At 50.7% G+C, this 57,671-nt stretch carries 52 protein-coding genes and 1 pseudogene (2 of these 53 cut by a window edge); 32 read left to right on the plus strand and 21 right to left on the minus strand.

Going from position 1 to position 57,671, the window contains the following annotated elements:
* The 6 genes from VB741_RS00520 to VB741_RS00545 all read left to right on the plus strand — a co-directional run.
* A protein-coding gene (locus tag VB741_RS00520; RefSeq protein ID WP_323363174.1) for a DUF3120 domain-containing protein crosses the window boundary here: on the plus strand, positions 1–298 show its end. The gene continues 404 nt to the left of window position 1, outside the view; 298 of the gene's 702 nt are visible here — the last part of the coding sequence; the start codon falls outside the window, past its left edge; the stop codon is at positions 296–298.
* Positions 299–568: 270 nt separating this feature from the next.
* A complete protein-coding gene (locus tag VB741_RS00525) occupies positions 569–1,594 on the plus strand; it encodes an adenylate/guanylate cyclase domain-containing protein (RefSeq protein WP_323363175.1) in 1,026 nt (341 codons plus the stop codon).
* A 122-nt stretch (positions 1,595–1,716) separates the two neighbouring features.
* Positions 1,717–2,133 carry a photosystem II complex extrinsic protein PsbU gene (psbU, locus tag VB741_RS00530; protein ID WP_323363176.1) on the plus strand — a complete coding sequence of 139 codons (417 nt, stop codon included), beginning with the start codon at positions 1,717–1,719 and terminating at the stop codon, positions 2,131–2,133.
* Positions 2,134–2,311: 178 nt separating this feature from the next.
* Positions 2,312–3,988 carry an L-aspartate oxidase gene (gene nadB / locus VB741_RS00535; RefSeq protein WP_323363177.1) on the plus strand — a complete coding sequence of 559 codons (1,677 nt, stop codon included), beginning with the start codon at positions 2,312–2,314 and terminating at the stop codon, positions 3,986–3,988.
* Positions 3,989–4,430: 442 nt separating this feature from the next.
* Complete coding sequence (locus VB741_RS00540) at positions 4,431–4,733, plus strand: NfeD family protein (protein WP_323363178.1); 303 nt, start codon at positions 4,431–4,433, stop codon at positions 4,731–4,733.
* Between the two features lie 7 nt (positions 4,734–4,740).
* Positions 4,741–5,163, plus strand: coding sequence for a hypothetical protein (locus tag VB741_RS00545; RefSeq protein WP_323363179.1), 423 nt, complete (start codon positions 4,741–4,743; stop codon positions 5,161–5,163).
* 266 nt (positions 5,164–5,429) lie between these two features.
* Here VB741_RS00545 and VB741_RS00550 read toward each other — a convergent pair.
* Both VB741_RS00550 and VB741_RS00555 read right to left on the minus strand, forming a co-directional pair.
* Positions 5,430–6,050: pseudogene (locus VB741_RS00550) on the minus strand (DUF255 domain-containing protein); the annotation flags it as partial.
* A gap of 97 nt (positions 6,051–6,147) precedes the next feature.
* Entirely contained in the window at positions 6,148–6,756 is a 609-nt protein-coding gene (locus VB741_RS00555) for a hypothetical protein (protein ID WP_323363180.1), read from the minus strand.
* 293 nt (positions 6,757–7,049) lie between these two features.
* Between VB741_RS00555 and VB741_RS00560 the strand changes: the two genes are divergently transcribed.
* The 4 genes from VB741_RS00560 to VB741_RS00575 all read left to right on the plus strand — a co-directional run bounded on the left by VB741_RS00560 (position 7,050) and on the right by VB741_RS00575 (position 10,865).
* Positions 7,050–8,162, plus strand: a complete 1,113-nt coding sequence (locus VB741_RS00560) for an S-layer homology domain-containing protein (protein WP_323363181.1) — start codon at positions 7,050–7,052, stop codon at positions 8,160–8,162.
* A gap of 123 nt (positions 8,163–8,285) precedes the next feature.
* A complete protein-coding gene (locus VB741_RS00565) occupies positions 8,286–8,930 on the plus strand; it encodes a DNA-3-methyladenine glycosylase I (RefSeq protein ID WP_442786260.1) in 645 nt (214 codons plus the stop codon).
* 99 nt (positions 8,931–9,029) lie between these two features.
* The gene (locus VB741_RS00570; protein ID WP_323363183.1) at positions 9,030–10,391 is read left to right on the plus strand and encodes a leucyl aminopeptidase family protein; all 1,362 of its coding nucleotides are present in this window, start codon (positions 9,030–9,032) and stop codon (positions 10,389–10,391) included.
* A gap of 246 nt (positions 10,392–10,637) precedes the next feature.
* Complete coding sequence (locus tag VB741_RS00575; protein ID WP_323363184.1) at positions 10,638–10,865, plus strand: photosystem II protein, Psb35-related; 228 nt, start codon at positions 10,638–10,640, stop codon at positions 10,863–10,865.
* 165 nt (positions 10,866–11,030) lie between these two features.
* Here the strand turns inward: VB741_RS00575 and VB741_RS00580 are convergent, their stop codons facing one another.
* Positions 11,031–13,793 carry an SMC family ATPase gene (locus VB741_RS00580; protein ID WP_323363185.1) on the minus strand — a complete coding sequence of 921 codons (2,763 nt, stop codon included), beginning with the start codon at positions 13,791–13,793 and terminating at the stop codon, positions 11,031–11,033.
* 2,007 nt (positions 13,794–15,800) lie between these two features.
* Between VB741_RS00580 and VB741_RS00585 the strand changes: the two genes are divergently transcribed.
* The 3 genes from VB741_RS00585 (at position 15,801) to VB741_RS00595 (ending at position 20,078) form a co-directional block, all read left to right on the plus strand.
* The gene (locus tag VB741_RS00585) at positions 15,801–18,350 is read left to right on the plus strand and encodes a caspase family protein (protein ID WP_323363186.1); all 2,550 of its coding nucleotides are present in this window, start codon (positions 15,801–15,803) and stop codon (positions 18,348–18,350) included.
* Positions 18,351–18,753: 403 nt separating this feature from the next.
* The gene (msrA, locus tag VB741_RS00590; RefSeq protein WP_442786261.1) at positions 18,754–19,326 is read left to right on the plus strand and encodes a peptide-methionine (S)-S-oxide reductase MsrA; all 573 of its coding nucleotides are present in this window, start codon (positions 18,754–18,756) and stop codon (positions 19,324–19,326) included.
* Positions 19,327–19,430: 104 nt separating this feature from the next.
* Entirely contained in the window at positions 19,431–20,078 is a 648-nt protein-coding gene (locus VB741_RS00595) for a DUF3386 domain-containing protein (protein WP_323363188.1), read from the plus strand.
* A gap of 52 nt (positions 20,079–20,130) precedes the next feature.
* On the opposite strand, the gene VB741_RS00600 is transcribed toward VB741_RS00595, so the two are convergent.
* Positions 20,131–20,595: a hypothetical protein gene (locus VB741_RS00600; protein WP_323363189.1), complete on the minus strand. Its 465-nt coding sequence runs from the start codon at positions 20,593–20,595 to the stop codon at positions 20,131–20,133.
* Positions 20,596–20,830: 235 nt separating this feature from the next.
* On the opposite strand from VB741_RS00600, the gene VB741_RS00605 reads away from it, so the two are divergent.
* Positions 20,831–21,682, plus strand: a complete 852-nt coding sequence (locus VB741_RS00605; protein WP_323363190.1) for an NAD(P)-dependent oxidoreductase — start codon at positions 20,831–20,833, stop codon at positions 21,680–21,682.
* Positions 21,683–21,772: 90 nt separating this feature from the next.
* On the opposite strand, the gene uppS is transcribed toward VB741_RS00605, so the two are convergent.
* Positions 21,773–22,549, minus strand: a complete 777-nt coding sequence (gene uppS, locus VB741_RS00610) for a polyprenyl diphosphate synthase (protein WP_323363191.1) — start codon at positions 22,547–22,549, stop codon at positions 21,773–21,775.
* A gap of 404 nt (positions 22,550–22,953) precedes the next feature.
* Between uppS and VB741_RS00615 the strand changes: the two genes are divergently transcribed.
* Positions 22,954–25,395: an AAA family ATPase gene (locus VB741_RS00615; protein WP_323363192.1), complete on the plus strand. Its 2,442-nt coding sequence runs from the start codon at positions 22,954–22,956 to the stop codon at positions 25,393–25,395.
* A gap of 203 nt (positions 25,396–25,598) precedes the next feature.
* Here VB741_RS00615 and VB741_RS00620 read toward each other — a convergent pair whose 3' ends face one another.
* Positions 25,599–25,802 (minus strand): hypothetical protein, encoded by a 204-nt coding sequence (locus VB741_RS00620; RefSeq protein ID WP_323363193.1) that lies wholly within the window; start codon positions 25,800–25,802, stop codon positions 25,599–25,601.
* Between the two features lie 79 nt (positions 25,803–25,881).
* Positions 25,882–26,526, minus strand: coding sequence for an L-threonylcarbamoyladenylate synthase (locus tag VB741_RS00625; protein WP_323363194.1), 645 nt, complete (start codon positions 26,524–26,526; stop codon positions 25,882–25,884).
* 110 nt (positions 26,527–26,636) lie between these two features.
* Here VB741_RS00625 and stpA point away from each other — a divergent pair, with 110 nt between their 5' ends.
* The 3 genes from stpA (at position 26,637) to VB741_RS00640 (ending at position 30,155) form a co-directional block, all read left to right on the plus strand.
* On the plus strand, positions 26,637–27,920 hold the full coding sequence (stpA, locus tag VB741_RS00630; RefSeq protein WP_323363195.1) for a glucosylglycerol 3-phosphatase: 1,284 nt from the start codon (positions 26,637–26,639) through the stop codon (positions 27,918–27,920).
* A gap of 8 nt (positions 27,921–27,928) precedes the next feature.
* Positions 27,929–28,822, plus strand: coding sequence for an ROK family protein (locus tag VB741_RS00635; RefSeq protein ID WP_323363196.1), 894 nt, complete (start codon positions 27,929–27,931; stop codon positions 28,820–28,822).
* A gap of 541 nt (positions 28,823–29,363) precedes the next feature.
* The gene (locus tag VB741_RS00640; protein WP_323363197.1) at positions 29,364–30,155 is read left to right on the plus strand and encodes a pantothenate kinase; all 792 of its coding nucleotides are present in this window, start codon (positions 29,364–29,366) and stop codon (positions 30,153–30,155) included.
* Here the strand turns inward: VB741_RS00640 and VB741_RS00645 are convergent.
* A complete protein-coding gene (locus VB741_RS00645) occupies positions 30,125–30,973 on the minus strand; it encodes a M48 family metallopeptidase (protein WP_323363198.1) in 849 nt (282 codons plus the stop codon). The two genes, VB741_RS00640 and VB741_RS00645, sit on opposite strands and share 31 nt — an antisense overlap.
* A gap of 471 nt (positions 30,974–31,444) precedes the next feature.
* Here VB741_RS00645 and VB741_RS00650 point away from each other — a divergent pair, with 471 nt between their 5' ends.
* The 5 genes from VB741_RS00650 to VB741_RS00670 all read left to right on the plus strand — a co-directional run bounded on the left by VB741_RS00650 (position 31,445) and on the right by VB741_RS00670 (position 36,144).
* Complete coding sequence (locus VB741_RS00650) at positions 31,445–31,975, plus strand: DUF4330 domain-containing protein (protein ID WP_323363199.1); 531 nt, start codon at positions 31,445–31,447, stop codon at positions 31,973–31,975.
* 161 nt (positions 31,976–32,136) lie between these two features.
* Entirely contained in the window at positions 32,137–32,496 is a 360-nt protein-coding gene (locus VB741_RS00655; RefSeq protein ID WP_323363200.1) for a hypothetical protein, read from the plus strand.
* Between the two features lie 208 nt (positions 32,497–32,704).
* The gene (locus tag VB741_RS00660) at positions 32,705–34,102 is read left to right on the plus strand and encodes a folate/biopterin family MFS transporter (protein ID WP_323363201.1); all 1,398 of its coding nucleotides are present in this window, start codon (positions 32,705–32,707) and stop codon (positions 34,100–34,102) included.
* Between the two features lie 128 nt (positions 34,103–34,230).
* The gene (locus VB741_RS00665) at positions 34,231–35,712 is read left to right on the plus strand and encodes a carotenoid oxygenase family protein (RefSeq protein ID WP_323363202.1); all 1,482 of its coding nucleotides are present in this window, start codon (positions 34,231–34,233) and stop codon (positions 35,710–35,712) included.
* A gap of 150 nt (positions 35,713–35,862) precedes the next feature.
* Positions 35,863–36,144: a hypothetical protein gene (locus tag VB741_RS00670; RefSeq protein ID WP_323363203.1), complete on the plus strand. Its 282-nt coding sequence runs from the start codon at positions 35,863–35,865 to the stop codon at positions 36,142–36,144.
* 158 nt (positions 36,145–36,302) lie between these two features.
* Here VB741_RS00670 and VB741_RS00675 read toward each other — a convergent pair whose 3' ends face one another.
* Positions 36,303–36,659, minus strand: coding sequence for a hypothetical protein (locus tag VB741_RS00675; RefSeq protein WP_323363204.1), 357 nt, complete (start codon positions 36,657–36,659; stop codon positions 36,303–36,305).
* Between the two features lie 244 nt (positions 36,660–36,903).
* On the opposite strand from VB741_RS00675, the gene folD reads away from it, so the two are divergent.
* From folD to VB741_RS00690, 3 genes are all read left to right on the plus strand, one after another.
* Positions 36,904–37,773, plus strand: coding sequence for a bifunctional methylenetetrahydrofolate dehydrogenase/methenyltetrahydrofolate cyclohydrolase FolD (gene folD / locus VB741_RS00680; RefSeq protein ID WP_323363205.1), 870 nt, complete (start codon positions 36,904–36,906; stop codon positions 37,771–37,773).
* A 153-nt stretch (positions 37,774–37,926) separates the two neighbouring features.
* A complete protein-coding gene (gene crtE, locus VB741_RS00685) occupies positions 37,927–38,835 on the plus strand; it encodes a geranylgeranyl diphosphate synthase CrtE (RefSeq protein ID WP_323363206.1) in 909 nt (302 codons plus the stop codon).
* A gap of 33 nt (positions 38,836–38,868) precedes the next feature.
* Positions 38,869–39,321 (plus strand): divergent PAP2 family protein, encoded by a 453-nt coding sequence (locus VB741_RS00690; protein ID WP_323363207.1) that lies wholly within the window; start codon positions 38,869–38,871, stop codon positions 39,319–39,321.
* 166 nt (positions 39,322–39,487) lie between these two features.
* Here the strand turns inward: VB741_RS00690 and VB741_RS00695 are convergent, their stop codons facing one another.
* From VB741_RS00695 to VB741_RS00725, 7 genes are all read right to left on the minus strand, one after another.
* Positions 39,488–40,114: a hypothetical protein gene (locus VB741_RS00695; protein WP_323363208.1), complete on the minus strand. Its 627-nt coding sequence runs from the start codon at positions 40,112–40,114 to the stop codon at positions 39,488–39,490.
* A 104-nt stretch (positions 40,115–40,218) separates the two neighbouring features.
* Positions 40,219–40,545: an MgPME-cyclase complex family protein gene (locus tag VB741_RS00700; protein WP_323363209.1), complete on the minus strand. Its 327-nt coding sequence runs from the start codon at positions 40,543–40,545 to the stop codon at positions 40,219–40,221.
* 262 nt (positions 40,546–40,807) lie between these two features.
* Positions 40,808–43,027: a GumC family protein gene (locus tag VB741_RS00705; protein ID WP_323363210.1), complete on the minus strand. Its 2,220-nt coding sequence runs from the start codon at positions 43,025–43,027 to the stop codon at positions 40,808–40,810.
* A 173-nt stretch (positions 43,028–43,200) separates the two neighbouring features.
* Positions 43,201–44,667: a polysaccharide biosynthesis/export family protein gene (locus tag VB741_RS00710; RefSeq protein WP_323363211.1), complete on the minus strand. Its 1,467-nt coding sequence runs from the start codon at positions 44,665–44,667 to the stop codon at positions 43,201–43,203.
* Between the two features lie 186 nt (positions 44,668–44,853).
* A complete protein-coding gene (locus VB741_RS00715; protein WP_323363212.1) occupies positions 44,854–45,552 on the minus strand; it encodes a cyanoexosortase B system-associated protein in 699 nt (232 codons plus the stop codon).
* Between the two features lie 59 nt (positions 45,553–45,611).
* Positions 45,612–46,535, minus strand: a complete 924-nt coding sequence (gene crtB / locus VB741_RS00720; protein ID WP_323363213.1) for a cyanoexosortase B — start codon at positions 46,533–46,535, stop codon at positions 45,612–45,614.
* A 25-nt stretch (positions 46,536–46,560) separates the two neighbouring features.
* The gene (locus tag VB741_RS00725) at positions 46,561–47,718 is read right to left on the minus strand and encodes a DegT/DnrJ/EryC1/StrS family aminotransferase (protein WP_323363214.1); all 1,158 of its coding nucleotides are present in this window, start codon (positions 47,716–47,718) and stop codon (positions 46,561–46,563) included.
* A 393-nt stretch (positions 47,719–48,111) separates the two neighbouring features.
* On the opposite strand from VB741_RS00725, the gene VB741_RS00730 reads away from it, so the two are divergent.
* The gene (locus VB741_RS00730) at positions 48,112–48,441 is read left to right on the plus strand and encodes a Dethiobiotin synthetase (protein ID WP_323363215.1); all 330 of its coding nucleotides are present in this window, start codon (positions 48,112–48,114) and stop codon (positions 48,439–48,441) included.
* Here the strand turns inward: VB741_RS00730 and VB741_RS00735 are convergent.
* On the minus strand, positions 48,425–49,045 hold the full coding sequence (locus tag VB741_RS00735; protein ID WP_323363216.1) for a class I SAM-dependent methyltransferase: 621 nt from the start codon (positions 49,043–49,045) through the stop codon (positions 48,425–48,427). The genes VB741_RS00730 and VB741_RS00735 overlap by 17 nt on opposite strands.
* Before the next feature lie 108 nt (positions 49,046–49,153).
* Between VB741_RS00735 and argF the strand changes: the two genes are divergently transcribed.
* On the plus strand, positions 49,154–50,077 hold the full coding sequence (gene argF, locus VB741_RS00740) for an ornithine carbamoyltransferase (RefSeq protein WP_323363217.1): 924 nt from the start codon (positions 49,154–49,156) through the stop codon (positions 50,075–50,077).
* Here the strand turns inward: argF and VB741_RS00745 are convergent.
* Both VB741_RS00745 and clpS read right to left on the minus strand, forming a co-directional pair.
* The gene (locus tag VB741_RS00745) at positions 50,058–50,918 is read right to left on the minus strand and encodes a CPBP family intramembrane glutamic endopeptidase (RefSeq protein ID WP_323363218.1); all 861 of its coding nucleotides are present in this window, start codon (positions 50,916–50,918) and stop codon (positions 50,058–50,060) included. The genes argF and VB741_RS00745 overlap by 20 nt on opposite strands.
* Before the next feature lie 57 nt (positions 50,919–50,975).
* Positions 50,976–51,266 carry an ATP-dependent Clp protease adapter ClpS gene (gene clpS, locus VB741_RS00750; RefSeq protein ID WP_442786253.1) on the minus strand — a complete coding sequence of 97 codons (291 nt, stop codon included), beginning with the start codon at positions 51,264–51,266 and terminating at the stop codon, positions 50,976–50,978.
* Between the two features lie 405 nt (positions 51,267–51,671).
* Between clpS and VB741_RS00755 the strand changes: the two genes are divergently transcribed.
* Positions 51,672–52,103 carry a hypothetical protein gene (locus tag VB741_RS00755; protein ID WP_323363219.1) on the plus strand — a complete coding sequence of 144 codons (432 nt, stop codon included), beginning with the start codon at positions 51,672–51,674 and terminating at the stop codon, positions 52,101–52,103.
* Between the two features lie 117 nt (positions 52,104–52,220).
* Here VB741_RS00755 and VB741_RS00760 read toward each other — a convergent pair whose 3' ends face one another.
* Entirely contained in the window at positions 52,221–52,415 is a 195-nt protein-coding gene (locus VB741_RS00760) for a hypothetical protein (protein WP_323363220.1), read from the minus strand.
* A gap of 373 nt (positions 52,416–52,788) precedes the next feature.
* Between VB741_RS00760 and VB741_RS00765 the strand changes: the two genes are divergently transcribed.
* The 3 genes from VB741_RS00765 (at position 52,789) to VB741_RS00775 (ending at position 56,715) form a co-directional block, all read left to right on the plus strand.
* Positions 52,789–53,109, plus strand: a complete 321-nt coding sequence (locus VB741_RS00765; protein ID WP_323363221.1) for an STAS domain-containing protein — start codon at positions 52,789–52,791, stop codon at positions 53,107–53,109.
* 251 nt (positions 53,110–53,360) lie between these two features.
* Complete coding sequence (locus tag VB741_RS00770) at positions 53,361–56,066, plus strand: TIGR03960 family B12-binding radical SAM protein (RefSeq protein WP_323363222.1); 2,706 nt, start codon at positions 53,361–53,363, stop codon at positions 56,064–56,066.
* Between the two features lie 28 nt (positions 56,067–56,094).
* Positions 56,095–56,715, plus strand: a complete 621-nt coding sequence (locus VB741_RS00775; protein ID WP_323363223.1) for a hypothetical protein — start codon at positions 56,095–56,097, stop codon at positions 56,713–56,715.
* Here the strand turns inward: VB741_RS00775 and VB741_RS00780 are convergent.
* Positions 56,690–57,671: the 3' portion of an extracellular solute-binding protein gene (locus VB741_RS00780; RefSeq protein WP_323363224.1), read on the minus strand. The gene runs 149 nt beyond the window's last position; 982 of the gene's 1,131 nt are visible here — the last part of the coding sequence; its start codon lies off the right edge, out of view; its stop codon occupies positions 56,690–56,692. The two genes, VB741_RS00775 and VB741_RS00780, sit on opposite strands and share 26 nt — an antisense overlap.

A 57,671-nucleotide genomic window follows, 5' to 3' on the forward strand; every position in this document is an offset into this window, starting at 1 on the left:
CTCCTTACTAGGCACCGTTATCACTGACCTTTACTTTTATTGGGTTGACCTCATTCCCTATTGGCAACAGGTCATGCAGGTGGAGCCGTCTGCTGCAGGCGATGTACTTCAAGCCGCATTGAGACAAATTTCCAACCCTATCGCCGCCGCACGTGCCCTACTACTACTGACTGTTCTGGTGGTGCTGGGCATAATGTCTATAAAATCGACCCAAGTCTACTGGTGGGCATTTTCCGGTGCAATTGTGAGCACAATTTTAGTAGACGCCCTGTTCTTAGTAGCCGCCATGGTTGCCTAGTAGTCGGCAATCTGGCAGGAACATCCCACCGATTGAGCCGATCCATGCACCCAAGACCTATTGACAATTGGGAACGTAGGCCACAAAGTATGCTGCTAGAAGCAATTCCTATGGGAAATAGTGATAACGTATGAAGCTTCTACCTACTATTTAAAAGATCAGCGGTATCCTGGATAAAACAAGCAATAAATAAGCACAAAGGCTATAGTGCAGTTAGGAACTGTAGCGTTAAGGTATAGGACATAGGCTGACTCGGACTGTCGAGGTATAGTGTTATTCCCTGAAAAAACTCCACAAGTTGGGCCTTACCTGGTCCTCAAGACAGATTCAGGTCAACGTCATTTATCGTTGATTGGTAACAGCTGCTGGACTATTGGACGCAGCGACGATAATAATTTTGTTCTGCCCGATCGTTGGATTTCCCGAAACCACGCCATGCTCCAGTTCATGGAAAGTGGGGAATTTTATTTGATCGACTTAGGCAGTCGCAATGGCTCCTTTGTTAATGGCCGGCGAGTCAGCGTGCCCGTCACATTGCGAAATGGCGATGCCCTAACATTTGGCCAAACTGAACTACAGTTTTATTGCCCCGCGCCTAAAACCGTTAGCACTAATAATTCTGGCGTCAATTCCCACGACTCTACAGCTACCGCCACACTGCATGTACGCCGATTAATTTCGGTCATGGTGGTGGATATTCGTGACTTTACTGTAATGACTCGGCAGATAGACGAAAATATTCTGTCCGAAGTGATTGGCACTTGGTTCCGCCATGCAGGGAACATCATTGGTGAATATGGTAGTTGGGTCGATAAGTATATCGGCGATGCTGTCATGGCTGTGTGGATCCATGGCACCCAAGAAGTCAAGGCTGAAGAAATGCTCAAAATCAGTCGTTCCATTAGCGCCCTGAACGACATGACCCGCCAACTCCATAAACAGTTTCCGTTACCCTTTCCCTTGCGGGTGGGGGCGGGTGTAAACACGGGTTATGCCATCGTGGGCAATACGGGCACCGGAGATCGACCGGACTATACCGCCCTAGGTGATACGGTTAATGCTGCATTTCGCTTTGAAAGTTCCACCAAGCAACTGGGTCTAGACGTTGCTATCGGTGCAGAAACTTACAAGTACTTGAGTCAGTTAGGGGCAAACGAACAAACATTCAAGCGCTATTCGGCGATGCTCAAGGGATATGACAAGCCCTTAACCACCTATGCTTGTACGTTTTCGGACTTAGATCGATTCCTGATTAGCTACGATCGCAAGGCCTCAGTACCGGTTCAGTCGTCCTAGGATGAACCTTTTGCGTAACGGTCCGCAACGGATTATTCCCATTACTCAACATTGGCACAGCGAAAGTGATACGCTTCTGATTAATGCTGTGTACTAGATTTAAATAAATCCGGCGGAGAGAGATGAAACGATTCTTTGGCCTATTAATGGCGTTTGGACTGGTATTGGGTACTTTGGTGAGCAGCGCTCAGCCTGCTGCTGCAGGTCTGCTAAATAGCGGTACGTTACTGGTAGCAGAAACTACGTTGCCCCGTAACGCAATTGACGACAAGCTCACGACGGAGTACAGCTATAAGCTAGACGTCAACAATACAAACGTAGCGGCGTTTAGAAAGTATCGGGGACTATATCCAACGATTGCGGGCAAAATCGTTCGGAATGCTCCCTTTGAGAACCTAGAAGATATTCTGGATATTCCTGGCCTCAGTGATGTCGAGAAATCTCGGATTCGTGAAAACATGGATGTTTTCAGCATCTCACCTCCAAACCCTGCATTGGTTGAGGGTGATGACCGCTATAACAATGGTGCTTACAAGTAGGCTCTATTTGGGTTTAGTTATGCGCCCTGGGCAAACTGGCATCCCATGCCACCTACTCAGAGTTGAACATTAGGTTGAACGTTAGATAGTTCGCTAATATCTCAATTCTTTGGCATTTTCTAGATCCACCATTGCTCTTGATAGAGTGGTTTAATCCCTCTGTCAGGAGCAATTTTTATTGGCGTACTCCTCTCCGTCTACTTCGACCCTGCCGTCACAGTTTGATGTTTTAGTGATCGGTGGTGGGGCTGCTGGCCTTTATTCAGCTCTATGTTTACCGGCAACACTCCAAGTCGGTTTGATTACGAAAGATACGCTGTCCATATCCGCTAGTGATTGGGCTCAAGGGGGGATTGCTGCTGCGATCGCACCCGACGATGCGCCCGAGTTCCACATTACTGACACCCTCAAAGCGGGAGCCGGACTCTGTGACCCCCAAGCCGTAGAAGTACTGGTCAGAGAAGCTGGAGACTGCATCCAAAACTTGACCCAGATGGGAGTTGCCTTCGACCGCACAGGTGATCAGTTAGCCATGACGCTAGAAGCCGCTCACTCCCGGCGGCGAGTGCTCCATGCCGCTGACACCACTGGGCGCGCCGTAGTCACCACCCTGGCAGACCAGGTCCTCCAGCGAGATAACATCCATGTCTTTAACCAGGCCCTGGCGTTAGAACTATGGATGGATGAAGAGGAATGTCGAGGCATACAGCTTGTATACGCACAGCAACTGCTCTGGATACAAGCCAAAGCCGTGGTCCTCGCCACCGGGGGCGGCGGACAAATTTACTCCCAGACTACCAACCCCGCTGCTAGCACTGGCGATGGGGTGGCGATGGCCTGGCGAGCGGGCGCTCAACTGCGAGATCTAGAATTCATGCAGTTTCATCCCACCGCTCTCACCACAGCAGGAGCCCCGCGATTTTTAATTAGCGAAGCTGTCCGAGGAGAAGGGGCCCATCTGGTCGATAGTAGCGGCAGACGATTTGCCTTTGACTACCATCCCGATGGGGAATTAGCCCCTAGGGACGTGGTGAGCCGGGCAATTTTTAACCATTTGCAAAAAACACCTGGGGAATCCGTGGTCTATCTAGACCTGCGCGTCATTGAGCCTGAGCAAGTACAACATCGATTTCCCAACATCATTCGTAAATGCCAAAAGTGGGCAGGGATTAACGTTTTTGAGACACCCATTCCCGTCTCCCCCGCCGCCCATTACTGGATGGGCGGTATTACCACCAATCTGAAAAGTCATACAACGATTCGTCGCCTATACGCCGTAGGAGAAAATGCCAGCACAGGAGTCCATGGTGCCAATCGACTCGCCAGTAATTCATTACTAGAATGTCTGGTATTTGGAGCACAGCTAAAGGAACTGAAGCCAGAACCATTAGCCCCCGTGACGATTACTCCAGGGTTTGTGCCTCTGGAGTTAGGCCCAATGGCAGAGTTCAATACCACCATGAATTGGCTCCATGAACATCGCACCGCCATTAACCAACTCGTTTGGCAAAGCGCAGGAATTTCCCGTGAAGCCACCCAGATGACTGCCGCATTAAACAAACTAGAAGAATGGCAAACTGAATTTGACGCGCTACCCTTCACCCAGACAATGCATAACACCAGTGGGTATGAGCCGCGCCAGCTGCCCACTCCACTGACCTTTGAGCAGCTACGTCTGTGGGCGGAAACCCAAAATTTATTAACAGTGGCCACCTTAGTGCTCAAAAGTGCCCTCTTTCGTACAGAAAGCCGTGGTGGTCACTATCGTAGTGATTACCCCAAGCCCGATCCCAAGTGGCAAGTTCATACACTAGTACAGGCAGAGTCTGTCTTCACGTCATCTCCCGCCCTCTAAACACAGCTATCTAGCTCTAGCACCACCATCAAAACCACCAAAAGAATCTGGTGGTAACATTGTGTTGAATGCTGGTCGCCAGCTCAAAGTAGGGCAAATCAAAATATAGCTTTGCGCATATAGTTCACAACATAGGTGATCGCTGAAAACGATAGATAACTACACAGCTCACCAGGAATAGAATTCACCGCTTAATGTAGAGTTCGATAGCGATGGCGATACGTCCCATCTATTCCTGCCTTGGGTATTAGAAACACGCCCATACTACGCCAGCAAACCAATCGCCACAAGCTTTATCACTCGCTTCTGTAAGTCTTAGAAGATTTACCCCTGGCAATATTGCAAAGAAATATAAACACAAGCCGCAGCCACCGCATCAGCCACCGCATAAAAATTTTCTGGTTATATGGTTGAGCCATACCAAGTTTCGGAGGCTCACGCCATGGTTGGTTGTCAACGCACCTCGCTACGGTATAAGTATCTTTCTCCAGCGCCAATGTATTTTCCTTGGTTGGACGACGATCAATCGGAGCATGAGGCTGTTATTGAAGACGTCTTGAAACCTGGCAAAGCATGGCGCGTACGTTACAAGGCGAGCTTTTGGAAAGCTTGCTCTAACCATGCCGATCTCGATTTACTCCCGCAAGATACCGTCCATGTGATTGGGCGACAAAACCTGACGCTCATTATTCAAGCACCACAAGGCAGCGCATTCTCCTCCATCACCCCCCATACAATCAGGTAGTATTACCATGAATAAGCCCCCTGAAGCTAACTCCCAAAAAAGTCTAAGCAACAACTCCCCAGAAGATCTCTTTGCTTTTCTAAAATGCCCAAAATGCAAAGGGCAAACCTTCATGCAAAAGAGTTCTACCTTTTATAAATGTTATGCCTGCGACGCCTCTGCTGACGTCGAGAATGGAACGATATGGAACAAGGTCACCACGCCAGAACTGCTGAGATCAGAGCAGCCTCAAAATCAGAAACATCTCCTTGCCTCTCGTCGAAAAGTCACCGTTCCAGCCAAAGAACTATCTGCGGGCAATTTTTTCAGAAGTTTTTCTGGCATGGTTGTTCTCTCTGTGATTTTGATTACCTTCCTCTCCATTCTGTCATCTGAGAGAGTAGAAAATGCAACAGAATATCCAGTCCAGACATATCAGCACAGCCAATGAACCCATACTGGACGAAGTCTTGACCCAGCATGGTATGCCAGCTTTTCTCATGAGAGAAAGTATGTTAATGGGGAAATTTTCCTATTTTTTTAGCGCTTACAGGTACTCTCTCCGTTGGCTATTGGAAAGTTGGGTTAACATGTCCTGGTAGGAATTTGCGGTCTCTTTGCAGGTTAAACCTTGACAGACTAGACCAACGCACCCTGCTGGCAAATTTGGCTCGATCCCTAAAATATTTGTGCAGGATTTAATAAGTCTGTGGGCTCCACCAGGCGCACGGAGCGCAAAGCGCTGAGGCCGTAAGGAATCATCGGAAAACTGGTGCCTTGTCCAGATGGCATCAGGAGCTTGGCACTGGCGGTCAGGCCCCGCTCTAGCAGTTCGGCACTGAGGTTGTCATCGGCGGGTAGCAGCGTAGACTGCTGCAGGGTTTTTAAAATCTGGGATTTGACGGCACCGACTTTAGGCTGATCGGTGTCGTAGAGGTGGCGCAGGATTTCCAGTAATTTCAGAAAGCCAGGCCGACCATAACGGGGCTCAACGGGGAAATAGGTACCACCGTAAAAAGGAACTAGATCGTCGGGGGATAGGAAAATATTTAGGGGCCAACCACCTTGCCCTACCAGCATCTGCAAAGCTTGCATGTAGATGCTATCGAGGTCAGGGCGTTCTTCCCGATCAACTTTGATGGGCAGGAAATGGGCATTGAGATAGGTTGCGATCGCACCGTCCGAAAACGCCTCCCCCTCCATCACCGTGCACCAATGGCAGCTGGAATAACCCACCGACAAAAAAATCGGCTTATCCTCACGACGTGCCGTCTCTAAGGCTTCATCACACTAGGGCCACCAGTCAATCGGGTTATGGGCATGTTTGCGCAAATACAAACTTTGGCTTTGCGCGAGTCGATTTACCGTAGATCAAGGGCCACCAGTAACACCCACGAGTCTATCAAGATTAGTCCTGCCGCACTTAAGCAAACCGCTAGGAACACCCGTCAACCCAGGTCACTGCGGGCAACTGTCCGGTACGAAACTGGGTGATCTTACCCTGGGGATCCGCCTCAAACACTAAGCTGTATAAGTTGCTCCCAGCAGCAGCAGGCGTCAACGTCAAAGAGGTACCCTCCGTATAGGGATTGGGAGTCACCTCAATCTGCCCATCATAGGCGGATGCCACTTCTTCAACGGTGGAGCCAATCCCCAGGCCGCTAACAGTCTTAATCGGACTCCCTGGCCCAATGTCAATGCGAATCACCTGGTCGTTGATCACCATCACACCAATGCCATCAATCGGCGCAGTCGGCCCATCTTTCTGGGCGTCATAGACTTCTGGCAAATAATACTGACAAACCTCTGATTGGGCTAGGGGAGACACCACAAAGCTGATCTGGGCAGCATTCGCAGCTTCTTGAATAGTCATGCCCAATCGGACAGAGCCTAGGCCACCCACAGACACCACTTCTTTATGAATCGGGTGGGTGGTATCTAAACGCTGCTGCACCCGATTAATCAGAGCATCAACGGCGGTGGCCCTAGCCATAATGTGGATCACCAGTGCGGAAACTGGTTGTAACGTGGGCAGTTGCGCCATGGAGGCACAACTACTCAAACCAAGCGCAGGTAGGATAGCTAGTAATAATCGCCGGGGGCAGCGGACTAGCACAGAGCTGAATTGGGGCTTTTTAAAGGGTGAAATCATTGGTCAAAAAGGCGATGGTCCGATAGTGGCCCACCTTAAGGAAACAAACACTTACTTAAGAGCCTAATAGAAAGAATAATTTAGAAATGTAAGTAATAACGCTTAATTGAATTCTTTTCTGCTTTATCTTGATAAGAGAAATATGTTATTAACACCATCCTTCTATCAGGTATTAGGAGTCTACTGTGTCGCAAATTCCATCTGACCAAAGTAGTAATAATCGCCGTCGCCAAGGGGTGGACTATGACGAGCTAATCGCTATGTTCATAGCCTTTCTAACGTTGGGCAGCGTCTTATTTTGGGGATTAACCCGTTCAGGAATGAACCTGTTTGGCCAAGAAGGATTGTTTGATGCAGACGGAGCCCCCGCGCTGATTGGCACGGTAGACAGCGATAGCCGACTGGATAGTGCCGATGAACTAGTGGTAGATGCCATTCCCTCTGAGGATGATGGCCTTGGCTTCGGTGCCGCCCAGGTCGTCGGTGCCGCAGGTGCCGGTAGCATCGTGGCAGACCTCGGCAGCTCTGCCGAGGGTGCCAAAGTCATTGTTAGCCAGCCCTCGACACCAGCCGCTATCAACACTGTTCCTGCCGCTCCGGAAGAGCCGCCCAAGCAAATAGCTCAGCCTGCGGCAGAGCCTGAGACACCAGCCGCTCCCGTTGCTCCACCCCTGGAAGTAACCCAGGCAGCTGTGGTTTTTTCAGATGTGCCCGATGGCTATTGGGCTAAGCCTTACATCGATGCCCTCAGTGAGCGGGATGTATTTGACGGTAACATCGCCGATGGCGTAGCTGGGGGTAACACCTTCAAGCCAGATGAACCCATTAGTCGAGCCCAGCTAGCTATGGCCATCGCCAAAGCGTTTCCCTTATCAGAAGACGAAGCGGCCATTGACTTTTCCGATGTAGCCACTGATTTTTGGGCTCTAGACGCCATCAACGCTGTAGTCAAAGGCGGCTATATGAATGGCTTTCCCGATGGTAGCTTTAAGCCTGATCAGCCAGTGCCCCGAGTTCAGGCCCTAACCGCGATGGTGACCGGCAGTAAGGCCACCGCTCAAGGTAATGCGGCAGAAATCGTTAAACGTTATGGTGATGCCGCCGATATCCAAGGATGGGCAGTCCCCAAGATGGCAGCAGCGACCCAAGCTGGCTTAGTGGTGAATCACCCTGATCTAACCAAGCTAAATCCTAACCAGCCTGCCACTCGGGCCGAAGTGGCAGCCATGATTTATCAGACCTTGGTCGCCCAGAAGAGAATTGCAAACATTGGCGGGGAATATATCGTCCAGCCCTAGGTATAGCAATCTACTGCAGACTTTAAGCCGATTGCGCCGCACATAGCTGTTGCTATCTATAGCTTTCAGCGCTTACCTAGGGTGTAAACTATGTGCGCAAAGCTGATAGATAGCTCAGGCAATATGGTGGACAGCTGTAATGGGGATTTAGCGGCCGGTTTAATTCTTGGTCCGGATAACAAAGTGCGCTGCTGGTGGCCTGGTGAGGATGCTCAGTATTTGAGCTACCACGACAACGAGTGGGGGTATCCGGTTGGAGATGACACTAGGCTGTTTGAAAAGATATGTCTGGAGGGATTTCAGGCGGGTCTGAGCTGGCTGACGATTTTGCGTAAGCGGGATAATTTTCGAGCGGCCTTTGCCCAGTTTAAGTTTGAGACGGTGGCCCGCTACACGGAGGCGGATGTTGATCGTCTGCTTCAGGATGCTGGCATTGTGCGTCACCGTCGCAAAATTGAATCCACCATCAACAATGCCCAAAAAGCCTGTGATTTGGTAGATCAGTGGGGCTCCCTGGCGGCCTATTTTTGGCAGTATGAACCCACCGAGCGCCCTCATAGATTCGACTACGCTGCCCTATCGCAGCTGAGTAAAACACCGACATCCATAGCCCTCAGCAAGGATTTAAAAAAGCGGGGCTGGTCATTTGTTGGCCCCACCACGGCCTATGCCTTTATGCAGGCCATGGGCCTGGTGAATGATCACCTAGAAGGCTGTTGTATGCGCCCATCAGCGGAAGCACGGCGGATTTCCTTTGAGCGACCGTGAAGTTGGATAAGTTTAAGGTGTAAATCTTGAAATTATGCTCAGATCCAACACCATTGCTAGCAACCTTAAGGCAAACTAAACTCGTTTGAGCAAACGTCTTTGAACCTCTGGAGGTTTCCCTTGGCAGATGCGATCGCAATTCACTTAGTCAATGCAGAGAAACTCCAGACCGACCATCCAGACAGTGTAGCCTGGTGTCAAGCATCCGGATTCTCAGGCCAAGCTGGCAGCCTATGCCTAGTCCCCGAGGCCACCGGTAAAATCGCCAAGGTACTCGTGGGCAGTCCCGACAGCTTAGATGCCTGGACCTTGGCGGCCTTAGCCAAAACCTTACCCGTCGGCACCTATGCCCTAGCCGATACCTTTTCTGACAGCCATGCCACCCAACTATGCCTGGGGTGGCAACTGGGTAGCTACACCTTTGATCGCTACAAACTTACCAAAGTCGGTTTGCTCCCCACCCTGGAAGCGCCCAGCAACGCAGACTTAACCTATGTCAAAGCCGCCGCGGAAGCCACCTATCTAGTGCGGGACCTGGTCACCACCCCCGCCAACAACATGGGACCTGACCAGCTAGAAGAAACCGCCCGCAGTTTGGCCGATCGCTATGAAGCAAAGGTGACCGTCATTGCTGGGGGTGATCTGGTGATCGAAAACTATCCCATGATCTATGCCGTTGGCAAAGCCAGCACCCGCGCACCCCGGCTGATTGACATGAACTGGGGCAACCCTGACGACCCTAAAATCACCTTAGTCGGCAAAGGCGTTTGCTTTGACAGTGGCGGTCTTGACATCAAATCGGCCACTGGCATGCAGCTCATGAAAAAAGACATGGGGGGAGCAGCCCAAGTCCTCGGCCTGGCCCAAATGATCATGGAAATCGGCCTACCGATCCGACTGAGGGTCCTAGTGGCCGCCGTGGAAAATAGTATTGCGGGCAATGCCCTCAGACCTCTAGACATTTTGACCTCTCGCAAAGGTACCACCATCGAAGTGGGCAATACCGACGCCGAAGGTCGCCTTGTACTGGCCGATGCCCTATGGGAAGCCAGTAGTGAAGATCCAGACCTGATGATTGATTGTGCCACCCTCACCGGGGCAGCCCGCGTGGCCCTAGGGACGGACCTGCCCGCCTTTTTCTGCAATGACGAGCAGGTTACAGCCACTCTACTTAAGGCCAGTCAAACCACAGATGACCCCCTATGGAATCTGCCCCTCTATGCCGCCTATCGCACCATGCTCAATAGCCCAGTGGCGGACATGAACAATATCGCCAGCGGTTCCTATGCCGGGGCCATTACCGCCGCCCTGTTTTTACAAGAATTTATTCAGCCTGGCATTCCATGGGTCCATGTAGATTTCATGGCCTACAACGTCCGTAGTCTCCCAGGACGGCCCGAAGGCGGCGAGGCCATGGGCATGCGGGCATTATTCGAGCTAATTAAGCAGCGCATAGCCTAATGGATGGGGGAGCGACCGATCACACTCATCGAGGCCAAACCAAATGGGGGCAATCCCCCTAACTTAAGCCAGCAAACATCGCCATCGATTAAGTGTTGATGACCGTACTCCTAATTCACTCAAGCCCGGTTGACATTTCTTAATACTATCCGTTACATTCATTTACATAAGGAATCACTTGTACTGATGCACTGCTGGTTGCCGCCCTCCATGGCAACTATCAGCAACTAAAAGAGGAAACTAATTATGGCTATCGTATTGGCAATTGTGATTGTAGGTTGGGTTGCAGCTGCACTGATTGGCAGCCAAGCATACTTCCTAGGTGAGCAATCCAAGCCTATCCACGAGCGCAACTGGCGTTCCGATTCATTTGACGCTTTGGCAAAAACCGTCACCGGTGCCGAGACTGACTTCAACACCCGTACCACAGCTTACGGCTATGATGCCTTTTCTAGCCAGGGTCTAGAAGGTTAGAGCCTCAAGCCGACATCAACCCTCATCAGCCCCCATTGAACTAGGCTGAACCGTTCGAGCTAGGTGACCCGCAATACCTCCCACCATCAGTTGGGAGGTATTGCTGTTTTAAAGCGCTCCTGCTGGGGGCAAAGTCCTTTCTAGACCATCGCCCTTGCAGTGAAATTAGTCTTCTCTCTCCACCATAATCACGTTCTCTGTCACTTTTTCGAAGGTGTCATCATGGCTGATCACAAACAGCTGTTTAAAGGTTTTCAGACGGGCGATAGCTTCCGCCAGACTCTCTCGACGAGGACGGTCCATATTGGTAGTGGGCTCATCAAAAAAGGCAATATCAATATCGGCTAAAACCTTCAGCAAAGCCAAGCGAACCGCCAGGGCAGCGCACATTTGCTCCCCCCCCGATAGATTCATAAACCGTCGAGTATGGCCCCCCTCTTGCACCAAAATTTCATAGTCCCGGGTCCACTCTAGGGCCACATTAGACCGATTCAGCAGCTCCCGAAATAGCCGATCGGCCTCTTGGGAAATCCCCTGCACATAGCGTTCGGTAATGCGCGGTCCCGCTTCTTTATAGGCCTTGCGGGCAAAGTTAATAAAGCGTTTGACCCGTTCTTTTTGTTTGATGTCAATCTGGGCCTGGGCCTGTTTTTCCGCCACTTGCTTCAGAGCGTTAATCTGGCTGGTCAGTTCAGCCTGGAGCTTGCGTTGTTGGGGGAGGCTGCCGGTGATGCGATCGCACTGAGACTTAATCTCCCCATATCGTTTTTCCACCCCCTGCAACAGGGTTGGATCAAAATCAGCCGTAAGTTTTGTCAGCTCAGCCTTCAGTTCTGTCTGCCGCTGTGTGAGATCTGCCATTACCTGGGCCACCGTCATCAACTCGCTACTCAGCTGGGCTAATTTCTGGGCATCGTTTTCATTCTGCACATAAATCAGGTAGCCAGGCTGATAGTCCTGCCTTAGCTGCTGCTGTTGGGCAATCTCTGCCTCCAGATCAGCAAAGTTAGCCAGCTGGCTAGTGAGTTTTGCTAGGGCGGTTTCTAGGGTTTGGCGCTGAATTTGCAGGCGCTCGTACTCAGCCGCCCCATGGGCCATGGTTTGCAGCTGCTCGGTCAGGACTTGACGCCGCCCCTTAGGATCACCCAACCCAGCCATGGCCTCCTCAAGTTCCCCCAGCCGCTGAACGAGGGCCTCTGTTTGGGTCAACTGCTGGTCCAGCTGGTCAATCTCGGTCTGCAAAGCTTTCTGCTGGGTAGTGAGCTCAGTTTGCTGTTGCTGCAGTCGGTCTCGATTAGCCAGCTGCGACCGATCCCCATAGGCCTTGGTGAGCTCAGCCTGACCTTGTTGCAAATTGCGTTTGAGCTGGGCGGTATCCACTTGGGCGGACAGATCCCCCAAAATACTCTCCAAGGCGGACAAGGTTGTTTGACTAAGGGTTTGGCCGGTTGAGATCGCAGTTTGCAGCTGCTCAATCACGCTATTGGACAACAGGGGCAGACTTTGTTGCAGCTCACCCAGGGCCGCCAAGGCCGCCGTTACCTGCTGGTCATAGTCCGTGGCCTGGGTGCGATGGCTCGTAACTAGCTGGTGTAGCTCCGTTTCAAACTGTTGGGCCGCCTCCACCCGACTCAGCTGCTGTTGCCAGCGCTGCTGCTGCTGTTCCAAGGAAGGAATGCTGTGCACACTGCTTTGTAAAGCATCCAGGGCTTGGAGATCCCGCTCGGATTGTTGACTATCTCGCTGCAGCCGAGTCAACCTATCCTGACAGCTTTGACGACGTACCTTAAGCTCAGCGAGCACCTGTTGTTGCTGGGACAACTCACGATGTTCAGCCATAAACTGATCTTGTTGGTCACAGGACGCGGCTAAATCGGCAATCTGCTTTTGGCACAAATCCCGTTGCTCCAGTTGGACCTGGAGACGAGCCATGGTGGTGGCCTGTTGATCTAGGCTGCGTTGCTGCTGCTGCTGTTGCTGTAACAGTTGTTGACGCTGCTGATTTTTCTGGGTCAGGGTTTTCAGGACATTTTCCACATCTAAAAAACAGCGATGGACCGTGGCATGGGCCTCACAGAGTTCCGTTGCTTGTTGCGATCGCAACCGCCCCTGCTCCATGGCTTGGTAAGCCTGTTGTTTTGCCTCTAGCTGTATAGCTAATTGTTGTTGCTGCTGCTGCAGAGTCTGTATGTGTTGAGTTTGGGCAGCTAAGGATTGTTTTTGGCCCTCTAACTGGGCCAGGTCTTGTTGCAACCGCGTCAGCTGTTGTTCCCCCGTGGCAATCTCCTGGGCAATGCTGCCATGGCGTGTGTGCAGTTCATCCCAAGATTGCAGTTGATCCCCATACTGCTGAAGCTGGCTTTTGAGCAATTCTACCTGGGCTTCCGCATACCGTCGCAGACCATTGGTATCTTTATGCACCTGGCGGTATTCTTCCACCTTGAGCACCCGGTCAAAAATCGGCTTACGCTTTTCAGGACTTAGCAGAAAGTCGACGGTGAATGTGCCCTGGGGCACCCCGATGGTATTGGCAAACAGCTGCCCTAGGTCCGTACCCAGCGGCACCCCCAGATGCTGCTGCAGCCAAGGCTCCACCTCATCCTTAATGCGGCTATAGTTGAGCCGCTCCCCCAACTGCGGATCAAACAGGGTATAGCCACGACTGGTGCAGCGTTCTACTTCATAGGTGCGGCTATCGTAGCTGGACACAAAGGCAACCCTGGCCTGGGCACTGCCGCTACCATTGCGGATCAGATCCTCCTGCCTGTAGTTACCACGGTGATTAAACAACACCCAGGCAATCGCCTCTAGAATGCTGGTTTTACCGGCACCGTTAACGCCACAAATGGCATTGGTCCCGAGCTGAAACTCAAAGTTGCGATCGCGATGAGCCTTAAAGTTAGTCAGGGTAACCGACAACAGATACATGACAGCCCCTCGCTCCATCCTTAAATAATGCGCTAATGCAGTGTACCTGCTTAAACCCTAGTTTACCCAATCGGTGTTATCCAATCGGTTATAGGTCAGCAGCATACACAGCACCATAGGCCATTCAAGATAAAAGCGAGGTGAGCCCCCTAGCAATCCCCTAGAAAAGATCGAGATTACCAGAAACATTGGCAGGTTGGCGTAACACCGGCAATGCCTGCTGAGCCCAAATCTGTACCCTAGGATGAGAGCTCGTCGCTAGTTGGCGACATAACCTAATGGCCGCAGGCAGCTGACCACTTTCTTTATAGGCACGCACTAACCAAATATTTGCCGAATAATATAGTTTATCGGGTGGGCGCACTTGGGAAGCAACGCGATTAAGTCCACTAATCCCTTTTTGAAACTGCCCATCTCTGACTGCATCTATGGCAGCCTCCAGCATCTCTTGTGACATATGAAATTTGCCTTAATAGTGAATATGTAATTGCAAAAAATAGTCAGGGAGTCCCCGCTTACCGACCACATCAGACGCTGAGCTATCTAAAGTCCTTCAGACCCAGAGTTCCTCAGTCGCTTACTATCTAGGCTCATCAGCTCTCGACAGGCCCAAGCATCCTAGCCCTGAAGAACATATGCCCCTGAAGTTCCCAGTTCTAAAATTTCAAGCAAAGCACACACCTACACACCCACAAGGTTGGTCCGTGCCAAAAAGTTATGCGCCATAACGGGTCAAGTAACCCATAGATTTATGGCCTATATCAACTGCCAGTTCACAGTCAATTCAGCCTCAAATATTTCCGGTCATCCAAGTATCCTCCTAGGCTTCAAGCCCCCTGTCTACTGTCGTTATATCCATAGAAAATTTGTTGTACCGATTTGTTCCTCACCCTAGGAAACAAAGCGATATCGATCAGATCAGATGAAGTAATGCCAAACCACAGTAAAAAAGATTCGGTGTTGCGGAGCCTCAGAATAACGTTACCTGCAAGATGCCGGTCTGATGACGGTCTGATGACGGTCTGATGACGGTCTATAGATCATTTCTAACAGACCGATTCATCCCCTAACTCAGCAACGGCAATGCTTAAGCATCTGGACTAACCATATACAGGCCCCAAGTTGACGGAACTTACATAGAATGAAGCCTCTAATTCATACGCCACCGTCTAGGCCATCCGTAAATATAATATTAGCCCTCCTCTTCTAGGTATAAAACACCTAGCCCAAGGTAACCTCCAACAGAAATATACAGAGAGCTGACGGTAGAAATACACAAAGCTGGGAATCCGACAACCAGAAAACTCTGCATACTTTCCGGGATTAAAAACAATGCTATTGGCGTAACAAACCTTACCTTACGTAGTATTGAGCAGCTCAAAATTGACCTCAAGGAATCAGCAGAATTTCCATCAGCCAATTGGCTGTAACGGTCATTACGGAAGTATTTCAACAGAATTTTCCGTAGAACTACAGAAGAGTTAGTGGGAAAATACCAGCCAATTGGCTGATACAAATCAAAAAATATTAATTAGCTCAATCATTTTATCTCCTACGACCAAAATAAACCTTGAAAATACCGATTTTTTCAGTGATTTTTGTTGAAATATCGAGTGTATATACAGATTATTCAACATTTATAAACCAATCATATTTGATGGCTTAAGCCCATTTCTACGAGAATATATGGATGCCCCCTTGCATCAACACATTAAGTCTCATTGATATCGATTTATCAAGGGTTTCACCCCCCTCGCATGTCCGCGAAAACTTCTATATGTTGAGTATGGAAACAGACTCATTTGCCAGGACCCTATAACAACAAAATTTAATCAGTCTTTATAAGGCCCTGGAGAATTTGTCTGAAAAAGGTTTCTAATTTTAAGCTAGGTAGTCTATGGGATAGTTCTATTGTCTCGGCAGAGATAGAAGATCCTAGCCAATAGTCTTATCCTTACCTAGTAGAAAATATTGAGGCCGCCTAAATGCCGAACAGGATGATTGGTTATGTCACGAGATGCACTGATTGTAGGAATTAATCAATACCAAAACCTGCCAAGGCTAAACGCGGCAGCTAAAGATGCCGAAGGAATGGCCAACATGCTGGAAATCTACGGCGACTTCCGCGTGCGGCGACTGCCTGAAATCATTGAAAATCAACGGCCTAAAATCGGTCAACAGACACCTGTATCAACTCAACAGCTTGAAAATAGTCTGGTACGTCTTTTATTACCCAAAGGCGACCATATCCCTGAAACTGTCTTCTTCTATTTTTCCGGTCATGGTCTACAGCGAGAAGTGGGCCTACGGGAAGGATATTTGGCAACCAGTGACACTCAGCCCAATACCTCTAATAGTGGAGTATCGCTATCATGGCTACGCCGCCTGATCAAGCATAGTCCAGTACGTCAGATTCTAATTATTTTAGATTGCTGTCACAGTGGAGAGTTTCTCTCTTTAAAGGATGAGGCATGGCAGGGGAGTGATGGTCAAAGTTACCTATTTATAGCAGCATCCCGTGAATATGAAGAAGCCTATGAATCCCTAAGTAGCGATTACAGTGTTCTCACCCAAGCAGTCTTATCGAGTTTACTACCTCAACAAGCCGAGAGTGGCCGAGTCACCAGTACTGACTTAGTGGCTGCCATCACCAATCAACTCAGCCATGAGATTCAACAACCTCTCTTTGAACAAGGGGGAAGCGAAATTGTTATCACTCGTCAGTCAGAGCGCCCCCTGCCCCAGCTAGATAACATCTCATTGATTTCCCGTCTAAAACAGTACAGCTTTAACTTTTGCCCCTACCTCGGCCCCCATCCGTTTGAGGAAAAGCATGCTGAGTATTACTTTGGGCGAGAAACTCTCACCCAAGAATTACTCCAGACATTACAGCAGACCAATATTTGTGCCCTCATAGGGGCCTCGGGCAATGGTAAAACATCCCTGTTAAGAGCCGGCCTGATCCCCCGCCTAGCCGCAGGTAATGACATTCTAGGCAGTGAAAATTGGCTAGTGCGCTATGTTCCTCTAGGCCCACAGCCATTGAAGAATCTAGCAGCAGCCTTTACCCTAGGGAAACAAGAAATAGAAGTCGCCCATCAGTTATTACAAGCAGAAAACCTTCTCAGGCAGGGGTCAGACGGCCTAGCGAACTTAGTGACAGCAGCACTAATACAACAGCCGAATGCAAAAAAAATGTGGCTCGTCATCGATCAGTTCGAAGACCTCCTGACGCCGACTACTGATCCTCAATTACATCAAGAGCGAGCAGCACTCATCAATGCATTAGTCACCGCCTTGCGAGGACCTGCCCACAACCTAGGCATTATCATTGGCCTACGTTCAGATGCCATGGGCAACTTACTAACCCATGGTGAACTGTTCTCTTTAATCGAAAAAAATCGGGTGGTCATGACTCCCATGAGTTATCAGGAAATTCGAGATGTGATTGAGAAACCGGCTGAAAAACTAGGCCTCACCATCGATCCTTACTTAATACACAATCTCACTCTAGACCTAACTGGAGCCCCCGGTGAACTCGCATTATTGCAAAGTACTCTCCATGAATTATGGCAACATCGTTCTCCCGTACCATATGGCAAGGGTGGACCTTGTCTCTCCCTAGATAGCTACATGAAATTAGGCCGAATATCCACCATGCTAACCGACAGAGCAACAGCACTGTATGAGTCATTGCCACAGGATGAACAAAACGTAGTCCAGCGGATATTTCTCTCTCTCTGTGATTTAGGTGAAGGCCGTTTTGATCAGGAGCGTCAGGTTCGTAAATTCGAACTGATCAACCAACGATTTTCGCAAAGTTTAATTGATCAGATTCTACAGAAGCTAGTAAAAGCTGGGCTGGTGGTGGTCGATCAGCCCCAATTGCCCCCCCAAACTGACAATCAGCTCATGGTAGGGACAGTCTGGGAAACTCAAGGGCAGGCAAAGGCAGATGTTCAGCGATGGCTTGTGGCCCAGAGCCCCACATCAGCGACAAAATCAACGGTAAAATCAGAGGAAACCATTACCCTGGCTCATAAGTCCTTGGTATCAGATTGGCACCTATTGCGTCAGTGGTTACAAACTAGTCGAACGATCCTGCGACAAAGGCGGGATCTCGAAACTCGAGCCTGGATATGGTATCAGCGCGGGGAACTCACATGCTCTGAATACCTACTGGGGCAGCAATATATGAAGGATGCCGAGCAGTTTTTAGAGACCCATTTAGAAGATCTTTCAACCCTGGCCCAAAGATTTGTCCAGGTCAGTCAACGAATCAGCACCTACCGACGCTGGCAAACCCGAGGCGTCGCTGTATTACTACCCTTAGCGGTGATGGCGGGGATGACGGTCTCATTGGTGCGGCACCAGTTAGCTGCATCCTGGCGTATCAGAAAAACCCCTAGCACTACAGCACAGTTAAGTCCTCCCCCGATGGGCCCGACATCAGGCAACGCCATTAGTCCGCTATTACCCCAACAATGGGGTCGCACAGGGGTGGAGCGTTTAGCCATTACATCCCAAATTCTCGATTTTAACCGCAACTATCCCTAGTCTGAACTTAGCCAACTCTCTATCACCCAATTAGCTAATCCAATGACATCAGGCATTATGATTACGCAAGCATTCCCTTTGACCGGACAACCCCAATGATAGGTTGAATGTTGGGGAAAATCAGTGAACCCTGAAACTGTGTTTGCAAGGTTTCGACAACCTGCGACAATCGAGGTCGGTTAGCCACGGAGATAGGAGATCTAAACTATGGGCCATCAAATCAGCCCTATAATCAAACGGTACATTGACTATTGGCTGCTAGCGGCTTTGGCCTTTGGTCTAGGAGCCTTTGTGTTGCCGTCGATATAGGGATTTCTAACCAGTGAATTTGACAGCTGCTATCGTCAATTGGCTTAAAACTTGGCCCCTAGGCTGGCCCTTAAAAAAGGTACTGGTTAGTTTAGTGACGGCCCTTGGCCTATGCTTGCTGGCACCCACCGCCGCCATGGCAGCCCAGGCTCAGGCCACATTTGCTGGGGGCTGTTTTTGGTGTATGGAACATCCCTTTGATGAGTTACCGGGGGTTACGGATACTACCTCGGGCTACATGGGGGGTACAGTGGCCTCTCCTAGCTATCGCCAGGTTTCCTCAGGGACTACAGGCCATGCAGAGGTGGTACAGGTGGAGTATGACACCGAGGTAGTCAGCTACGAAACCTTGTTAGATACGTTTTGGCATAACGTGGACCCTCTGGACGGACAAGGTCAGTTTTGTGATCAGGGTAGTCAATATCGCTCCATCGTTTTCTACCATGATGAGACTCAGCGCCAGCTAGCTGAAGACTCTAAACAGTTGGTTGCCGATCAGTTTGCTAAGCCCATTGCCACGGATATTCTGCCAGCAGCAGAATTTTACTCGGCGGAGGACTACCACCAGAATTATTATCAAACCCATCCAGCCCGCTATCGCCTCTATCGGTTTGGCTGTGGGCGAGATCAGCGTTTGGCAGAACTGTGGGGCCCACCCGCTGAGTAATATCGCTGAGTCATTACTTCTCGATGGGCTCACGCCAGATCTATCTGCCCAAGGGATAGAAAACTGACTAAAGTAAAGGGTAGATGTAAATCACATAAATGCCCATGAGTGCCGTACAGCTTTCTGCGCGCGATATAATGCGTGCCGCCTATGAAAACCGCTATACCTGGGATAGTAATTTCCCTGGCTACACTACGGATGTGGAATTTAGGCAGGGTGACAAGACCCATGTGGGTCAAGCCAAGGTCAACCCCGATCTTTCAGCAGAAGTCATTGGGATTGAGGATGAAGCTGTGCTGAAGCTAATCAAGGGTCAGCTTTGGGAGGTGGCTATTCACCGAGTGCGTCGCGAATTTGAAGAGACCCATGCCAAAAATGTTTTTGCCCTAGGGGAAACCGATGCTCGGGGGGCGGTGGAAATTTTGGTTGAGGGTAAATCCACGGGGGATAAATATAAGGTTCTCAATGATGAGGTGGTTCTGGTGCATCGTCACATCCACGGTGTCGTTGTCACCATCAATACCTTTAGTACCCACGATACAGGGGCCGGTTACCTATCCCATACGTACGATTCGGTCTACCACGACCCTAAAACAGGCGAACAGAAGAAGGGGCATAGCCAGTTTACCGATGAGTATGGCCAAGTCGATGACTACCATGTCCTGACTCGGCGTGCGATCGCATCCGCCGAGGAAGGTGACATGGAATTTCTATTCACTAATATCAAAATGCTAGAACCCACCGCAGGCTAATCTGGCGTACCAGGGGAAAACACGCAAAACCCACCGCCAGACCGCCAGCGCCCTAGCGCAATGGGCATCGCTTACGTAGGGTGATTGTGATGCTACCAATATTCTCCTCGGAGTCTAGTTGAAGCTGACGAATGTCAGCTTCAACCTGATCGCTCGGCTGGGGATTATTGGCGATCAGATCGGCGGCCTGGTATCGATTGTCTGAGGCTTGCTGATAGGCCTCCACCAAACTAATTTGGATAGCTTTTAACCGTTGATCTGAAAGCTGTAGACTATCAATCACCTGGGATATATCAAAGTACACTCGGCCCGCCTGGCGTTCAATACCCTGGTTATAGCCCGGACCACCCCGGTTGCCTTCGTAAAGTTCCTGAATGAGTGAATTTCCGTCGGCCAGCGCTCCATTGAGGAAGGCACAGTCTTCCCTGGGCGTACAACTAGTCAACCCCAGACAGACTAAGGTACTCAGGGCTAAAAATTGACGGTTCATACGACGAAAACGATAGAAGTTAGACATAGAAGTTAGACATATTAAGATGTAGACGTACGGTTATGTCACTGCAGCTGAATGTAGGCAAGTTTTTTCCCCGACGAAACGGGCGTAGACGAACACGACGGGCCACTAAACTAATCGGCAACGACGTTCTCGCCAATTAGTTTTACAAGTTCATCGGGTGACCCCAGGACAGCTGCCATCCCAACATCGTGGCAAAATATCGTGGTTCAACATCGTAACCCAGGGTAAATAATACGTGGACATTGGTTTTCTCGGCACAGGTCTCATGGGCGCACCCATGGCAAAGCGACTACAGATGGCTGGATATCAGGTCCACGGCTGGAATCGTAGCCCTGAAAAGCTCCAGGCTCTGGTGGCCGAGGGCATCCAGCAGGCGGACACCCCGGTTGCTGCGATCGCAGCCTCCCAGCTAGTCATCCTGATGCTCACCAATGCTGAGGCAATCCAATCCACTGTCCTGAGCCCAGAGGCGATCCCTAAGCTAGAGGGCAAAACCATTCTCCAGATGGGGACCATCGCCCCCCAGGAGAGTAAAGCCATTGCCGCAGCCGTGCAAACAGCTGGGGGTGAATATCTAGAAGCCCCTGTCCTAGGCAGCATTCCCGAAGCCCAAGCCGGAACGTTGATTGTCATGGCGGGGGCCACCCCTGAGCAGTTTAACCAGTGGAAAGCGGTTTTGGCCTGTTTCGGCCCCGAACCCAAGTTAATGGGGCCAGTGGGGGCAGGTAGTGGTGTCAAACTGGCCATGAACCAGCTAATTGGAACCCTCACCACCGCCTTTGCCATGAGTTTAAGCCTGGTGCAACAGGAGGCCATCGACATTGAGGCATTTATGGGCATTGTCCGCCAAAGTGCCCTCTACGCCCCGACCTTTGACAAAAAGCTGGGGCGGATGTGCGATCGCAACTTCGCCCATCCCAATTTCCCCACTAAGCACCTGTTAAAGGATATGGACCTGTTTGTGCAATCGGCCGACAGCTTCAACGCCGACGTGGCCCAAGCCGTCGCCCAGCTTGTTCAACGAGCAGTTGAACAAGGTCTGGCAGATCAAGACTATTCAGCCGTCTTTGCCGCCGTGAATCCATAATTTGGCAGTCTCAGGTTTGAAGTCTGAGGTTTTGCAGTTTGAGTTAAGGGCACCACTCAAACTGCAAAACTCCATCCTCAGAAATGCAACCTAAGCGGTCAGGGCCTCCGCCTTCACTGGCTCAGACAATGCTCCAAACCGACGATCGCGTGCTTGAAAGGCCAGCAGAGCCTGGTGAAACTGATGGCGATCGAACTGGGGCCAAAATACATCGGTAAAATACATTTCAGCATAGGCCATTTGCCACAGCAGAAAATTGCTCAACCGCTGCTCACCGCTGGTGCGAATCAGTAGATCTGGATCGCTGCTGCCCGCCGTATAGAGATGACGTTCTAACAGTTCTTCGGTAATGGAATCAGCGGAAAGCTCTCCCCGTTCTACTCGCTCAGCCACCGAGCGACAGGCCTGGGTGATCTCATGGCGGCTGCCATAGTTGATGGCAACATTAAACTCCACCGCATCATTATGCTGGGTTTGGGCCATAGAACGTTCCATTTCACGGCGGAGGGAAGGTTGTAAACCCGATAAATCGCCAATAAACCGAATGCGCACCCCTTCTCGATGCATTTCCGACAGTTCCTTGCGCAGTAACCGCTCAAACAACACCATCAGAAAATCGACTTCCTCGTGGGGACGCCGCCAGTTTTCGGTGGAAAAGGCATAGGCCGTCAACGCCCCAATTCCCCAATCCTTGCAACAGCGCAGCAAATCCTTGAGTACGTTAGCTCCGCGACGATGGCCTTCAATCCTTGGCAGACCATGGCTCTGAGCCCAGCGGCCATTGCCATCCATAATCACGGCAATATGATTAGGTAGCCCACGGGGATCCAGATCAGATGGTAAAGTTTGCAGAGTTTGGGTAGTCATAATTACAGATAAGTGCTCCAAATATGCATTCAACGTGAATTGCACGAACGGTGCTGTTACACAGCCCACGGCAATCAGTTCACTGAAAAATTAAAATATCGGCCCTGAATGAGCCCATCGCTATAAGAAGGGTGCCCCAAGTCCCTAAGTTTGAGACGTCCCTAACCTTTGGAAAGGACCCATGATAGAGGACCAAGCTAAGGATTTACATCAATATCATTTGATTACAACACAGGTCAGACTAGTTTACCCCTTTGCTTGATTACACCCTATCGGGTTCTTTGTCTGAGATTGTAGGGAAGGGTCCGAATTTAAAGGTCTGAAAAAGTCGGGATATCTGATGCGCAATCCTCCTAACTGTGACGGTAGTCTGTCAGTGTGAAGAAAACCATTGACCATGGCCGATGGGTGTTGATACTGCAATCGAATTTACAGATTCTCTGCTCTATGAGAAAACAGGGCAGCATCTCAGCGATCTGCAATGTTGTATTTTGCAGCAGGTGTGGGGAGGGAAAACCTATCGTGCGATCGCAACCATCGCTGGCTACAGTGAAGGCCACATCAAAGATGTCGCCTCCCAGCTATGGCGTTTGCTCTCCGATGTATTAGGGGAGCGCATTACCAAGGGCAACTACCGCTCACGCTCGGTGTACTGGCTGAAACGAGCCAAGCGCAAAATGGTGCATGTGGCCGAGGAAACATGGCCCGCTTGGCCCCGCATTCATCCTGCCAGCATTACCAAACCGGCCCAAACACTGGCACCCAAAACGACTCCCCCAGTCATCAATCCCCATTTTCTGGGCCGACATGAGGCCATGGAGACGCTGCAATCCCTGGACAGTCAGGGCCACAAAATCATTATCATTCAAGGGGAAGGCGGCCTTGGCAAAACCACCCTAGCCCAAAATTATCTACGCCACGCCCCCTTTGATCTGGTCTTGGAATGGCGGATTGCCCAAGAAACCTCCAACCTGACGGCGGTTGAACATATTCTCGATGAGTGGCTACGGCAGGATCTCAATGACGAACCAGGCCAAGACGTGAGCATCAGCCTCAGTCGATTAAAACGTCACCTAAAACAACAACGCATCGGCATTCTGATTGATAACCTGGAACCAGCCTTGGATGGCAATGGGCAGTTTGTCAAAGAAGCGCGTCATTATGGAGAGCTATTAAAACTGTTGTCAGATCTTTCAGTTAAGACAACAACCTTGATCACCAGCCGCGATCGCCTCTGTGAGCCGGGTATTAAAGCTCATCACTATCGATTACCCCGGCTCACCCTAACAGATTGGCAACAGTGCTTTACCTATCACCAGCTACGTTTGCCAAAGGCCGATGAGATTTTAAAATGCTTACATCGGACCTATGGCGGCAACGCCAAAGCCATGGAAATTTTGTGCAGTACAATACAAACAGACTTTGATGGTGATTTAGGCGCTTACTGGCGAGCCTACCAGGCCGATCCCTTAGCGGAAATTGATCTAAAAAACCTGGTCATTAGTCAGATTGATCGACTACAACACCTGGACCCCATTGCCTATCAACTTCTCTGTCGTCTGGGTTGTTATCGCTATCAGACCATCGCCAAACTTTCGTTATCCGCCATCTTAGCCCAATGCCAACAACCGGATGGGCAGCGGGCCATTGCCTCCCTGCGCAACCGCTCCCTAATTGAAGTGGAAAATGGTCAATATTGGCTACATCCAGTGATTCGGACTGTGGCCATTGAACGGCTCAGACACAGTGGGCTATGGTACGAGGCCAATCAAGTCGCTGCCAACCATTGGACCAACAGCATTCAATTACTGACATCCTTGGCCGATGCTCAGCAAGCTCTAGAGGCCTATTATCACCAGGTTGCCATTGGTGAGTATCGGGCCGCCGCCCAGGTGTTGTTACAGAGCCGCCATAATCAGTGGCAACAGTTTTTGCCCTTGGCCAGCAGCCTTTATCGCATGGGGTTGTTGCAACCGGTCAGTACCCTCATTCTGGAGGTGCTATCCCACCTCGAATCTGAGGCCGAGCCGCTACCCCAGGTGAGTGAACTGCGGAATATTTTGGGAGATATTTATTGGATTACTGGGGAGATTAACCAGGCGATTGACTGTCAGCAGGATGCGATCGCAACCACCCAAAAGCATCTAGCCACCCTCAATCCCACCGACCATCTCAACCACTACTATCTCCAGATGCTCAACATCGACTCACGGTTGAGTCTGGGGCTTTATGCCATGGACCTGTGGGAGTTAGACCAGGCCAAAGCAGCTTTTAGATCGGTCATTGACCTTGGACAAGCAACCCCCCACCAGGCTTGGGCCGACAAAGCCACCGTGGCCCTAGCCCTCACCTACGCCTATCAAAATCAAGCTGACCATGCCCAGGAGTTAGCCCATAGCTGCTTAAACACCTTTACCCACCAGCACCAAACATCCGGTCGACTGGCCTATTTTATTCAACTATTAGGCCAGACCTATGGTCACCTAGGCCATACATCCCAAGCCGAAGCCCTATACCAGCAAGCCCTTACCTTTGCTGAAGCCGGTCATTATCTCCAGGTCAAAGCACAGGCCCTAACGGGGTTGGCCACCATCGCCCGCCAACGTCAACAGCTGGACCTTGCCCTGGAGTACCACACCCAATCAATTGATCTATTCAATAGCATTGGGGCTAAATGTGACTTGGCCAATGCCTATGTAGAGCTAGGTCACAGCCAAATCATGCTGCATAAACCTGAGATTGCCACCCAACATTGGCAACAGGCATTAGCCCTATACTCAGACATTCATGCAAACAAACAAATGGGTCGGGTGGCGCAGTTCTTAAAACCCATCAGCCACGCCTGAGGGTAGTTCTCGCCCAGACTCGCCCATGTTCCAGTACTCAAGTCCATAATCCCCAGTATCAGAAGCTATCCCCCAGAGGTTTTCACACACGATACACACGGAGTACGGATTTCTTCATCCGTGATTTATCCAACCCTTAGCGTTACTGACTATTCTAGAAATGTGCGCAACGAGCACGTCAGCGATCTTCCCCGAGACAGAAGTTAGCTGCCAGTACGATCGGTCTCTTTGATTCTGAAAGCCAATGATAGACTGCGCGGTGCAAACCGGCAGTCTTTTTTTTGTCGCCATGCCATGGTTTTAAAGGTTAACTTCACCCGAGGAGCAGCAATATTCAGGCTGGTTGGCTCTATGTCGCGATCGCGAACAGTCTCACAAAAGAGTTGGCCATCCTGCTTCGCACCCAAGGAATTTCACCTATTACAAAACAGGGGTCTAAGGACCGCTCATGCGCAGGATGTTCCAGCTCCATGCAAGTAATGGCCCTTATCCCATATCCGCTACTGAGAAATTTTCCACAGCATCAAACCCTAACCCCTTACGGATAATGACGGGCTCATCTTCAGTCATATCCAAAATAGTAGACGACAAATAACTAGGGTCCGCCTCACTATCAATAATGATGTCCACCTGCTTTTCTAACGCATCAAATAACTCATACCGAGAGAAATAGGCCTCATCCATATCCCCTGTATGAGCCGAGGTGGAAATAATCGGATTCCCCAGACTTTCCAGCAGTGCATGACAGACCGAACTATCTGGCACCCGAATCCCCGTCGTCTTTCGTTTCGGGTTCATCACCAGCTTGGGCACTAGCTTCGTCGCAGGCAAAATGAATGTATAGGGACCGGGCACTAAAGACCGCATGGTCCGATAGGCCCAATCACTCACATAGGCATATTCCGCAATATTCGACAGCGACGAACACAAAAACGTCAGCGGCTTATCGTTAGATAAATTTTTCAGCTGCCGCACTCGCTTAATCGCATCTTTCGATTGCAAGTCACAGCCAATGGCATACACCGTATCCGTGGCGTATAGCATAATTGCACCGCTTTGGAGTTGCTTGCGAATTTTATCGATCTTGAAAGATTGAGGCGACTCTGGATGCAGAGTATAAATTGTAGCCATAGATCGAGCCCTCACCACTGACTCGCTACTGCAAAAGCCATAGTAGCCGATATCGTAACGAGTGTTACGGTATTTTCACGGAAATGGCTACGTCTCTTAACAAAGGTCCCATGACGAACCCCCGTTCTGAACTTGCTCCACAGTTACACCAGCAAGCCTTTTCGCTGGATCACCCAGCCTTGAGCCAGGTGCTTGCCAACACTGAAAACCTGCTGATTATTCAGGATCTAGATGGCGTCTGTATGGGCTTAGTTAAAGATCCCCTCAATCGCCACATTGATCCAGCCTATGTGGAAGCCGTAACCGCCTATGATGGCCACTTCTTTGTTCTAACTAATGGGGAACATATCGGGAAACTTGGCGTAAATAGGATCGTCGCTAACTCTCTAGGGGAAGAAATCGGTAACCGACATCTACCAGGTCTAGCGGCCGGGGGCATCCAGTGGCAGGATCGCTGCGGTCAGTTAACCCATCCTGGTGTGAGCGAGGCTGAGTTGACCTTTCTTAAGTCAATTCCCCAATGCATTGAAACCGCATTACGGGAGTTTTTAGAAACCGTTGACCATGGCCTATCACCCGCAACGGTAACTCACTGCATCAATGCCTCGGTGCTAGACAATGGGGCGTCTCCCACCGTAAATCTCAACACGTTTTATGAAACCCTCAATAATCCTGCCCTCTATCGACAGCTACAGGGTCAGATGCAGTCATTAACTGAGGCCCTATTGGCCGATGCCAGGCAACAGGGTTTAGAGGATGCTTTTTTTGTTCACTATGCGCCCAATCTAGGGCAGGATGACCAGGGCAATGAAGTCATCTGGTGGGCGAATGAAACCACGTCGGGCACGACAGATTTTCAATTTATGCTGCGGGGTGCCATTAAAGAAGCGGGGGTGCTGGCCTTACTCAATCGCTACTACTTTCAGAAAACGGGGCTGCATCCCCTGGGTATTGGTTTCAATGCTCGCCAGGCTCCTAGAACAATGGAAGATATGCTGACCTTAGTCAAACAGGACTTTGATCCGGCCCATATGCCGCTGATGATTGGCGTTGGGGACACGGTAACCAGTCAGGCGGTCGCACAAGAGGATGGATCAGTGATATTCAAACGGGGTGGCAGCGATCGCAACTTCTTACAACTGATCCAAAACATTGGTCAGGCCTTTGATAGAGGCAATCTAGTCGTCTATGTGGACAGCAGCGGCGGCGAACTCAAAAATCGTCGAGCCCTCCAAGTAGAAACCCAGGACGGTATGCCCACAGTGACCCAAGGCCCCAATGATCCACAGGACAATAGCGATCCATTGATCCTCAATATTGTTTTCCCCGGTGGCCACCAGCAATACTGTGCAGCGTTTCAAGCCGGTGCGATCGCACGCCAAGCAACATCGTGACCCAGACTATGCCCTCCATCCCCCAAGTCATCGGCGTCGACCTCGGCGGCACCGCCATTAAACTAGGTCGATTCACCACCACCGGAGAATGCCTCGGATCTCTGACCGTACCCACCCCGCAGCCCCAATATCCAGAACCGGTCTTAGCAGCCGTGGCCATCGCCATCGCCACCCTCGACCCCGAGCACCAAGCCACCAACATCGGCATCGGCACCCCTGGCCCCGCTGACATCAGCGCTCGCATTGCCCGCATCGCCATTAACCTACCCCAATGGCTCGACGTTCCCGTCGCCGACATCCTCGAAACCAAAGTCCAACGCCCCGTGGTGGTGGCCAATGACGCCAACTGTGCGGGCCTCGGAGAAGCCTGGCTCGGCGCCGGTCGCACCTACCAAAACTTGATTTTGCTCACCCTGGGCACCGGCGTCGGAGGCTGCATCATCCTCAATGGCCAACTATTTGTCGGTCATGATGGTTGCGCCGGAGAGCTGGGTCTAGTCACCCTAGACCCCAAGGGCCACGAATGTAGCAGCGGCAATCATGGCTCCCTCGAACAGCATGTATCAGCCCAAGCCATTCGCCGGGAAATGAAGATGGAACCGGGGGACTTGGCGGACTTGGCCAAGGCAGGGGATAGAAATGCGATCGCCTTCTGGCAAGAATACGGCCGACTCCTAGCCATGGGCCTAGTCAGCTCTATCTATGTGTTAAACCCCGAAGCCGTGATCATCGGCGGCGGCATTAGCGCTGCCGCCCCCTACTTTTTACCCACCACCCAAGCCGAAATCAACCAGCGCATTCGTCCCCGCTATCGTCGCACCCTGAAGTTACTAACCGCCACCCTGGGCAACCGCGCTGGCATGGTGGGAGCAGCCAAACTAGCCATAGATCATATTAGTTAATCGCCAAAAAATAAATCACCAAAATCAAACTAAAACGTCATAAAATCCCGTTAAAACAATTTTCCAAATGGATAAAGATAATCAATCAAAGACTTATGTCAATCGTTGTAAATTTGGGTAAACCAACCCTAACAGACCATGGAATTAGTGCTATATTCAACCTATAGAAACAACTGAATAACTGTTAGGAAATTCTGATTTTGCCTAACACTTCAAACCTAAATCCCTTTCAGATTTAGCTATGTGTCTAAACAGGGCGTTTGCTTTTTCAATTAGTTGAAAAAGCAGTCAAATCTCCATCGATATAAGGCAAGTAGCAAATTTGAACCGTAAACCCTTAGCAGAAACTTCTTATTAACGTCTTCAACCAAACTAACAGCAGACTAGCGATTGTTTTTGAGTTTTGCCAAATTAAAAAGGGTCAGTTAGAAATAACTGGCCCTATTTTAATGGCATGTTTTTAATCGTTATGACCTATGGCTCAATCAGGTTTATATCTGATTATATCTATGGTGTACCAGCGGTCTAACATGGGACGACCATGACCGATTGGCTAGCCTTAGTTATTGGCAATACACGATGGCACTGGGCCTGGTTTAGGCGGTCTGACCTACAGCAGGTTTGGCATACCGACCACCTTTCCCACCCCCCGCCAGCGGATATAACCCTACAGTCCATTTGGTCAAAGGCCGTAACACCTCAGATCCCGCCCCAGATTCTAGATTTGCCCCTGGACTCCATAGCTATTTGGGCCGTTTCCGTGGTGCCCACCCAGGCACAATACCTGCAACCCCTATCCCAGGTGCAATGGATTCATCACGTCGGTCTCAAGAACACATACCCCACCATGGGTTTGGATCGGGTGGTGACTCTGTGGGGAGCGGGGCAGCGCTATGGCTGGCCTGTACTCGTCATTGATGGAGGAACAGCCCTGACATTTACCGCCGGCGCAGAGGAAACCTTTGTCGGAGGGGCAATTTTATTGGGGGTGCGATCGCACCTCGCAGCGCTGCACCATGCCACGGCTGCACTCCCCAGCGTCAGTCCACCCACCACCATGCCGCCGCGCTGGGCCAATGACACCCCCGGTGCCATTCAAAGCGGTGTCATCCTTACGGTGCTCGCCAGCATCGACCAATACATCCAAAGCTGGCAACAGCAATATCCTGAATCCACCGTGATCTTTACCGGCGGCGATGGGAACTATCTCCACCGCTTTTATCAGCAAACCCTAAACCAAAACCAGGCCCTGTTAAACAGAGCCTGGTTCGATCCAAATCTCATGTTTTGGGGAATTGCCCACTATCGCAAAGAGGCAACCCGCGCACTGTAAGCAGCCGTGTCATTACCCGCCGTAGCCAAGGGAATCGCTGAGGTTCTATCCATCTCCTGGAGACGCGCAACCCGAGCCGCAGGGTTGGGGTGGGTGCTAAAGATCGCCGGTGGGTTACTACCACTGTCTAGCTTTTGCATCAGGGTCGCCATGCCAGTCTGGTCATAGCCAGCTTCACCCATTGTGATAAACCCATGATCATCAGCCACCAACTCATCCTTACGGCTGTTGGGTAGTGTGAGAGCAACGTCCACCGCAATGGAGACCATTTGGTTGCGACTCAAGCCAAACGCACCAGCCACCCCTTGGGCAATAGCCACATCCCGCATCTGGTCAAGCGCATGTTTCTCGGCAATGTGCCCCACTTCATGGCCCAGAACTCCCGCCACTTCCGATTCATTCGCCGCCGCCGCCAATAGGCCAGTGGTGACATACACATACCCACCCATGGTGGCAAAGGCATTGATACTGTCATCCTCAACCACCTGGAATACGTAGGGAATATCCGGGCGATCGCTATGGGGAATCAGGCGCTGCCCAATCTCATCTATATAGGAGGTCAGACGCGCATCCCGATGCAACCGAAACGACCGACTGAGTAACTGCTGATTCACCTGACTACCCAGGCTAATTTCCTGCGCATCCGACATATTGGTAATTTGAAACACCTGGATGGTGGGCAAAATGATGTCAAATAAGCCAGCTTGAGCAGGCCTAGGGATAACAGCTCCCATAGTCACTGCCATGAGAAAAGCCATGGTGCCATAGGCCAGACGGCGTTGCCAGCGCTTGATCCAACAGGGAATTAAGTTAGACATGGGTCAGCTTATCTTGTGGTGAAACTGTAAAGGAAAGCAGAAAGTACGGTGCCGTGAGGCAGTGCAGAAAGCGAAGAACGGATATTGTCAAGTTTGGACTTGTGGAAAAAACCACCCTCAAGGGAATCTCCATAAATTGACCATAGCGGTGACTTTTCAAGCTTTTCCCAGGGACTGTGACAGTTAGTAGATTGTAAAAACAAGCAGCAGGCAGTCAAGTCATATGGACCCATCGGCCCTTGGGAGGCAATCGCTCTGTGAGTCACGTTTGTCCTAGTCGACAGGGCCGATTTATCGACTGCCCCTCTCTAACCGGACCAGCCCATGATTAAATACTAACGATTGCTCTGCATATTCTGCAGAGTGACGTTGCATGTCTGTTACATTATCGCTTGGGCTGATGGGAGCTTTGAAGAGCACCTAAGCCTGAACCAGACTGCATAGTAGAAAATATTCGGAGTGCCAAGGATTATGGCTATTTTGGATTCGAAGGGACGCTTATTTGGCAAAATCAGCCTGCTAGACATTGGCGCAGGGCTCATCATCCTAATGGTGGCGGTGGCCGTATTTTTCTACCCTGGAACGTCTGGTTCAGTGGCCCAGGTGGGGGCCGTCAACAAGGACATTGAAGTGGATGTGATAGCCCGGGGCTTAACCGTACTTAACCCTGAACAGTTCTTGGCCGATATGAAAGCGGAAGGCTCCACAAATTTGATTATCCGGAACCAGCCTTATGGCCAAGTTACCATCAAGGATGTGAAATCTCTGCCTCGGAGCACTGCAGTTCCTCAACCCGACGGCTCAGTCAAATCATTGCCCGACCCTCGTCCCGAACTAGGGTACACCGCCGATCTGCTAATCACCCTAGCCGGAACTGCTCAGATTACTGAGGATGGGGCTATCTTCGGCAATAGCAAGGTGAAAATTGGTACCCCCATCGAGGTAGAGGGAACACTCTATAACTTCAACGCCAGCACTGTTGCTGTGCGCATTCCTGAATAGGAAGTAGCAGCTTTGTCTGTATTTTAAATTACATTTTTCTCAGGGAAATATCAGCATTCCCTTACAAAACATTCAGTTGTCTATCATTGCCTCTTCAGATGTGTTGTTCACCGTTACAGGTAGAAAGTTTTGAACTTTCTACTTTTTCGGAGGACACACTGATGAAACGCTTTTTATTTACGGGTGTAGCTGTTTTGCTAGCTGCCGCAGCCATCGCTCCTGCAGCCCAAGCGAAAACGCCTAACAATGATTCTCTTGTGGATACCACATTGCAGCAGCGTCGCCTAGAGGCTTTGGATCTACGGACTAAGGGGAATGACTCCCTGGTTAATACTTCACTCCAACAACGCCGCTTAGATGAGTTAGACCTTAGGACTAAGGGTAATGACTCTCTGGTTAATACTTCACTCCAACAACGCCGCTTAGATGAGCTGGACCTCAGGACTAAGAGTAGTGACTCCCTGGCTGATACCTCTATCCAACAGTATCGGCTAGATGCTCTGAATGTCCGGGATAAGTAATAACCGAACGGCATTGCTAAGCTTATTGCGATCGCACCGTTCCAAACGTTTCTAATCGTTTGAAACCATTAATCATGGCTATGGGGGTACCTGATGTACCCCCATTTTTTTGCCCGATTACCCAATTAACCCATCGTCCCCTAGGGCAATCCCCCAGGAATCGTTATGATTAAGTTAAGTGACATTTCTTAAAGGTTTTTTGTCGTACATGACTGTAACCGCCGAATCCCAGGGCTTTAAGCAATTTTTCGAAAAGCGTATTTTACTAGGTCAGCCTCTTACCACCGAGTTAACCGCTATTTTGCTGGTCTACTTCGTGCAAGGCATCCTAGGTCTAGCCCGGTTAGCAGTCAGCTTTTTTCTCAAGGATGACTTAGGCCTCAGCCCCGCCGAAGTAGCAGCCCTGACAGGTATCGCCAGCCTACCCTGGACCATCAAACCGCTCTTTGGCTTCCTCTCAGACGGTCTACCCATCGGCGGCTATCGCAGACGCCCCTATCTGATCCTGTCTGGTCTCATGGGCACCGCCGCTTGGCTAGTCTTAGCCACCCTGGTGCATACGGCTTGGCTGGCCACCGCCATGATCCTATTAAGCTCCCTATCGGTGGCCATCTCAGATGTCATCGTCGACTCCCTCGTGGTAGAGCGAGCTCGCCAGGAATCCCAAGTGGAAGCGGGCACTCTCCAGTCCCTATGTTGGGGAGCCTCAGCCGCCGGCGGCCTGCTCACAGCCTATCTCGGGGGACTGCTGCTAGAACAAACCAGCACCCTGGTGGTTTTTGCCGTCACAGCCACCTTTCCCCTGATCGTATCCGTCGTAGCCTGGCTGATTACAGAGGAACCCGTCGATCAACAATCGAACATCCAAACCGTGTGGAGCCAAGTCAAACAGCTCCAGGCAGCCTTTAGCCAGCGAGCGATTTGGATGCCTGCCCTATTTTTATTTCTATGGCAGTCCACCCCCAGTGCCGATTCCGCTTTTTTCTTTTTCACCACTAACGACTTAGGGTTTGAACCTGAGTTTTTGGGCCGGGTTCGGTTAGTCAGCAGCCTAGCGGCCCTCATCGGCATCGCCATTTTTCAACGCTTTCTCAAAGCCGTTCCCTTTCGCACTATTTTTGCTTGGTCGACGGTGCTCGCAGCCTTGGGGGGCATGACCACGCTCCTATTAGTGACCCATGCCAATCGCACCTTAGGGATTGATGATCAGTGGTTTAGCCTGGGTGACAGCGCCATTCTCACCGTCATGGGCCAGATTGCATTTATGCCTGTTCTGGTGCTGTCGGCCCGACTGTGCCCCGCTGGAGTGGAGGCCACTCTGTTTTCGCTGCTGATGTCCATTTTTAACCTAGCTGGGTTGATCTCCCATGAACTCGGAGCCCTACTAACCCATTGGTTCCACGTCACCGAAACAGATTTTGAAAATCTTTGGCTGCTGGTAACCATCACTAATGTGACCACGTTATTGCCCCTGCCCCTCCTGTTTTTGCTTCCCAGCGCATCAGCCTCATCCGAGGACGAATTGACGGTAGCTGGAGATGCGGCTGGAGAAGAAGATCTAGGGGCAGAAGATGAAGTGGCTCCAGCACCAGCACTGACATCTTAAATAGCTCTGGACCAAGAGATTATGGTCACCACCCTACGGTTACTTACAGAACTCTAAGCCGAGAGATGCTGGGCTGTGCCCACCCTACGGTTACAAAAATTCACAATCCACAATTCAACCCTCACCCCATGCAAACTCTTCCTTCCTCCAGCTCAACTGCCACGTTTGACATGGACGATTGGCGCAGTGGCTATCGTTCCCAACCCAATGAATATGACTACGAGATCGACAATATTGACGGGACAATTCCACCTGCATTAACCGGGACCCTATTCCGTAATGGCCCAGGTCTCCTGGAGGTGGCAGGTCATCCAGTCCATCATCCCTTCGATGGAGATGGCATGATCACCTCCATTGCCATTTCCCAGGGCAAAGCCTACTTCCGCAATCGGTATGTGCGTACCGCAGGCTATGTAAAAGAACAGGCCGCTGGCAAACCGCTCTACCGGGGAGTATTTGGCACCCAAAAGCCTGGTGGCCCCTGGGCCAATGCCTTCGACCTCCGACTCAAAAATATTGCCAATACCAACGTGATTTACTGGGGTGGCAAATTACTGGCCCTGTGGGAGGCAGCCGAACCCCACCGACTCAATCCCAACACATTAGAAACCCTCGGGCTAGATTATCTAGACGGTGTTTTAAGGCCAGGGGAAGCATTCTCAGCCCATCCCCGAATTGATCCCAGCTGTGCTCTCACCAATCATCAACCGTGCCTAGTCAACTTTGGCGTCAAGGCAGGACTCTCCAGTACCATCACCCTCTACGAATTCGACCCCAAAGGCCGCTTAGCCCGCACCCACCGTCACAACATTCCAGGCTTCGCCTTTTTACACGACTTTGCTATCACCCCCAACTACTACATTTTCTTTCAAAATCCAGTCAGTTTTAACCCCGTACCTTACCTAGCAGGCATCAAGGGAGCGGCCGAATGTATCCAGTTCAATGACAAACAGCCCACTCGCGCCATTATTATCCCCAGGGATGGGACCAGCCCGATCCAGACAATCGACCTGCAAGCGTGCTTTGTGTTCCACCATGCCAATGCCTTTGAAACCGACGGCAAGCTGTACTTAGATTCCATTTGCTATCAAGAGTTTCCCGATCTCAAAGGGGCGGAAAACTATCTAGAGGCTGACTTTAATCGCATTCCAGAAGGTCAGCTATGGCGTTTCGAACTTGATCTTGCAACGCAAACTAGTCAGGCCACATGCCTGATTGAGCGCGGCTGCGAGTTTCCTGATTTGAACCCCAACCACGTTGGCCGCCCCTACCGCTATTTGTACATTGGGGTGGCCGATTGTGCCACTGGCAATGCCCCACTCCAGGCGATCCTCAAGCGTGACCTCACCTCCGGTCAGGAAGAGATTTGGAGTTTTGGCCCCCGTGGCTTTGCCGGTGAACCCATTTTTGTCCCTCACCCCCAGGGGACAGCTGAGGACGACGGCTGGATATTAGGGCTGTTTTACAACGCAGAGAGCCGTTGCTCAGAGCTAGCCATTTTAGATGCCCAGCAAATTACTCAGGGTCCCGTGGCCACACTGAGGCTCCCCCACCATATTCCCTATGGATTGCACGGTGATTTTACCCAAGACCTGGTAATGACATGGTAGGAATATTGTTTTTCACCTAGGTCCTTGGTACCGGACTGGCCTCGTTCATAGGGGAGAGTACCGATTTATGAAAGAAGTAGGTTGCAAGCTACACCCAGACGGGCACTATGCGTAGTGAAACCATGTGCTGAATCATACCCGTAACCACCTATGAGTAGCCAAACACCAAAGCAAGATACCTTACAGTATCGTCTACGTCCCAATTCCCAAGGTATACGCCTAGATATATGGGAAGATAAACCGACCTGTTCACCCGACCAGGCATCCTATCGTTTTTTTGTAACCTATCAGCTCAAGTCCACTGATGAGGCCCAGGCAATTTTGGATCGCTACCTGATTACCAATGATGTTTACAGTGTTATACCGTCAAACAAAACCATCACACCGGTCCACCTGAGAACATTGGCGGGTTCAACATCTGTAACTGGATAATACAGCGGATTTCGGGTAAATGAGGGACAGTAAAACCTTAATCGGCAAGACTTTTGGTCAATACCTTGTCCCTCATAAGACTAGAAACCGCTGTATTAATTGACTAAGGCTAGGGACGATGGGATAGCTGTGGCTGCAGCTGCTTTGCTTCTAGAAGGCTAGGGGTCACCGGATAGCTGTTGCAGCTGCTTTTCTTCTAGATAGTAATCCCCCAAGTCTGCATCATTGATGATAATGGCTTCGTACCGTAAGATGCCATCCACATCAACGCTATTACCCACAGCTGGGGCTACGTTCTCAGTCATAATCCACAGCTGACCAGTGCCGTCATCAATCTGATAGAGCCAGCCATTTAAAATAGCTAGCCGCTGAATGACTGAACCGGTCAAAGATACAGACCGTTCGACTTCATGCGGCTGGCGCAAAGCCTCAATTTTTACCGTAGAGCGGGCCAGCGATAGCACGGACAAATGATTGTCTGATGGCGACTGACAGGCTACGCAGAGAGCCAGCATGCCAACACTTAAGCCTAGGACGCATCTATAATTCGAGCCATCCATTACACGAGTACTCCGCCAGAAGTCTTTGAATCAGAAATCTTTGAACAGGCGCTGCAGGCAACGTCAATTCATGGGTTTATGGGGCCATAGGTTTGGCTGGGGAATAGCCTTTGGTAATCTGGGGAGAGCCAATGCCGCTAGTATCACCTAATTGATTAGCGAAATTGGCATCATCGCCCATAAAGTTAGCAAAAACTTCATGACCCAACGGTTAGATGGCAAAGCCCTTGCCCACAAACTTCAAGCTCAATTAGCCACCGATGTCACCAACTATAGTGGGCAGTGGCACCGACCTCCTGGCCTAGCCGTGGTCATGGTTGGGGATGACCCTGCCAGCGCCGCCTATGTCCGAAATAAGGAACGTGCCTGTGGGCAGGTGGGGATTGTTTCCTTTGGCTCCCAGCTGCCTAGCAATACCTCCCAAAAGACTGTGGGCGAGTTGATTGATCAGCTCAATCAAGATGAACGGGTAGATGGCATTTTGATTCAACTGCCCCTGCCAAACCATTTAGACGCAGCCGCATTGCTTAACCGCATTGCCCCGGAAAAGGATGTCGATGGGCTGCATCCTGAAAACATGGGGCGTTTAATGCGGGGCGAGCCTGGCCTACGCAGCTGCACACCGGCAGGCATCATGGCCGTTCTCCAGGAGTATGACATCGACCCAGCGGGTCAACGAGCCATCGTGCTGGGTCGAAGCATTTTGGTGGGTAAGCCCATGGCCCTGATGCTGCTAGAAGCGAATGCCACCGTCACAATTGCCCACTCTCGAACGGCTAACATCCCTGAACTATGTCGTCAGGCTGATATTTTGGTAGCTGCGGTGGGTCGTCCGAAGATGATTAATGCTGACTGGGTCAAACCGGGGGCAACGATTATCGACGTGGGTATAAACCGAATCCAGGATGCTGAATCGGGAAAATCTCGGCTAGTGGGCGATGTAGATTTTGATACGGTAGAACCCATGGCCGGGGCAATTACGCCTGTCCCCGGGGGAATTGGTCCTATGACGGTGACCATGTTGTTGCACAATACAATATTAAGCTACCGTAAGCGATTTAATGGTTAATTAAGAGTTAGCGCTTACCCATGGCTGCATGTCCGTGAAAATGGACGCACTAGGGTTTGCGCGAGGCAAACTGTCTCCCACTGCCTCCAGCGGCGAAGCCTAGATTGTCAATACTCGGATTCCACAGAATTATCAATTTCTTTTCTTGTAATCATGATGACTACCAATGTCGCTACTGATTTTGACCTCAAAACTTACCTCAAAACTAAGTGTGCCGAGGTTGAGGCAGCCCTGGAAAAATCATTGGCGGTAGTCTATCCAGAAACCATCTATGAGTCCATGCGCTACTCATTGATGGCAGGGGGTAAGCGTCTACGACCGATTCTCTGTTTGGCCACCTGTGAACTGGTGGGCGGTACAGCCGAGCAAGCGATGCCGACGGCCTGTGCTCTAGAAATGGTGCACACCATGTCACTCATCCACGATGACCTACCAGCCATGGACAATGACGACTATCGTCGGGGCAAGCTGACCAACCATAAGGTCTATGGTGATGATGTGGCGATTTTGGCGGGAGATGCGCTGTTGGCCTATGCCTTTGAATTTATTGCCGACCGTACTAAAAACGTTCCTCCCCAAGGGGTGTTGGAGGTCATTCGGCGGTTGGGACGGGCGGTCGGAGCTGCGGGGTTAGTGGGCGGACAGATTGTGGATTTGGCATCTGAGGGCAAACCAGATACGTCCATCGACACTCTAAATTTTATCCATCGCCATAAAACGGCTGCCCTCCTGGAGGTATCTGTTGTCTCGGGGGCCGTATTGGCTGCCGCAGACGCTGACACCATCGAGCGGCTCTCTCGCTATGCCCAAAACATTGGTCTAGCTTTTCAGATTGTGGATGATGTTTTGGATATTACGTCTACCCAAGAAGAGCTGGGTAAATCGATTGGCAAAGACGTTCAAGCCCAAAAAGCGACCTATCCCAGCATTTGGGGGCTAGAGGAATCTAAACGACAGGCCGAGGCTTTAGTGCAATCAGCTAAGGACGAGTTGGCACCCTTTGGCCACCTCAAGCAGCCGTTGGTTGCGATCGCAGATTACATCACCGCACGCACTCATTAATATCCCATTCCCATATACCTATGGAAGCCTTCTATGGAAGCCTTTAGCGAGATTTTTCAGAACCACGTTCTAGTCGTGTCTCTGGTGGCCTGTTTGAGTGCCCAACTACTCAAGTTAATCATCGAAGTGATTGCCAACCAGCGTCTTAACTTTCATGTTCTAGTAGAAACGGGCGGCATGCCTAGCTCCCATTCAGCCCTAGTCACCGCCCTAGCCTGCGGCATTGGCCAAACCATCGGCTGGTCTAGTCCAGCCTTTGCCCTAACGGCGGTGTTTGCCGTCATTGTCATGTATGATGCGGCGGGCGTCCGCCAGGCGGCAGGCAAGCACGCCCGTGTACTCAACCAAATTGTGGATGAGTTCTTTAACGAGCATGAATTTCAAGAAGACCGGCTGAAGGAACTCCTAGGCCACACCCCCGTGCAGGTGATTGCAGGAGCTGCCCTAGGGGTATTTATCGGTCTATTGGCGGGACCGACTTATTAGGTTTAGATTCGTTTAGGTGCCTAAGGGGGCTAATTAGGCCCAATTAGCCCCCTTAGGCCCTTACTTCTCCCTTATCCTCAGGCAAACTGACCTTCTGGAGGTATGGACAAGGTTAATCCTCTGTCCCAAACACCCTAGTGAGCCAACCTAGTGAGCCAACCAGGCATTAGCGAATAGACTCCGTCAGCCGAATGACCTGCTGGCCATCGACTAAAAACGTCGTCAGGCCACCGTCGACTAACTGCTGCAATCTGGCCGCTGCCGCCGAGGCATCGGTGGTATGCATCACTAACAAGTAAGGTTGCTGCAAGTAAACGGCTAGCCCCACATTGCCCTGCTGCGCCAGCTCACGACCAATGTCAGGATTTTGCTGATAGTCCACCAGCACAGCCACCCCCTCCCCCAACAACAGTGGCTGGTAGTCCCCTTGGGGCTGGGTTACCGCTACGGCTTCTGCGGGGGCTGGAGAGGGAGTCGTGGCTTCCACCACCACGGTGTCCAACTGCTCAATGTCATTCAAGTACAGCGCCCAGGAGTTGGCTACCTCTAACGAAGTAAAACCACCAGCGCGGACGACGGTATCACCGAGATAGTTACACACTAACGTAGGCTTATCGACGGGTAGTACCGATATGGTGCGATCGCGGGTCGCTTCATCTTCACCCCGCACAAATAATAGGTACTCCCCACTCCCAGGCGGTGGACAGTCAGGGTAACTTTGGGCCATCCCTTGAGTCGCCAAACCACTGCTGAGAAGCACCATCGCCACTCCACTAAGCCAACGATATCCCATGGCCATACCTCCTAGCTGACTAAACCACATCATCACCCAGCACTACAATTCATAGAAAAAAGCACCATTGGCGCTGTAATTGGCATCTAGAGTCGATATGCCCCCTAAGCCGCCGCCAAAGATGACAACGGATCATTCACCGACGTTAACGGCACCTCAAATTCTCCAGTTGCAATATACTCAAGCCTCAACTTGAGCCAGGTAATAAATACCTTATCGGTTGAAACGACTGCGGCCGAAGGTTTTGGACAATTCTCGTTCACAGACGCCAGCTCAGGCGCTGCCAAAAATGCAGGTTGCTTAATCAACCAAAAATCAATCTCTTTTTCCTGTTCATGATAATAGCGCCGTCGCTCCTTAAGCACCTCGTCTAAAGGTTCTTCTTCTAGTAAAAAGCGCTGACTTGCTACAGCGTAATAATATGTCGTCATGAGTCTTATGCAACCGTCAACGTTGGTGAGCCCACGGGAAACCCGTTTTCCCATCTAATAGACAGGATTCTAGCAGGGAATGTTGAACCACCGTTACTTCCGTTATTAAACCTTGTCTCCCCCTCGCAACGCCTAGTCCCCCTTGCAACGGTCACTCACCCACTAAGACAGTTCAAGGCGACAGTTCCATGGGCACAGGATATTTTTTGCATGCCAAGACCTCAATGCCCTTAAAGCACCCACACCACAGTCAGCAACTCCCCTAAAAATCCACTGGAACCTTAGTCACTGACGGGGGTAAATCGTACTCCTCTTGCTCTAGAAGATAGTCATCATCCCCCAGCAACTCATAGTCATCATCGTCACTTTCATCCTGCAATGTTACATCAGCCCCGTTAATCAAAACCCCTAGCAAACGGATATCTTCGTTCAGATCCAATTCTTCAAGGGCCGTATTTAAAACAGCTCTTTCCGTCACACCAGGTCGTGCCACCAAGATCAGGCCATCACTCTGTTCTTCCAATAGAAGAGCATCATCTACACGGCTCAGGGAAGGCGTATCTAAGATCACCATGTCAAAACGCTCACGAGCATCACTCAAGAAACGACGCATTTCGCTAGATTCTAGAATGGCCGTTGCCTGCCGCTGAGGCCCAGGGCTCGGGGATACATACAAATTCTCAATAAATGGCACCATCCGTAGATTGTCACCAACCGTCCCGCCGTAGTAGCGCAGGGGTTCCAACTGCACACCAGCATCATTCACTAACCCCAGATACTGCGCCTTAGACCCAGAACGTAAATCCGCTTCCACCAACAGGGTCCGCCGACCTGCTTGGGCCGCAGCAATGGCCAAGTTATAAGCTGTAATGCTTTTACCTTCATTGCTAATGGTACTGGTCACCAACACCACGCGAGGCCCAATCACACTGTCATCAAAGCCCGTCAGCCGTAGCTTACTCAAACAGCGCTCATAACTGTCATGGTAAGGGGAATCAGCCTGTACCAAAATCGGGGCAGCTTTAGCAGGACGCGTACGAATAACAGGCACTGCCCCCAATATGGGCATATCCTGATCACGCAGTAGTTTTTCCAGATCCTCAGCGGTGCGAATCGTGCCATCCAGCATATCGAGTAAGAAAATCACCCCGCCTCCGGCCACAAGACCGAGGAGACCGCCCGCCAGCAAAATAGTCGCTGGATTGGGTTTTTCAGGCTCATTGATCACAGCTGTCGGTTGACGCACCTCAATTAAACTACTGACCGTCTCAGCTTCTGCCGCCTGTGCGTCCACAATACGAGCTTGAATCTGATCAAATAGCGCCTTTTTAAGACCTACCTGATAAGCCAATCGTTCACGATTTAGCTGCTTATTAGGCAAATTAGTATATTGGTTGCGTAAATCTTGCTCTACCTTACCTAGAACAAAATTCTGACGAACTAGGGCTTCCATCTCGGTTTGCAAAGCCACCAACTGATTAGCCAGAGCAGCTCGGGCCGGATCTAAATTAGCATTCACACTGCCCACATCTGACGCTAAAGCAGCCGTCCCTCCGCCACCTTGAACAACTTCCTGCTGCCGCTGGGCTAGCTGAAGATTAAGGATATCTAAATTACGCTGAGCCTCCACATAAACTGGATGGCCAGGACGATAGTCGGATGAATCTAATGCAATAAGTTGATTTTGAGCTTGGTAAATCTGAGCCCGAAGATTGGCAATGACCGGATCCGCACTTAACGCCGAAGACACGTAAGCCTGGTCAGGATTCATGCCTAAACGTCTCTCTAGACTCTGCTTTTGAGACTCCAGACCGGCAAATGTGATTTGATTTTGACGTCTCTGCTGTAAACTACCTGAAATTTGCCCCAACAAACTGCCATCCTCAGCCGCCTGAATTGCGGGACCTTCTTCACGGTCATACTTTTCTAAAGCATCCTCTGCCTTCATCAGAGCATCTGCAATGGGAGGCAAACGATCATTCAAGGCAGTAAGAATTTTTGCCAAACGCTGTTTATTACGGAAACTACTGTACTCAACCATGCCATCAAACATAGTTTCCAGAACGGTCAGAGCAGTTGCCTCATCTTCATGGATAAAACGCACCACGGCCCGCACACCGGGTTCATCCTTTTTGCCACCGCTAATATTGATCGTCGTATTACTACGGATTTCACTGGCAGTAATGGCAATACCCATATTCTCAGTCAATACTTGAGCTACCCTTTGAAGTACAGCCTCAGATAGCAAAAGATCTGCACTAATGGTGCCGCGCCCAATTTGGTCAATAGTGTCCGCTGTGTTGGTTAGCACAACCAATGGAGTGTTATCTTCCAGAACCCCCTCGGCATAGTACTCAACGGGTGGTGGCGGCTGCAATGCAACGACACCTGAAGCTCCCAAAATCGACAACAAACATGCTAGGCCAGCCCACTTATATCGCTGAACAGCTAACAGATATCGCTTGACAGTAGGAGATACCATGGCTACGCGTTGAATAAAGAGAACTCGGTCACAGAACGTACTTCAGCTACTTGTTCCCATAGGTACCAGTAACACAGTGCAGGGCAAATGAAATCCACACATTAAGAAAATCATAGCTCAATGATCCACGGTCTACCCGTAACCAGGCCCATCGTGGATACGGACAATACTGACTAATCAAAGAAATCACCATTGACAATGCCATCAAAAAAGAGAATGAAGCTGAGGGCATCTTGGAAGGGCTGGGTAATGGTATCAATGGCAAAGGTAATGCGATTGATAAAGTTTCGACCCACTACAATCACGTCATTGTCCCTCAGGGGAGGGTTTTGGGTCGGATCGCCATAAATTGCGTCCTTTGCATTGAGCTTGGTGACGACGGCTTTACCTTGTTCTGGATCAAATCGAATTAAAGCTACGGACCTGAGATTCGCCTGATTTAGGGGAAGTCCAATACCATTACCACCTCTGACAGCATCGCCCACTAGGGCATCGACAAAGGTACTGCCGTTGGGCAGCCGCTGCCCCCCAGCCACACCACTTGGATAATTAATCAATCGGACTAAAATCTCCGGTTGCGCTAGGGTAGACCGAGAAACAAGATTGACATCATAGTCATAGGATTGAGCTGGATCAAGCCGGGAAATAATCACAACATCGCCATTCTCAAGCCGTTCCTCAGGTAGGGGGACACCGTCTCTTACAGGCGTATAAAGATCTACCGTTTTTTCAATCACTTCACCAGTAGCCAATCGTCGCTGGATCCGTATTTCTCGCAAATCAGCTGTGTTGCTAGCTCCACCCGCTGCCAACAGTGCCGCTGTCACCCTCGGAACAGCTAGGGGATAGAGACCTGGACGTTCAATTTCCCCTAGCATTATCACCTCAACACCTCGCTGAGCCGTTAACGCCATGGTTACGTCAGGGACTCTGTAGGCTTGTGGATTATTCGCTCGAAGCAACTGATAATTGGGCAAACTGTTGATGACGTCTTCAGCCTCTCGGTAAGATCTCCCTTCGATTTGAGATATCAAGCCTCGATTCGAAGCATACAGAGAACGTATTTCAGCAAGTACAACATACTGGTTGTACACGGCTCGAATCCGATTCTCCGCCTCACTTAGGGTCAACCCTTCCAAGGGAACAGTCCCCTCAATGGGCACAATGACATTACCTTGCTGATCGAGGGTGGCCTGAAAAGCTAGATCTGGAAAGCGTTGAACGCTGACAAAAATCCCATCCCCAGGACCTAAGCGATACTGATCAAAATTGCTGTCATTTGCATCTGCCGCAGATGATTCATTAATTCGAGGGTCTAAGTCTTCCAGGCTAGGGCGTTGTTCTAGCAACTCAACGGTCGGCACATCTGACTCGTCAGCGTCTTCCCATAAAGATTCATCTTGATCAGCAGTATCATCTGATGTCGCTGATGGCTCAGAAAATTCTAGGGCCTCCGGAGAATCGCCGGGGGGCAGCTCCCCTGGGGCGGGGTCAAGACCACTAGGAGAAGCGACCTGGGCTGGGCTGGGCAATTGCCATAGGTACCAACAGGCTGAACTCAATAGCAGCTGACCAGTCAGCTTGACTACTTTTTGCTTCCAGGAACCCTGGGTTGCTTTGGCATTTTTTATAAGAACCATCGCAATTCAAAAAAATAGAACGTACTTGAAATACCGTGAGCTTGTAAAAATTACATAATTTTTTTTCAATATAGTTACTTTAGCTGATCTTTTACGCCCTTACGAGTTTTGGGTCCTAACTCCGCTCTATGAAATGCCAGAAACCTTGACTGGAAACCAATACAGAGATTGGCATAGGCTCCATCACTATGGCGACTCAGGACTAAAAACAGCCTCCACTAGGGTGGTTTGGACCAACTGACTCAAGCGTTCTAACTGCGGGTACACAGGTGTGATATCTCCGAGGGGAGGCATCGGCACCATGACCGCCACTGCCACCCAAGGTAAGCGCTCACTCCGTCGCCATTGATAGCGTTGGTCTTGCCAAAACCAATGATGGGGAGCTGGATGACCGCCCTGGGGCAAGGCATACCATTGGGAAACGGCAAAGGTCTGACTGGACGTCCAGGCGCGGAAGGTATCGATATGTAATGTCCCTAAGCGCAGACGTCGGTGGTGCGAGGTTTGCCATTTTTGGGCCCCTTGCAAGTCAATCCATTCCACTTCCGGCTGGTCTTTAGCCAGGCCTTGGGGTTTCAAGAAGATTATCATCTGCTCTGGAACAGGGCCATTAGCATGGGTCAATTGCTGCACTGACCACTGATCGCCACCAATGGAAATTTTTTGCTGCAAGTCTTCGGACCAGCCGTCTAGGGATAACCCGGTGTCTTTTAGACTACGAATAGTTTCGAGGTTGGCCACACTTGGGGGTGACTGCCAGGGAAAATGACCGGAGAAGTATTGAGGGATGGCAGCAACCGCCACCATGACGGCTAGTACTATGACCACCAGCCACCTCAGCCACGAGTTAGATTTAGAGTCTGAAGAATCGAATGACACAGCCATGTTCTCAAAACTGATAGGTTAAGTGCTACGGCTCGAATAGTGATCTGAATAAAGTGACCTTAAAAATCTATGGTGGTCGTAGTGGATTGGGGGTCATCTTCACCCACAGTAGTTATGGCAAAACTGGTCGGCACATGGCTTTGGATAGCATTCACTATCAAGACCAGGGAGCCTAACATCACCGCAGAATAGATATCGCCACCCCAGCTTTCGTGCAACCAGTGAAAGGCCTCTGACATACCATTGCCGTGGAAAAAGGTCAAAATGGTATTGCGCAGAATATTGCCTACCACACTGACTAAAATAATGCCTAGGAAAAATATGCCGGTGCGCAATTTTGATCGGTATATGCCTGTCCAGTAGGCTAAGACTAAGCCCATGTATAGGCTAGTAAATAGCATTTTTAAGCCAGCACAGTGGGGGGCAACTTCCACCAGCTGCTGGTTCATAGTCAGATAGATTTGATTTACCTCAACGTCATAGCCCATGCCATGCAAAATGGTACCTGCGGCCGTGGCAATAAATCGTTGCAGGGGCAAGATGTAGGGCTCGATCAGGTAAGGCAACTGGGTCGGTGTAGAAAAGATAATCAACACCAGGGGAAACAGCATTAGTTTGAGACCCCTTGGTCCTTTCAGGCAGAGTAAGGTGCCCGTCAGCATCAGGGGTAGGGATAGATTGATCGCATCCATCACACCACTGGTATAAAACACAAACCCAACGGGCAAACAAGCGATGCCAGCCCAATGGCAACTATCCCCCAACCGATGCCAGGATTGTCGCTTGTCCCATATCAATTTGACCGCCAAGGGGATACCTAAAATGCCATGGCTGAAATATTCGTGCTGAATACTAATGTCCTTGTTAATCCAGCCATCCCAAACCCAGTGATAGAGCAGGGGGCCATAGAGCATGACTAAGCAGCCGAGGACTGCCAGTTCAATTGACCACCGTGGGGATTTTGATTGAGGAAGGCTAATCATGGTGCGTACAGGTTGTAGTACATTTTTAGGTCAATACTGGACAGGCCTGAACCAATCCCATCAGGGTCTTTACGACATACTCTAGGTGGCCCTCCGTCATACCGGGATAAATGGGCAATGAGAGGATTTCCTGACTGAGCTGCTCGGCGATGGGGAAATCGCCAGGCTGATAGCCCAAGTGGTGGAAGGCGGGCTGGAGATGGCAAGGAACTGGGTAGTGAATGCCGGACTGAATCTCTGCCACAGCGAGTTCCTGCTGCAGACGGGTGCGATCGATGGCACAGTCACGGGTGAGGCGAATAACGTAGAGATGATAGACATGGCCGCTACCGCTGTGGTTGGTCATGGGGATGAGACCTTGGGCGGCTAGGGGCTTGAGGGCATCGTCATAGAGTTTGGCTAAGCGGTTGCGATCGCAATTCCAATCCGCCAAACAAGCCAACTTAATATTCAGCACAGCAGCCTGCAAGGTATCGAGACGGCTATTGGTGCCACCGGGATCCGTATGGTAATACTTACGGGTTGACCCATAATTACGCAGGGATCTGACCGTTTGGGCCACCACCTCTTGCTGAGTGACCACCATGCCTCCATCTCCCATGGCCCCCAGGTTTTTGCTGGGATAAAAACTAAAGGCCGACGCCAGGCCAACACTGCCAGCTTTAATCCCATCCCGTTCAGCGCCATGGGCTTGGGCCGCATCTTCAAAAATTGTCACACCATGGGCCTCTGCCAGGGCGTGCAGAGCCTTAGGGGACACCATCTGGCCGTAGAGATGGACCGGAATCACCGCCCGTGTCAGGCGGTTCATCGCCCGCTCTGCGGCGGCGATGTCCATCAACCCTGTGTCCAACTCACAGTCCACAAACACAGGGGTGGCCCCGACCTGCAATACACCAATCAGGGTGGCCACAAAGGTATTGACCGGCAAAATCACTTGGTCTCCGGGGCCAATACCACAGGCCCGCAGGCCCAAGGTGAGCGCATCAGTCCCCGAACCCACCCCCACGCCAAAAGGAACACCACAGGCAGCGGCAAACGCCCGTTCAAATTGCACCACGGAGTTACCCAAAATATAGTCGCCGCCATCGGCAACCGCCGCCATCGCCGCCATCAGCTCTGCCCGTAACGGTGCGTGCTGTAGGGATAGGTCAACAAAGGGAACGGAGCTAGGATTAGCCATAAAGTAAAATTTCTACTGAAATATCACTGCTGCTGTCCACACCTGCGAATCATCCAACGGTGAACCCACGGTGATGGCATCAGGCGTAGTCGTCGTCTATCAAATATTCCCCAGGTGAAGCCGATGAATACGTATGGACATTGAGCGAACAGGCCAATCAGAGGGTGCAAAGGTGCAGGGATTGCCCCTGGGTTAACGTTGGCCAATTGATATCACTAATGTTAGTGTCACTTGCAGATTTAAATATTGGATATCCCCAAACCATAAAGTCTCTATGAACCTTTATCCTCAGCTTCGTCTCTGCTTGAGAATTGACGAGGGTACGGCCGAACTCTATGGTGGGCTGAACCTACCGTCATATCGGGCCCCGTTTCTATTCTTACCTTTATAACTATGGACGTTAAAACAGCCCAACATGTGCTCATAGCCCAGGCAGATTTAACCGTCTCCGATTCATTTTTGGCCAGGCTCAAGCAGCAGCAACCGCCCGTACCCGGACAGGTGACCTCGTTATTGCTAGCCCTAAAGGTGATCACAGAAAACCTTAAAGCTGTAGACCAGATTGACCGTAGCTTGGCCTATGCCTTGCATCAGTTGGCCTATGTCGGGCGTCAGGCCTATGAGCAGGGAAAACAGACCAACGTAGAATGGCCACCGCTGTTGGATGCTGATATTGAACGGATTGCGATCGCAACCGCCCAAATCTTTAAAGGGGAGGCTTAGTAGCCACCCCCTGATAAAAATAGCCAATCAGCTTAGGCAGGTCGGTGGCATAAAACTCCTGGAGTTCAACCTGGGCAAAAACAGCCTGGATCAGATTCGCCATAGGGCGGTCCAGATGGCAGCCATCAGCAATCCGCCGCTGCAAAGGCGTCATCCGCTGCTGCCAGGTGCCCACCCCCCGATCGGGGCTCAAACCATGTTCAATAAAAAAGAATTTTCCCCCTGGCTTCAGCACCCGCCACACCTCCGCCAAGGCCTGTTCAATGTTAGGAATACTACATAGGGTCCAAGTGCAAACGACCGCATCAAACCGTTCGTCAGCCATCGGCAACGCCTCCGCATTCGCCGTTTGTAAATCAACCTTGACGGTGGCGGCCTGCACCCTGGGGGTGGCTAGCTTAGCCATCCCCACATTGGGATCAATCGCCGTTAGGGACCTGACACCGTCACCGTAGTACGGCATATTTAAGCCCGTCCCAAAGCCAATTTCGAGCACCTCGCCACGGACAGGCGCCAGCAGCGACTGACGATAGCGGCTTAATTCCTGCCCTGACATCGATAGATCCAATAATCGCGGAAAAATCAACCGTGAATAAATTCCCATGGGCTAACCCCTACCTCCCCCATCCGAATCGATCCAAACATCAGTGTCTCCTACCAAGGCTAAATAGTAGTATCTTGTTGACTCCACCGCTTATCCACCAACGACGCTATGGACTCACTAAAGGGACGAGATCTGCTCAGCATCGCAGATTTGACCAGGACAGAGTTACTAGAACTCCTGGAACTAGCCACACAGCTCAAAGCTGGTACCAGTCAGCCCCAATGCCCCAACAAGGTACTCGGTTTAGTGTTTTCCAAAGCATCGACCCGCACCCGCGTGAGCTTTTCAGTGGCCATGTATCAGTTGGGAGGCCAGGTTCTAGATCTCAATGCCGGGGTTACCCAAGTGGGGCGGGGAGAACCCACTGCGGATACCGCCCGTGTCCTAGATCGCTATCTAGACGCAGTAGCTATTCGTACCTTTAAGCAAGCTGAAATCGAAGAGTTTGCCCAATATGCCTCCATTCCAGTGATCAACGCCCTGACGGATCTAGAACATCCCTGTCAAATTTTGGCCGACTTGCTCACCCTCAAAGAAGCCTTTGGCACCCTAGACAATTTGACCATGTCCTATCTGGGGGATGGCAACAATGTGGCCCACTCCCTCATGCTAGGCTGTGCCCTAGCCGGGGTGAATATTCGAGTCAGCACCCCCGATGGATACCCCCCCAATCCGGCCATCGTCAAGCAGGCCGTCGAATTGGCGGCGGGGCACAGCACGGTGGAAATCACCACAGACCCCAGAGCAGCCGTCCAAGGTAGCCATGCTCTGTACACCGATGTTTGGGCCAGCATGGGGGATGAAGCTGAAGCAGAATCCAGGATCCCGACATTCCAGCCCTACCAAATTAATCAAGACATCCTCGACTTGGCCGACAATGAAGCCATCGTTCTCCACTGCCTACCCGCCCATCGCGGCGAAGAAATTACCCACGATGTGATGGAAGGCCCCCAATCTCGATTGTGGGACCAGGCAGAAAATCGTCTCCACGCCCAAAAAGCCCTATTAGCCGCTATTCTGAACGCAACTTGAGGGCAGACAGGAGAAATATACTCCCTAAGATTGTCACCCCTAGGGCTCCGGACAAGGGATTGCCGTGAATACCGGTCACCCATTCCGGTACACGACCTGATGGCACGACTAAATCTGCCACATCAACGATGTAATATCCCCACACTAACCCCGCATGGAAACCAATCGGTAATCCTAGGCTAGTAAAGGGTCGAGCTACACCATGGCACCGATTGATATATCGTCCAGATGCCAAAATCATCCCCAGCAATAGCAACCCCAAAAACTGGGGCGAGGTGCTCAGCACCTCTGAAAAAGGCTTAATGAAATGGGCGATCGCAAAAATCATGCCACTCCAAATAATGGCGCTCCACCGAGATATAGAACTGTGCAATTCCGTCAAAAGCCAGCCGCGAAATAGTAGCTCTTCCGCTAGGCCAATGCCAATGCCCACGGCTAGCCCCTCTAGGGCGATGTCCAGCAGCGGCCTAGGGTTCAAGGCAGCCCAACCGAATAGGACTTCTAGACCAAACAGACAGGCCACTAGGCCGACGCCAACCCCAAGGGCCACCAGCGCATCCAGCCAAAATTGCCTGGCAAAAATCAGACCATAGGCCACAAAAGGACGCTGCCACCCATGCACCCAGTGCCCCCAAGCCCAAGCATTGACCATAAAGCAGCTATACAGACCAATCAGCGCGATCGTACTCGCCAAATTCCGTTGACCGAACCAATAGCCTGCACCATAGACCACCAGGGCCAAAGGTGCCCACAGCGCTGCCAGTAAAACAAAAAAAATAAAGATTCGCCAGAGAATACCCCCCGTTGTCACTCGGTGGTAAAGAGTCAACCACCGGATCATTGACGAACAAGACTGGCATCTTTCAGCCAAAGACCCCAAAGACCAAGCCGTAGCGTTTTATTCATCCGGCTCAATGGTGCTAGTGAGGCCCTTAGAGCGCAACATTTCACTGTAAAACTCAGCATGCTCTAACTCACACACAATCACCAAGCCCACTCCAGCATTGTGCGCCTGCATCATAATATCGACGGCCTGGGGCACCGAGAGGCTGGGCACCGTTTTGACCAACGACTCAACGACATACTCCATGGAGTTGAAATCATCGTTATGCAGTAACACCCGATAGCGCGGGGCATGCTGTCGCTTACTGGACGTAACTGTTTTTTCAATTGTCCCGGTAGACACCATGGCCTTAATTACCCATTAAAAAATCCAGCAAAGTTTACTTTAGACGGACACCTACCCCAGAAATAAGGCATCAGCCACAACGTTTTTAATTTTAACCAGAACTTATCTAAAATCCAGTCCTCAAACCCCTAAACGAAGATCGGACAAGGACTTGGATACACACAGCAATTGGCACCCGCTCCAGAACCAACAAATAAGTAACTAGAGCCAGTGCTTCAAAACAGGGTTAATGGTAATTTATTAACTAATTTAACAAAATTTGAACTTTTTCTCCTTGAACCATAAAAGAAGCAGCTCAATCATTGCTAATCCCCTAGGAAATGATGGTTTAAGGCCGTAAACCCACCCACGATTCCTCGTGTGTTTTCAATTTAATTAATTTGAGTGGAAATTTAATTTTTCAAAATGGATAACATAAACCCTGGACAAATTGTTTATCTCGAATGTTTAGATCAGCGCCTTTACGCTGAAGCAATCCAACCAGCTGGCTCCGTGCGTCTTTGGTGTCGGCCCCTGATGCTGGTGTGTCATCTCCCCCACGGCTCGCGACAGCAGCAGATGATGATTGCAGCAGCAGCTACCGATCCTGAAACATGTGGTCTAGATCTTTATGATCTCAAAACTGCTCCCGATCTGGTCTGGCCCCTGGATAAGTTCAAAATGGCCTTTGATACAGACTTTTTCGCCCTGCTATTCCACCTCCGTATTGCCGACGACAGTGGGCCAGAAGAACTGGCAAAGCAGCACTTTCAACATTTTCTGCACAACTGTTGGATCAATAGCAATTCTGAAGATGATGCGCCTAAATCATCAGCCAAGTTAGTTTCAATCCGATAAAAATTACGAATACTTGTTCGACTAGATATTTGGCTATATTTGGCTAAATATTATCAGATCGAGCTGATATCAGCCCTTTATTCGTTAATGAATTTGTTGAGTTAACTCGCTAATTCATTAACGAATGGAGGGAACGAGTTTAATCCGACCCTCATCCATTTCGCTCATAAGCAGCTCAAGGGCTTCATAATCAACCTCCGAGATATAGCCTAAGCGTGACAGTTCAGAATTGATTTGTTCTTCAATATCGGGCGTCAGCTGCTTTGTATAAAGCGCTTTCTCAACCAAGTGGCGAATGGCAAAGGGGTGCATAGCGGCTCCTAAAAGACTTTTAATCGGTGTTTACATGCAATGGACCCTTTCTGATCTGGAATAGAGTCCAGACTCATTGGGGCTATATCAAGTGAAACTTCTGGAGTGGGCAATCTCAGTGATCCGTATCACCAAACAACATTGCTAAACTACATCCCCACAAAGGGTGTAGCAATCGTTACCGTTCAGTCAAAAGACTTGCTGAAAACTTCAAACAATCGGTCCGGACATTAAGATTCCACGAATAGACCTGGGACACGTGGGCAAGCCGAGAGGCATCACGTTAGCTTCGAGGGCATATGAAAAGGTCTTACTTCGACACCCGTTTCACTCTAAGTCAAACAATCTAATCAAAACTGTTAGGAGAAATAGTATGAAGAGCGTTGAAACATCAGTGAAGGTTGTGCGACCTGTAGGCGCTTTAACAGCGGCAACTGCTGACGCATTTAAAGCAGAAATGTTAACAGCCATTACCTCTGACACGGCCAGTGAAGTAACCATCGACATGGCAGCTGTCGATAGTGTGGATAACTCTGGACTCATTGCCTTACTGGCTGGCTATGATACGGCTAAACGGCATTGTAAGCGGCTCAGCCTATGCGATGTTGCCCCTCCTGTGAGAATTGTATTTGAGCTGGCCCAACTAGACCGTGCCGTTGCCATGGTTGATCGCCAACAGTTGAAGGCTGCCTAGTTAGTATCTACAGACATTAGGGTTCCCGGAATGATCAGCAAACTATTGTTTAGCTGAAATGTTTTACCAAAACCCTATCTATTTAATTTAGAAAGCGACTGCACCCTAAAAGCATTGAACTACTTTGTTCAATGCTTTTAGGGTGTATTTTTATGGATGGCTTCATGGGCTGACTCTCTGCCTACCGTCACGACCAAGGCCAGGCTCTGAGAATCAGCTATAGTTTATGTCTGAGTTGCTTTTTCCTTGCCGTGGCTATCGCTGTAGACCAACTGATCACCCCAGATATTGCCCGCCCTGCTCGCTATTTGGGTAATGAGTTAGGGGCTGTCCATAAGCCTTGGGACTCGGCTACGATTCGTTGGGTGCTGACCTACCCAGAAGTTTATGAAGTGGGAGCCTCTAATCTCGGGCATATTATTCTCTACAGCATTCTGAATCAGCAGCCTCGACAGCTTTGCGATCGCGCCTATCTCCCCGGCCCCGACCTAGCTCAAAAACTTACCGAAAGTCATACCCCACTATTCGCCGTGGAAGCGCGCCGTAGCCTAATCGACTTTGATATTTTAGGCTTCAGTCTCAGTTACGAGCTAGGGGCCACCAATATCTTAGAAATGCTCACCCTGGCCAGGATTCCCCTCACCTGGCAGGAGCGCAACCATGATGGCCCCTGGAATGAATCCAGCTGGCCCATAATTTTTGCCGGTGGCCAAACGGCCACCTCCAACCCAGAACCCTACGCTGATTTTTTTGACTTCATCGCCCTAGGCGACGGCGAAGAGCTGTTACCAGAAATTGGGCTGGTACTCGAAGAAGGCAAAAACGCCGGCATGAGCCGCCAAGAAATTCTACTAGACCTAGCTCAAGTTCCTGGCGTTTATGTACCCCAGTTTTATGCCATAGCCGACGATGGATCGGTACAGCCAAACCGAGACGATGTCCCCCCGCGCATTCTCCGCCGGGTCGCCACCCCCATACCCGACTATGCCATCGGGCTGGTGCCCCATGTACAAACCGTCCACGATCGACTCACCATAGAAATTCGTCGAGGCTGCACCCGAGGCTGTCGATTTTGCCAGCCCGGCATGCTCACCCGCCCGGCCCGTGACGTCGCCCCGGAGCAAGTCATTGATACCATTGAGCGCGGCATGCGAGCAACGGGCTACGACGAATTCTCGCTACTATCCCTCAGCTGCTCAGACTACTTAGCCCTGCCAGCGGTGGGCGTTGAAGTCAAAAATCGGCTTAAACATGACAATGTCTCCCTATCGCTGCCAAGCCAGCGGGTGGACCGCTTTGACGAAAACATTGCCCACATCATTGGTGGTACCCGAAAAACCGGCCTCACCTTTGCCCCAGAGGCGGGCACCCAACGCATGCGGGACATCATCAATAAAGGGCTGACCAATGAAGAGCTCCTACGGGGGGTAAAAACAGCCCACGAACAGGGATGGGATAAGGTCAAACTCTACTTTATGATCGGCCTGCCAGGTGAAACTGACGTCGATGTCCTAGGTATTGCGGAAACTATCCAGTGGCTGCGCCGCGAATGTCGCATTGAAGGTCGGCGTTCTCTTAACTTCAATATTACGGTCTCTAACTTTACCCCTAAACCCCATACCCCCTTTCAATGGCACTCCGTCTCCACCAGCGAGTTTGAACGCAAACAAGCCATGCTTAAAGAGGTCTTTCGCTCCATTCGTGGGGTGAAGGTTAACTTCACTGATGTCAGGATTTCTGCTATGGAGGACTTTGTGGGCCGGGGTGATCGGCGACTGGCCGCCGTGGTACGTCGCGCCTGGGAGCTAGGGGCAGGGATGGATGCCTGGTGGGAAAGTCTAGAGCGGGCCTTTAATGCCTGGACCCAGGCCATTGATGACGCCGGGCTGACCTGGAAGTATCGTCAAGTAGCCCAAGGAGAATGGAATCTAGACGAGTCGTTAGCCCATCAACCGTCCAATGAGCAACCGTCCAATGAGCCAGAAGCCCTCGGCCATCGCATAGATCAATGGAAAGCGCTCATGGCTGCCCCCTTGCCTTGGGACCACATCGACACGGGGATTGATAAAACGTGGCTCCAAGAGGATTTACACCGTGCCTTAGAAGCCGCTACCGTCCCTGATTGCTCCTTCGAAGGTTGCTCCCACTGTGGAGTATGTGGCACTGACTTTGGCCACAACATTGTTATCCCACCCCTACCGATTCCCTCCTTTGAGGGCCATGGCAAGCCAAAATCTGAGCGCATACAACGGCTGCGGGTAACCCTTGGGAAACTGGGGGATATGGCTTTAATTGGCCACTTGGATCTGGCCAGGATGCTAGACCGGGCGGTTAGGCGGGCGGCCCTGCCAATTTCATTTACGGGGGGGTTCCATCCGGGACCGCGCATTGCTCCCGCCAATGCCCTGGCCCTCGGAGCCACTAGTACCGGAGAGGTGATTGACTTTGAGTTGACTGAGCAGATGGATGTGGCTGATTTTAGACAGCGGTTAAAGGATCAGCTGTCGGATACCTTACCCATCTACGATGTGCAAACGGTGGACATCAAAGCTCCCTCCGCCACCAAAGCCTTGGATCAGGCCGACTATCTCTTAGCCATAACGTCTGATGAGGATCATGATCTAGAGCTTTGGCAGCTGTGGATTGATCAAATTCTCGCTACGGATGAAATTCCCGACACCCACATCACTAAATCAGGCAAAGTGAAGCAAATTAACTTGCGGGAACGCTTACACAAGCTAGAAATAGTCACTACCTTGCCTAGCACCCTGCCCCCCAGCGTGATCCGTTACCTATCCACCCGAGGCAAGACCGTGGTGCGATATGTGGGCAGCTGCCGTAATGATGGCAACATGCTACGCCCCGAACAGTTAATCCATATGTTAGAACGGCAGCAGGAGCAGGCAGCCCCCTTACACCTCGGCCATGTCCACCGTCAGCGACTGATTTTAAACTAGCTCCTCATCGGTTCAGGGTTAAGCAACGATGAATAAGCAACCATCAATCAACCGCCATCAATCAACCGGGATGAAATTTGCTGGATGGTCATTAGTTCCAGCTCTATCCATAGCCTTAGGGTGGACCCATCCTGGTGTTGCCCAATCATTACTAATAGAACAGGCAACTAGGGTCGGCCAGATCAATGATCAACGGCCCATCACGGATGGACCCGCCATCGCCACCGATGCTACACCTTCCCCAGAACGGTTCACCTTGCCGAGTCTATGGTGGCAGCAACAGCAGCAAGGGGAGGCGATCAACAGCCGGTTAATTGATAGTTGGCGAGCCTATGATGATCCGGCTCACCCTAGACATGTAGATGTGATTGTTAATGGTCAAATCTGGCCCCTGTTAAGCTATTTGGAACAGTATGCGTTTATCACTCAGTTTGGTGAGAGCGCTAAATCCTATGGCTATCAGCTGCGGATCTTTACCGGGGAGCGTTTAGTTGGCCTCCATGTCTGTGACTTTGTAGACGACATCAATGGCAATAGACAGTCAGAGCATGGCCCAGAGGGAACGAGCCCCGAAACATTAGCACCTGAATGTTTGGTAAATCTAGATTACTTCGGTCAGGGGGCTATTCGCGGAGGACGTCAACGTTAAATAGCTCAGATAGCAGGGTTTGACCACGATCTGATAAGGGTAGGAGCACTTCACTGTGTTCTGGCAGGAGCAGGGTTTGTTGGGGTAGCTGCTCTGGCACCTTGGCCCCAGGCAGAAAAAATAATGGCGATAAGCCATAGGTTGAGACGGAGATTTGCGTCGCCATCGGAGCCTGCCAACAAAACTCTATCCACGCTTGGGTGGCTTCGGTGAAGTCTGCATTGGCTGGCGCAACCCAGAGATCGGTGGTTAACACCGTGCCTTCTTGGGGGTGGACCGCCCCCAGTTTGCGGTAGCGAACGAGGGTGGCTAAAATATCACCGCTCCATCCCACCGCTAACCAAACGTCTTCATTGACCAAAGCTTTGAGATGGTCCTCGGAATCAAACACCCGCACTTGGCGATATAGGGCCATCAGCTGTTCTTGGACATCGTCTTGGGCCAAGGCGGCTTCATCATTGACCGAATATCCTAGAGCTTTGAGGACGATGGCAGCCACTAACCGAGGTTGGTTGGGCATGGCGATGCGTCCAGCCAGCTCTGGACGCCATAGATCGGCCCATTTAGTGATTTCCTCAGGGTTAGCTTTGAACATGGACTTCTGATAGGCAATCATCAGTCCCTGAACCCGATAGGGAACGGCCCATAGCTCACCGATCACGCTAGATTGTCCGGCGAGATCGCGCCGGAGCAAACGTTGCCAAGATTCGGGCAGCCTCTCCACAAAGGGCAGCGCCGGTAGGGGTTGAATTAACTTTTGCTGAATGGCGTAGTCTAACCAAGGATCGCTGAGGGTGACGAGGTGAGTATCGACTGTTTGGGCATCGGCTGCTTCGGCATCGTTAGCAGTCATGGGAATCAGCCGACGCCAAAGGGGCTTTTCAGCGGGTAGGGCAGACTGCCACCGTTGCAACTGCTGATAGATATCGACCAAGGTTGAGGCGGCTTCGAACTGG

This window comes from Leptothoe sp. PORK10 BA2 (genome assembly GCF_034932105.1).
GTDB lineage: Bacteria > Cyanobacteriota > Cyanobacteriia > Phormidesmidales > Phormidesmidaceae > Leptothoe.

Bases quoted from the DNA above. Each gene is read 5' to 3' on its own strand.
- VB741_RS00615 (WP_323363192.1), top strand. From the start codon at position 22,954: ATGGGTGTTGATACTGCAATCGAATTTACAGATTCTCTGCTCTATGAG.
- VB741_RS00700 (WP_323363209.1), bottom strand. From the start codon at position 40,545: ATGACGACATATTATTACGCTGTAGCAAGTCAGCGCTTTTTACTAGAA.
- VB741_RS00650 (WP_323363199.1), top strand. From the start codon at position 31,445: ATGGCTATTTTGGATTCGAAGGGACGCTTATTTGGCAAAATCAGCCTG.
- VB741_RS00575 (WP_323363184.1), top strand. From the start codon at position 10,638: ATGGCTATCGTATTGGCAATTGTGATTGTAGGTTGGGTTGCAGCTGCA.
- VB741_RS00760 (WP_323363220.1), bottom strand. From the start codon at position 52,415: ATGCACCCCTTTGCCATTCGCCACTTGGTTGAGAAAGCGCTTTATACA.
- VB741_RS00580 (WP_323363185.1), bottom strand. From the start codon at position 13,793: ATGTATCTGTTGTCGGTTACCCTGACTAACTTTAAGGCTCATCGCGAT.
- VB741_RS00690 (WP_323363207.1), top strand. From the start codon at position 38,869: ATGGAAGCCTTTAGCGAGATTTTTCAGAACCACGTTCTAGTCGTGTCT.
- crtE (WP_323363206.1), top strand. From the start codon at position 37,927: ATGATGACTACCAATGTCGCTACTGATTTTGACCTCAAAACTTACCTC.
- folD (WP_323363205.1), top strand. From the start codon at position 36,904: ATGACCCAACGGTTAGATGGCAAAGCCCTTGCCCACAAACTTCAAGCT.
- VB741_RS00755 (WP_323363219.1), top strand. From the start codon at position 51,672: ATGGATAACATAAACCCTGGACAAATTGTTTATCTCGAATGTTTAGAT.
- VB741_RS00555 (WP_323363180.1), bottom strand. From the start codon at position 6,756: ATGGCGCAACTGCCCACGTTACAACCAGTTTCCGCACTGGTGATCCAC.
- VB741_RS00675 (WP_323363204.1), bottom strand. From the start codon at position 36,659: ATGCTGGCTCTCTGCGTAGCCTGTCAGTCGCCATCAGACAATCATTTG.
- VB741_RS00695 (WP_323363208.1), bottom strand. From the start codon at position 40,114: ATGGGATATCGTTGGCTTAGTGGAGTGGCGATGGTGCTTCTCAGCAGT.
- psbU (WP_323363176.1), top strand. From the start codon at position 1,717: ATGAAACGATTCTTTGGCCTATTAATGGCGTTTGGACTGGTATTGGGT.
- VB741_RS00600 (WP_323363189.1), bottom strand. From the start codon at position 20,595: ATGTCTAACTTCTATCGTTTTCGTCGTATGAACCGTCAATTTTTAGCC.
- VB741_RS00540 (WP_323363178.1), top strand. From the start codon at position 4,431: ATGGTTGGTTGTCAACGCACCTCGCTACGGTATAAGTATCTTTCTCCA.
- stpA (WP_323363195.1), top strand. From the start codon at position 26,637: ATGACGAACCCCCGTTCTGAACTTGCTCCACAGTTACACCAGCAAGCC.
- VB741_RS00765 (WP_323363221.1), top strand. From the start codon at position 52,789: ATGAAGAGCGTTGAAACATCAGTGAAGGTTGTGCGACCTGTAGGCGCT.
- argF (WP_323363217.1), top strand. From the start codon at position 49,154: ATGGACTCACTAAAGGGACGAGATCTGCTCAGCATCGCAGATTTGACC.
- VB741_RS00745 (WP_323363218.1), bottom strand. From the start codon at position 50,918: ATGATCCGGTGGTTGACTCTTTACCACCGAGTGACAACGGGGGGTATT.
- VB741_RS00595 (WP_323363188.1), top strand. From the start codon at position 19,431: ATGAGTGCCGTACAGCTTTCTGCGCGCGATATAATGCGTGCCGCCTAT.
- VB741_RS00635 (WP_323363196.1), top strand. From the start codon at position 27,929: ATGCCCTCCATCCCCCAAGTCATCGGCGTCGACCTCGGCGGCACCGCC.
- uppS (WP_323363191.1), bottom strand. From the start codon at position 22,549: ATGACTACCCAAACTCTGCAAACTTTACCATCTGATCTGGATCCCCGT.
- VB741_RS00735 (WP_323363216.1), bottom strand. From the start codon at position 49,045: ATGGGAATTTATTCACGGTTGATTTTTCCGCGATTATTGGATCTATCG.
- VB741_RS00710 (WP_323363211.1), bottom strand. From the start codon at position 44,667: ATGGTTCTTATAAAAAATGCCAAAGCAACCCAGGGTTCCTGGAAGCAA.
- crtB (WP_323363213.1), bottom strand. From the start codon at position 46,535: ATGATTAGCCTTCCTCAATCAAAATCCCCACGGTGGTCAATTGAACTG.
- VB741_RS00585 (WP_323363186.1), top strand. From the start codon at position 15,801: ATGTCACGAGATGCACTGATTGTAGGAATTAATCAATACCAAAACCTG.
- clpS (WP_442786253.1), bottom strand. From the start codon at position 51,266: ATGGTGTCTACCGGGACAATTGAAAAAACAGTTACGTCCAGTAAGCGA.
- VB741_RS00775 (WP_323363223.1), top strand. From the start codon at position 56,095: ATGAATAAGCAACCATCAATCAACCGCCATCAATCAACCGGGATGAAA.
- VB741_RS00670 (WP_323363203.1), top strand. From the start codon at position 35,863: ATGAGTAGCCAAACACCAAAGCAAGATACCTTACAGTATCGTCTACGT.
- VB741_RS00625 (WP_323363194.1), bottom strand. From the start codon at position 26,526: ATGGCTACAATTTATACTCTGCATCCAGAGTCGCCTCAATCTTTCAAG.
- VB741_RS00545 (WP_323363179.1), top strand. From the start codon at position 4,741: ATGAATAAGCCCCCTGAAGCTAACTCCCAAAAAAGTCTAAGCAACAAC.
- VB741_RS00565 (WP_442786260.1), top strand. From the start codon at position 8,286: ATGGTGGACAGCTGTAATGGGGATTTAGCGGCCGGTTTAATTCTTGGT.
- VB741_RS00715 (WP_323363212.1), bottom strand. From the start codon at position 45,552: ATGGCTGTGTCATTCGATTCTTCAGACTCTAAATCTAACTCGTGGCTG.
- VB741_RS00640 (WP_323363197.1), top strand. From the start codon at position 29,364: ATGACCGATTGGCTAGCCTTAGTTATTGGCAATACACGATGGCACTGG.
- VB741_RS00655 (WP_323363200.1), top strand. From the start codon at position 32,137: ATGAAACGCTTTTTATTTACGGGTGTAGCTGTTTTGCTAGCTGCCGCA.
- VB741_RS00645 (WP_323363198.1), bottom strand. From the start codon at position 30,973: ATGTCTAACTTAATTCCCTGTTGGATCAAGCGCTGGCAACGCCGTCTG.
- VB741_RS00660 (WP_323363201.1), top strand. From the start codon at position 32,705: ATGACTGTAACCGCCGAATCCCAGGGCTTTAAGCAATTTTTCGAAAAG.
- VB741_RS00705 (WP_323363210.1), bottom strand. From the start codon at position 43,027: ATGGTATCTCCTACTGTCAAGCGATATCTGTTAGCTGTTCAGCGATAT.
- VB741_RS00725 (WP_323363214.1), bottom strand. From the start codon at position 47,718: ATGGCTAATCCTAGCTCCGTTCCCTTTGTTGACCTATCCCTACAGCAC.
- VB741_RS00665 (WP_323363202.1), top strand. From the start codon at position 34,231: ATGCAAACTCTTCCTTCCTCCAGCTCAACTGCCACGTTTGACATGGAC.
- VB741_RS00730 (WP_323363215.1), top strand. From the start codon at position 48,112: ATGGACGTTAAAACAGCCCAACATGTGCTCATAGCCCAGGCAGATTTA.